The 57105-nt window shown below is 61.1% G+C and carries 47 protein-coding genes, 1 tRNA gene, 3 rRNA genes and 4 pseudogenes (2 of these 55 only partly in view); 29 read left to right on the top strand and 26 right to left on the bottom strand.

Features of this window, described 5'->3' with window-relative positions; translation table 11 throughout:
- From ACPDZI_RS00280 to ACPDZI_RS00330, 11 genes are all read left to right on the top strand, one after another.
- Positions 1-1634 (top strand): 23S ribosomal RNA (locus tag ACPDZI_RS00280); it begins 1255 nt to the left of the window's first position.
- A 78-nt stretch (positions 1635-1712) separates the two neighbouring features.
- Positions 1713-1827 (top strand): 5S ribosomal RNA (gene rrf, locus ACPDZI_RS00285).
- Between the two features lie 106 nt (positions 1828-1933).
- A tRNA-Thr gene (locus ACPDZI_RS00290) sits at positions 1934-2009 on the top strand.
- Positions 2010-2032: 23 nt separating this feature from the next.
- Positions 2033-2147, top strand: a 5S ribosomal RNA gene (rrf, locus tag ACPDZI_RS00295).
- Between the two features lie 154 nt (positions 2148-2301).
- Positions 2302-3273 (top strand): transcriptional regulator EbgR, encoded by a 972-nt coding sequence (gene ebgR, locus ACPDZI_RS00300; protein WP_201905761.1) that lies wholly within the window; start codon positions 2302-2304, stop codon positions 3271-3273.
- Between the two features lie 314 nt (positions 3274-3587).
- A complete protein-coding gene (gene ebgA / locus ACPDZI_RS00305) occupies positions 3588-6674 on the top strand; it encodes a beta-galactosidase subunit alpha (protein WP_438833823.1) in 3087 nt (1028 codons plus the stop codon).
- Entirely contained in the window at positions 6671-7126 is a 456-nt protein-coding gene (locus ACPDZI_RS00310; protein ID WP_054543841.1) for a beta-galactosidase subunit beta, read from the top strand. The genes ebgA and ACPDZI_RS00310 overlap by 4 nt, the downstream gene beginning before the upstream one ends.
- A 102-nt stretch (positions 7127-7228) precedes the next feature.
- On the top strand, positions 7229-8674 hold the full coding sequence (locus tag ACPDZI_RS00315; protein WP_438833824.1) for an amino acid permease: 1446 nt from the start codon (positions 7229-7231) through the stop codon (positions 8672-8674).
- 76 nt (positions 8675-8750) lie between these two features.
- Entirely contained in the window at positions 8751-9089 is a 339-nt protein-coding gene (locus ACPDZI_RS00320; RefSeq protein ID WP_052815653.1) for a tRNA-binding protein, read from the top strand.
- 166 nt (positions 9090-9255) lie between these two features.
- Positions 9256-10692, top strand: coding sequence for an amino acid permease (locus ACPDZI_RS00325; protein ID WP_438833825.1), 1437 nt, complete (start codon positions 9256-9258; stop codon positions 10690-10692).
- 211 nt (positions 10693-10903) lie between these two features.
- Positions 10904-11875: a bile acid:sodium symporter family protein gene (locus ACPDZI_RS00330; RefSeq protein WP_438833826.1), complete on the top strand. Its 972-nt coding sequence runs from the start codon at positions 10904-10906 to the stop codon at positions 11873-11875.
- 57 nt (positions 11876-11932) lie between these two features.
- Here the strand turns inward: ACPDZI_RS00330 and ovoA are convergent, their stop codons facing one another.
- A complete protein-coding gene (gene ovoA / locus ACPDZI_RS00335) occupies positions 11933-14083 on the bottom strand; it encodes a 5-histidylcysteine sulfoxide synthase (RefSeq protein ID WP_438833827.1) in 2151 nt (716 codons plus the stop codon).
- Positions 14084-14447: 364 nt separating this feature from the next.
- Here ovoA and ACPDZI_RS00340 point away from each other — a divergent pair, with 364 nt between their 5' ends.
- Positions 14448-15170 (top strand): head GIN domain-containing protein, encoded by a 723-nt coding sequence (locus ACPDZI_RS00340; protein ID WP_438833828.1) that lies wholly within the window; start codon positions 14448-14450, stop codon positions 15168-15170.
- A gap of 53 nt (positions 15171-15223) precedes the next feature.
- Here ACPDZI_RS00340 and fghA read toward each other — a convergent pair whose 3' ends face one another.
- Together fghA and ACPDZI_RS00350 are read right to left on the bottom strand one after the other, a co-directional pair.
- Entirely contained in the window at positions 15224-16060 is an 837-nt protein-coding gene (gene fghA / locus ACPDZI_RS00345) for an S-formylglutathione hydrolase (RefSeq protein WP_257689844.1), read from the bottom strand.
- Between the two features lie 49 nt (positions 16061-16109).
- The gene (locus ACPDZI_RS00350) at positions 16110-17237 is read right to left on the bottom strand and encodes an S-(hydroxymethyl)glutathione dehydrogenase/class III alcohol dehydrogenase (protein ID WP_043164416.1); all 1128 of its coding nucleotides are present in this window, start codon (positions 17235-17237) and stop codon (positions 16110-16112) included.
- A gap of 119 nt (positions 17238-17356) precedes the next feature.
- Between ACPDZI_RS00350 and ACPDZI_RS00355 the strand changes: the two genes are divergently transcribed.
- Positions 17357-18262 carry a LysR substrate-binding domain-containing protein gene (locus ACPDZI_RS00355; RefSeq protein WP_005307641.1) on the top strand — a complete coding sequence of 302 codons (906 nt, stop codon included), beginning with the start codon at positions 17357-17359 and terminating at the stop codon, positions 18260-18262.
- Positions 18263-18321: 59 nt separating this feature from the next.
- Here the strand turns inward: ACPDZI_RS00355 and ACPDZI_RS00360 are convergent.
- The 4 genes and pseudogenes from ACPDZI_RS00360 to ACPDZI_RS00375 all read right to left on the bottom strand — a co-directional run bounded on the left by ACPDZI_RS00360 (position 18322) and on the right by ACPDZI_RS00375 (position 23204).
- Positions 18322-19286 (bottom strand): annotated as a pseudogene (locus ACPDZI_RS00360) (ABC transporter permease).
- A gap of 57 nt (positions 19287-19343) precedes the next feature.
- Positions 19344-20459 (bottom strand): ABC transporter permease, encoded by a 1116-nt coding sequence (locus ACPDZI_RS00365; protein ID WP_438833829.1) that lies wholly within the window; start codon positions 20457-20459, stop codon positions 19344-19346.
- Between the two features lie 82 nt (positions 20460-20541).
- On the bottom strand, positions 20542-22122 hold the full coding sequence (locus ACPDZI_RS00370; RefSeq protein WP_039214817.1) for an ABC transporter ATP-binding protein: 1581 nt from the start codon (positions 22120-22122) through the stop codon (positions 20542-20544).
- A gap of 83 nt (positions 22123-22205) precedes the next feature.
- On the bottom strand, positions 22206-23204 hold the full coding sequence (locus tag ACPDZI_RS00375) for a BMP family lipoprotein (protein WP_024944638.1): 999 nt from the start codon (positions 23202-23204) through the stop codon (positions 22206-22208).
- Positions 23205-23636: 432 nt separating this feature from the next.
- Here ACPDZI_RS00375 and uvrD point away from each other — a divergent pair, with 432 nt between their 5' ends.
- Both uvrD and ACPDZI_RS00385 read left to right on the top strand, forming a co-directional pair.
- Positions 23637-25808 carry a DNA helicase II gene (gene uvrD / locus ACPDZI_RS00380; RefSeq protein WP_171281905.1) on the top strand — a complete coding sequence of 724 codons (2172 nt, stop codon included), beginning with the start codon at positions 23637-23639 and terminating at the stop codon, positions 25806-25808.
- A complete protein-coding gene (locus ACPDZI_RS00385) occupies positions 25769-26656 on the top strand; it encodes a sce7726 family protein (protein ID WP_438833830.1) in 888 nt (295 codons plus the stop codon). The genes uvrD and ACPDZI_RS00385 overlap by 40 nt, the downstream gene beginning before the upstream one ends.
- Here ACPDZI_RS00385 and ACPDZI_RS00390 read toward each other — a convergent pair.
- From ACPDZI_RS00390 to ACPDZI_RS00415, 6 genes are all read right to left on the bottom strand, one after another.
- The gene (locus ACPDZI_RS00390; protein ID WP_438833831.1) at positions 26653-27792 is read right to left on the bottom strand and encodes a beta family protein; all 1140 of its coding nucleotides are present in this window, start codon (positions 27790-27792) and stop codon (positions 26653-26655) included. The two genes, ACPDZI_RS00385 and ACPDZI_RS00390, sit on opposite strands and share 4 nt — an antisense overlap.
- A complete protein-coding gene (locus ACPDZI_RS00395; protein WP_264787126.1) occupies positions 27793-28287 on the bottom strand; it encodes an ImmA/IrrE family metallo-endopeptidase in 495 nt (164 codons plus the stop codon).
- A 6-nt stretch (positions 28288-28293) separates the two neighbouring features.
- Positions 28294-28863: a hypothetical protein gene (locus ACPDZI_RS00400; protein WP_438833832.1), complete on the bottom strand. Its 570-nt coding sequence runs from the start codon at positions 28861-28863 to the stop codon at positions 28294-28296.
- A gap of 213 nt (positions 28864-29076) precedes the next feature.
- On the bottom strand, positions 29077-29607 hold the full coding sequence (locus ACPDZI_RS00405; RefSeq protein ID WP_438833833.1) for an REP-associated tyrosine transposase: 531 nt from the start codon (positions 29605-29607) through the stop codon (positions 29077-29079).
- 187 nt (positions 29608-29794) lie between these two features.
- A complete protein-coding gene (locus tag ACPDZI_RS00410) occupies positions 29795-30688 on the bottom strand; it encodes a LysR family transcriptional regulator (RefSeq protein ID WP_408756020.1) in 894 nt (297 codons plus the stop codon).
- A 278-nt stretch (positions 30689-30966) separates the two neighbouring features.
- On the bottom strand, positions 30967-31752 hold the full coding sequence (locus tag ACPDZI_RS00415) for a hypothetical protein (protein WP_438833834.1): 786 nt from the start codon (positions 31750-31752) through the stop codon (positions 30967-30969).
- A gap of 237 nt (positions 31753-31989) precedes the next feature.
- On the opposite strand from ACPDZI_RS00415, the gene ACPDZI_RS00420 reads away from it, so the two are divergent.
- Positions 31990-32328 carry an SH3 domain-containing protein gene (locus ACPDZI_RS00420; protein WP_438833835.1) on the top strand — a complete coding sequence of 113 codons (339 nt, stop codon included), beginning with the start codon at positions 31990-31992 and terminating at the stop codon, positions 32326-32328.
- 102 nt (positions 32329-32430) lie between these two features.
- Here the strand turns inward: ACPDZI_RS00420 and ydfZ are convergent, their stop codons facing one another.
- Positions 32431-32628, bottom strand: a complete 198-nt coding sequence (gene ydfZ, locus ACPDZI_RS00425; RefSeq protein WP_011704234.1) for a putative selenium delivery protein YdfZ — start codon at positions 32626-32628, stop codon at positions 32431-32433.
- A gap of 278 nt (positions 32629-32906) precedes the next feature.
- Here ydfZ and ACPDZI_RS00430 point away from each other — a divergent pair, with 278 nt between their 5' ends.
- Together ACPDZI_RS00430 and ACPDZI_RS00435 are read left to right on the top strand one after the other, a co-directional pair.
- Positions 32907-33407, top strand: coding sequence for a DUF1993 domain-containing protein (locus ACPDZI_RS00430; protein ID WP_438833836.1), 501 nt, complete (start codon positions 32907-32909; stop codon positions 33405-33407).
- 187 nt (positions 33408-33594) lie between these two features.
- Positions 33595-34260 carry a hypothetical protein gene (locus tag ACPDZI_RS00435; RefSeq protein WP_318528682.1) on the top strand — a complete coding sequence of 222 codons (666 nt, stop codon included), beginning with the start codon at positions 33595-33597 and terminating at the stop codon, positions 34258-34260.
- 80 nt (positions 34261-34340) lie between these two features.
- On the opposite strand, the gene ACPDZI_RS00440 is transcribed toward ACPDZI_RS00435, so the two are convergent.
- From ACPDZI_RS00440 to ACPDZI_RS00450, 3 genes are all read right to left on the bottom strand, one after another.
- Positions 34341-34790 (bottom strand): SRPBCC family protein, encoded by a 450-nt coding sequence (locus ACPDZI_RS00440; protein ID WP_168968493.1) that lies wholly within the window; start codon positions 34788-34790, stop codon positions 34341-34343.
- 80 nt (positions 34791-34870) lie between these two features.
- On the bottom strand, positions 34871-35383 hold the full coding sequence (locus ACPDZI_RS00445) for a cupin domain-containing protein (RefSeq protein WP_017410560.1): 513 nt from the start codon (positions 35381-35383) through the stop codon (positions 34871-34873).
- A gap of 99 nt (positions 35384-35482) precedes the next feature.
- Positions 35483-36139, bottom strand: coding sequence for a DUF3313 domain-containing protein (locus tag ACPDZI_RS00450; RefSeq protein WP_202012417.1), 657 nt, complete (start codon positions 36137-36139; stop codon positions 35483-35485).
- A gap of 271 nt (positions 36140-36410) precedes the next feature.
- Here ACPDZI_RS00450 and ACPDZI_RS00455 point away from each other — a divergent pair, with 271 nt between their 5' ends.
- A complete protein-coding gene (locus ACPDZI_RS00455; protein ID WP_175610377.1) occupies positions 36411-37085 on the top strand; it encodes a chromophore lyase CpcT/CpeT in 675 nt (224 codons plus the stop codon).
- A 9-nt stretch (positions 37086-37094) separates the two neighbouring features.
- Here ACPDZI_RS00455 and ACPDZI_RS00460 read toward each other — a convergent pair.
- Positions 37095-37334, bottom strand: a pseudogene (locus ACPDZI_RS00460) (LysR substrate-binding domain-containing protein); the annotation flags it as partial.
- Here ACPDZI_RS00460 and ACPDZI_RS00465 point away from each other — a divergent pair.
- Both ACPDZI_RS00465 and ACPDZI_RS00470 read left to right on the top strand, forming a co-directional pair.
- Positions 37321-37605, top strand: a pseudogene (locus ACPDZI_RS00465) (LysE family translocator); the annotation flags it as partial. The pseudogenes ACPDZI_RS00460 and ACPDZI_RS00465 sit on opposite strands and share 14 nt — an antisense overlap.
- 125 nt (positions 37606-37730) lie before the next feature.
- A pseudogene (locus tag ACPDZI_RS00470) lies at positions 37731-38929 on the top strand (DUF2920 family protein).
- Positions 38930-39015: 86 nt separating this feature from the next.
- Here ACPDZI_RS00470 and ACPDZI_RS00475 read toward each other — a convergent pair.
- Positions 39016-40125, bottom strand: coding sequence for a YeeE/YedE thiosulfate transporter family protein (locus ACPDZI_RS00475; protein ID WP_175610376.1), 1110 nt, complete (start codon positions 40123-40125; stop codon positions 39016-39018).
- 1227 nt (positions 40126-41352) lie between these two features.
- Between ACPDZI_RS00475 and mgtA the strand changes: the two genes are divergently transcribed.
- Entirely contained in the window at positions 41353-44115 is a 2763-nt protein-coding gene (gene mgtA / locus ACPDZI_RS00480; protein WP_438833837.1) for a magnesium-translocating P-type ATPase, read from the top strand.
- A gap of 100 nt (positions 44116-44215) precedes the next feature.
- Here mgtA and ACPDZI_RS00485 read toward each other — a convergent pair whose 3' ends face one another.
- The 6 genes from ACPDZI_RS00485 to ACPDZI_RS00510 all read right to left on the bottom strand — a co-directional run bounded on the left by ACPDZI_RS00485 (position 44216) and on the right by ACPDZI_RS00510 (position 49456).
- Positions 44216-44863, bottom strand: a complete 648-nt coding sequence (locus tag ACPDZI_RS00485) for a LysE family translocator (protein WP_065480213.1) — start codon at positions 44861-44863, stop codon at positions 44216-44218.
- A 79-nt stretch (positions 44864-44942) separates the two neighbouring features.
- Positions 44943-45761, bottom strand: coding sequence for an AraC family transcriptional regulator (locus ACPDZI_RS00490; protein ID WP_029305043.1), 819 nt, complete (start codon positions 45759-45761; stop codon positions 44943-44945).
- A 67-nt stretch (positions 45762-45828) separates the two neighbouring features.
- Complete coding sequence (gene rarD / locus ACPDZI_RS00495) at positions 45829-46731, bottom strand: EamA family transporter RarD (RefSeq protein WP_011704249.1); 903 nt, start codon at positions 46729-46731, stop codon at positions 45829-45831.
- A gap of 125 nt (positions 46732-46856) precedes the next feature.
- Complete coding sequence (locus ACPDZI_RS00500) at positions 46857-47030, bottom strand: hypothetical protein (RefSeq protein WP_016349064.1); 174 nt, start codon at positions 47028-47030, stop codon at positions 46857-46859.
- 125 nt (positions 47031-47155) lie between these two features.
- A complete protein-coding gene (locus tag ACPDZI_RS00505) occupies positions 47156-48652 on the bottom strand; it encodes an aldehyde dehydrogenase (RefSeq protein ID WP_146061561.1) in 1497 nt (498 codons plus the stop codon).
- Between the two features lie 261 nt (positions 48653-48913).
- Positions 48914-49456: a cupin domain-containing protein gene (locus tag ACPDZI_RS00510; RefSeq protein WP_011704252.1), complete on the bottom strand. Its 543-nt coding sequence runs from the start codon at positions 49454-49456 to the stop codon at positions 48914-48916.
- A 185-nt stretch (positions 49457-49641) separates the two neighbouring features.
- Here ACPDZI_RS00510 and ACPDZI_RS00515 point away from each other — a divergent pair, with 185 nt between their 5' ends.
- The 6 genes from ACPDZI_RS00515 to ACPDZI_RS00540 all read left to right on the top strand — a co-directional run bounded on the left by ACPDZI_RS00515 (position 49642) and on the right by ACPDZI_RS00540 (position 56227).
- Positions 49642-50973: an aspartate aminotransferase family protein gene (locus ACPDZI_RS00515; RefSeq protein ID WP_076362609.1), complete on the top strand. Its 1332-nt coding sequence runs from the start codon at positions 49642-49644 to the stop codon at positions 50971-50973.
- Positions 50974-51071: 98 nt separating this feature from the next.
- The gene (locus tag ACPDZI_RS00520; protein ID WP_438833838.1) at positions 51072-52568 is read left to right on the top strand and encodes a CoA-acylating methylmalonate-semialdehyde dehydrogenase; all 1497 of its coding nucleotides are present in this window, start codon (positions 51072-51074) and stop codon (positions 52566-52568) included.
- Positions 52569-52652: 84 nt separating this feature from the next.
- Positions 52653-53408 (top strand): glutamine amidotransferase-related protein, encoded by a 756-nt coding sequence (locus tag ACPDZI_RS00525; protein ID WP_017410573.1) that lies wholly within the window; start codon positions 52653-52655, stop codon positions 53406-53408.
- A complete protein-coding gene (gene ald, locus ACPDZI_RS00530; RefSeq protein WP_011704256.1) occupies positions 53405-54520 on the top strand; it encodes an alanine dehydrogenase in 1116 nt (371 codons plus the stop codon). The genes ACPDZI_RS00525 and ald overlap by 4 nt, the downstream gene beginning before the upstream one ends.
- Positions 54521-54635: 115 nt before the next feature.
- Positions 54636-55475: a PfkB family carbohydrate kinase gene (locus tag ACPDZI_RS00535; RefSeq protein WP_168755427.1), complete on the top strand. Its 840-nt coding sequence runs from the start codon at positions 54636-54638 to the stop codon at positions 55473-55475.
- 299 nt (positions 55476-55774) lie between these two features.
- Entirely contained in the window at positions 55775-56227 is a 453-nt protein-coding gene (locus ACPDZI_RS00540; protein ID WP_011704258.1) for an Rrf2 family transcriptional regulator, read from the top strand.
- A 58-nt stretch (positions 56228-56285) separates the two neighbouring features.
- Here ACPDZI_RS00540 and ACPDZI_RS00545 read toward each other — a convergent pair whose 3' ends face one another.
- Positions 56286-56798, bottom strand: coding sequence for a ferredoxin-type protein NapF (locus ACPDZI_RS00545; RefSeq protein ID WP_011704259.1), 513 nt, complete (start codon positions 56796-56798; stop codon positions 56286-56288).
- A gap of 138 nt (positions 56799-56936) precedes the next feature.
- Between ACPDZI_RS00545 and ACPDZI_RS00550 the strand changes: the two genes are divergently transcribed.
- Positions 56937-57105 carry the 5' portion of a hypothetical protein gene (locus ACPDZI_RS00550; protein WP_016349071.1) on the top strand. It continues 47 nt past the right edge of the window, so only the first 169 of its 216 coding nucleotides appear in the window; it begins with the start codon at positions 56937-56939; its stop codon lies beyond the right edge, outside the window.

The following is a 57105-nucleotide window of genomic DNA, read 5'->3' on the forward strand; positions in this document are numbered from 1 at the left end:
CGATAAAGGGGGTGAAAAGCCTCCTCGCCGGAAGACCAAGGGTTCCTGTCCAACGTTAATCGGGGCAGGGTGAGTCGACCCCTAAGGCGAGGCCGAAAGGCGTAGTCGATGGGAAGCAGGTTAATATTCCTGCACGACTTGTAATTGCGATGGGGGGACGGAGAAGGCTAGGTGGGCCAGGCGACGGTTGTCCTGGTGAAAGTGCGTAGGTGGTGTTTCTAGGCAAATCCGGAGACACAACACTGAGACACGAGACGAACGCACTACGGTGCGGAAGCCATTGATGCCCTGCTTCCAGGAAAAGCCTCTAAGCTTCAGATTACAAGTCATCGTACCCCAAACCGACACAGGTGGTCGGGTAGAGAATACCAAGGCGCTTGAGAGAACTCGGGTGAAGGAACTAGGCAAAATAGAACCGTAACTTCGGGAGAAGGTTCGCTCTTGATGGTGAAGTCCCTTGCGGATGGAGCTGTCGGGAGTCGCAGTGACCAGATGGCTGGGACTGTTTATCAAAAACACAGCACTCTGCAAACACGAAAGTGGACGTATAGGGTGTGACACCTGCCCGGTGCCGGAAGGTTAATTGATGGGGTTAGCGCAAGCGAAGCTCTTGATCGAAGCCCCGGTAAACGGCGGCCGTAACTATAACGGTCCTAAGGTAGCGAAATTCCTTGTCGGGTAAGTTCCGACCTGCACGAATGGTGTAACCATGGCCATGCTGTCTCCACCCGAGACTCAGTGAAATCGAATTCGCCGTGAAGATGCGGTGTACCCGCGGCTAGACGGAAAGACCCCGTGAACCTTTACTACAGCTTGGCACTGAACATTGAACCTACATGTGTAGGATAGGTGGGAGGCTTTGAAGGCGTGACGCCAGTTGCGCTGGAGCCGTCCTTGAAATACCACCCTTGTATGTTTGATGTTCTAACGCAGGCCCGTGAATCCGGGTCGCGGACAGTGCCTGGTGGGTAGTTTGACTGGGGCGGTCTCCTCCCAAAGAGTAACGGAGGAGCACGAAGGTTGGCTAATCCTGGTCGGACATCAGGAGGTTAGTGCAATGGCATAAGCCAGCTTAACTGCGAGACGGACAGGTCGAGCAGGTACGAAAGTAGGTCATAGTGATCCGGTGGTTCTGAATGGAAGGGCCATCGCTCAACGGATAAAAGGTACTCCGGGGATAACAGGCTGATACCGCCCAAGAGTTCATATCGACGGCGGTGTTTGGCACCTCGATGTCGGCTCATCACATCCTGGGGCTGAAGTCGGTCCCAAGGGTATGGCTGTTCGCCATTTAAAGTGGTACGCGAGCTGGGTTCAGAACGTCGTGAGACAGTTCGGTCCCTATCTGCCGTGGGCGTTGGATGATTGAAGGGAGTTGCTCCTAGTACGAGAGGACCGGAGTGAACGAACCTCTGGTGTTCGGGTTGTCACGCCAGTGGCACTGCCCGGTAGCTAAGTTCGGAATCGATAACCGCTGAAAGCATCTAAGCGGGAAGCGAGCCCTGAGATGAGTCATCCCTGACCCCTTGAGGGTCCTAAAGGGCCGTTGGAGACCACAACGTTGATAGGTGGGGTGTGTAAGCGCGGTGACGTGTTGAGCTAACCCATACTAATTACCCGTGAGGCTTAACCATACAACACCCAAGAAGTGTTTCGAGCCTTGTGACAAATACGAAACTACTTATGTCAGCTTTCTCAGATTGAAGAATTTGCCTGGCGGCCATAGCGCCGTGGAACCACCTGATCCCATGCCGAACTCAGAAGTGAAACGCGGTAGCGCCGATGGTAGTGTGGCATTCGCCATGCGAGAGTAGGACACTGCCAGGCATCAATTAAGCAATCACAGCGATGTGGTTGGTCGCGACACAACGTCAGGTTGTGTTGGACAGAAGATTTAGATAGCGCACACAGTGCGGTCTTTACCGGTTAGTGTGCTGATATGGCTCAGTTGGTAGAGCGCATCCTTGGTAAGGATGAGGTCCCCAGTTCGACTCTGGGTATCAGCACCATTATTGAAGTAGTAAAGCTTTTGCCTGACGGCAATAGCGCCGTGGAACCACCTGATCCCATGCCGAACTCAGAAGTGAAACGCGGTAGCGCCGATGGTAGTGTGGCATTCGCCATGCGAGAGTAGGACACTGTCAGGCACCTATTTAGAAGAGGCCTCCCATTCGGGAGGCCTTTTTGCATTGGAATTTTGCCGTCCTGATGGGTTTCTTTTAGTAAAAATGCTGGGATGTCAGCACGTTGCCCGTTACTCTTGGTCTGGTATTGTCGGGAGTCATCGCCAGAGGAGTATGCATGGCCACGTTGAAGGAAATTGCACTGGAGGCGGGGGTTTCCCAGGCTACCGTGTCACGGGTGCTCAATGAAGATCCGACGCTGAGCGTCAAGGAAGAGACCAAGCAGAAGATCTTCGAGATCGCCGAGCGGCTGGAGTACAAGACCAGCGGTGCCCGCAAGGGGGTTCACAAGAGCAAACTGCACTTCCTGGCGGTCTATGCCTACCCGCAGAGCACCGAGGTCAACGACCCTTATTATCTGGCCATCCGCTATGGCATCGAGACCCAGTGTGCCCGTCTCAACATCGAGCTGACCCACTTCTACAACGGTGCCGAGGGGCGCGATCTCTCCGCGGTCGACGGTATCCTGGTCATCGGCCATCTGCCTGCAGAGCGTCTCGCCGCGCTCCACTCCCTCTCTGCCCAGCTGGTGTTCGTGGATTGCCGTTCTCAGGGGGACTTTGACTCGATTGACGTGGATCTGGCGCTGATCAGCCAGCAGGTAGTGGACTTCTTCATCGCCCAGGGACATCAGCGCATCGGCTATATCGGAGGCCAGGATGATGGCCCGGATCTGCGCGAGCTGGCCTTCCTCGACTATGGTCAGCGTCTTGGCGTGGTGCAGGAGAGCGACCTCTATCGCGGGGATTTCTCCAGCGCCTCCGGTTACAAGTTGGCCAAAGAGATGCTGGCGGGAGATTGGCCCAAGGCGCTGTTCGTCGCCTCCGACTCCATCGCCATCGGTGTGCTGCGTGCCATCCACGAGAAGGGACTGGCAATTCCCCAGCAGATCGAGCTTATCAGCGTCAACGATATTCCGACCGCCAAGTTCACCTTCCCGCCGCTCTCCACGGTGCGGATCCACTCCGAGTTGATGGGCTCCCAGGGAGTCAATCTGTTGGTTGAACGGCTGCGTGACGAGCGGGATATTCCACTCCGAGTGTTGGTGCCGAGCAAGTTGACCCTGCGTGGCACTACCCGCCAATTTTAGTAAAATATTATGCTTTTTAGTCGCGCCATCTTGTGGTGGTGCGACACCTCTGCCAAGCAAACCTCTTTCCCATATCATCTCTAACGTCATATCATATTGTTTTATAGTTGATTTTATTGCAGTTCAGCCAACTGTTATCAACATCCATGCCACTCCTCCATATCTTGCCCTCCTGTATCTCCCGCTTCTGATCTCGCTCACAAAACCATCCACTCACTGTGATCAGGTTAAAACTTTACCAATTCAAAGCTGATATTTAGTAAATATTTATCTAGAGTTTACCCAGTTAACGTTGCCTTGTTCCGGGAGGACATGTGAATAACTGGGAAAGCGTCCAATTCGTTGGTGAAAACAGGCTGGCTCCGCGAGCCTACTTCTTCTCTTATGCCGACCACGCGCTGGCGGCCACCATGCAGCGCGAGCTGAGCCGCCGTTTTCTGGGGCTGAGCGGCCAATGGCAGTTCCACTACTTCGACCACCCCCTGCAGGTGCCGGAGGCCTTCTATCACAGCCCCATGAGCGAGTGGGGCCAGATCACCGTGCCCAACATGTGGCAGATGGAAGGGCATGGTCAGCTGCAGTACACCGACGAAGGTTTTCCCTTCCCCATCGACGTGCCCTTCGTGCCGACCAACAACCCCACCGGCGCCTATCAGCGCAGCTTCATGCTGAGCCCGGCCTGGGATGGCGAGCAGGTGATCATCAAGTTTGACGGGGTGGAGACCTACTTCGAGGTCTATGTGAACGGCCAGTATGTCGGCTTCAGCAAGGGGAGCCGTCTCACAGCCGAGTTCGATATCAGCGCCTACGCCAACATTGGCGAGAACCTGCTGTCGGTGCGGGTGATGCAGTGGGCGGACTCGACCTATATCGAAGATCAGGATATGTGGTGGATGGCGGGGATCTTCCGTGACGTCTATCTGGTGGGCAAACCGGCCGCCCATGTGCAGGACTTCTTCATCCGCACCGCGCTGGCGGATGGCAATCAGATTGCCGGCCAGAGCGCCACCCTGAGCTGCGATATACAGCTGGAGAATCTGGGGGCGGCTGCCTGTGATCACCGTCTGGTCTGGTCGCTGCTGGATCAGGGCAGCGAGATCGCCAGCGGCTCGCTCGACCATCTCGCCATCGATGGCAAGTGTGATTGCCGCTTCACGCTGGATCTGGCCAACCCCCATCTGTGGAGCGCCGAAGACCCTTACCTCTATCAGCTACAACTCTCCCTCTACAACGGTCAGGGCGAGCTGCTGGAAGTGATCCCGCAGCGGGTCGGGGTGCGTGAAATCAAGGTCAAAGATGGCCTCTTCTACGTCAACGGCCACTACCTCAAGCTGCACGGGGTGAACCGTCACGACAACGACCACCTCAAGAGCCGTGCGGTCGGCATGGACCGTGTTGAACGCGATATCGTGTTGATGAAGCAGCACAACCTCAACTCGGTGCGCACCGCCCACTACCCGAACGACCCGCGTTTCTACGAGCTGTGCGACCAGTACGGTCTGTTCGTGATGGCGGAGACCGACGTGGAGACCCACGGTTTTGCCAACGTCGGCGATCTCAGCCGCATCACCGACGACCCCTTCTGGGAGCCGGTGTTCGTGGATCGCATCGAGCGCCACGTGCACGCCCAGAAGAACCACCCCTCCATCATCATCTGGTCGCTCGGCAACGAGTCCGGTTACGGCTGCAACATCAGGGCCATGTACCGTCGCTGCAAGGCGATCGACCCGACCCGGCTGGTGCACTACGAAGAGGATCGCGATGCCGAGGTGGTGGATGTGGTGAGTACCATGTATTCGCGCGTCTCCCAGATGAACTGCTTCGGCGAGTTCCCGATGGAGAAGCCGCGCATTATCTGCGAATACGCCCACGCCATGGGCAACGGCCCGGGCGGTCTTAGCGAATACCAGCAGGTGTTCGACCGCCATCCCCACATTCAGGGCCACTACATCTGGGAGTGGTGCGATCACGGCATTCTGGATCAGGACGAGCAGGGGCGCCCCGTCTACAAGTACGGCGGCGACTACGGCGACTACCCCAACAACTACAACTTCTGCATGGATGGCCTCATCTATCCGGATCAGACCCCGGGGCCAGGGCTGCGCGAATACAAGCAGGTGATCTGCCCGGTCAAGGTGCGCGAGCTGGATCTGGCGAGCGGCAAGCTGGCGGTGGAAAACCGCTACTGGTTCTCCACTCTCGACGATATCCGCCTGCTGGTCGAGGTGAAGGCCGAGGGCGAGCTGCTGGCCAGCCAGCAAATCCGGTTGGAAGGGGTTGCTCCTGGTGCCATCGCCGAGCTGCAACTCGAATTGCCCACGCTTGATGGGCGGGAAACCTTCGTCCAGCTGCGGGTCATCAAGGCGACCGCCACCCATTACAGCGCGGCGGAGCACGAGCTGGGCCAGTACCAGTTCCAGCTGAAGGCATCGACTCGCCAGCTGCAGCCCTTTGCCAATCCCAACGCCACTGCGTTGCAGATTGCCGATGAGCGCCTCGCGCTGACCTTGAGCGGCAGCGGCTTTGCCCTGCGCTTCTCGCGCCTCGACGGCAAGCTGGTGAGCTGGCAGCAGGACGGTATCGAGCTCATCGAGCGCTCGCCGCGCCTCACCTTCTTCAAGCCGATGATCGACAACCACAAGCAGGAGTACGAGAGCCTGTGGCACCCCAACCACCTGCAGATCATGCAGGAGCACTTCCGCACTCTGAGCTGGCGTCAGCTGGGTGAGGCGGTCGAGGTGACGGTGGAGAGCCTGATCGCGCCGCCGGTGTTCGACTTCGGCATGCGCTGCCGCTACGTCTACACCCTGAGCCCGAACGGCCAACTGCACGTGGCACTCTCCGGTCAGCCCTACGGCGGTTATGACGACATCATCCCCAAGATCGGCTTCGAGCTGGGCATTCGTCAGGATCTCGATCGGGTGCACTACTACGGCATGGGGCCGGGCGAGAACTATCAGGACAGCCGCCAGAGCAACTGGATCGATAGCTTCAACAGCACAGTCGGCGAGATGTGGGAGCACTACCCCTTCCCGCAGGATAACGGCAACCGCCAGCAGGTGCGCTGGGCGACCCTGACCAACCGCCACGGTGCCGGTCTCTACGTGCGGCCCGATGCCCCCATCAACCTGAGCGTCTGGCCCTACAGCTGGGAGCATATCCACGCGGCGCAGCACATCAACGAGCTGGAGCCCTGCGGTTATCTCACCCTCAATCTGGATCACAAGGTACTGGGGCTTGGCTCCAACTCCTGGGGATCCGAGGTACTGGACTCCTGGCGAGTGCGTTTCGAGCCATTCAGCTTCGGCCTGACCCTGCTGCCCATCGCCCGTGGCAACCTCAATCCGGCTGCGCTGGCCGGGCTCGATCTCACCATCAACGGCGGGAGGAACCTCGCATGATCACCCTGGACAACCTGACCCTGTTCAAAAACATCTACCGGGAGGGCAAGAAGTGGGGCCGCTGCGTGGAGGCCATCAACAACCTGCCGAACCTCAAGCCTGGTATCTGCCACTCCATCGGTGACTCCCTCACCTATCGCTTGCAGGAGGGGGCCAGCCCGGCCACCTCACTGTTCGAGGGGCAGCGCCGCTACTTCGACGTCCACTACTACCTGGAAGGGGCAGAGACGGTGGAGTGGGCAGCCAAGAGCGAGCTGGGGGTCGAGCAGGCCTATGACGACACCACCGACCGCGAGTGGCTGGCAGGCGAGGTGCGTGAGCGCCAGCAGGTCGGCAACGGTCAGGTGGTGATCTTCGAGAACGACGAGGCCTACCGCTTCGTCGGCGACGGGCCGGTGCGCAAGCTGATCATCAAGGTCACCGTCGAAGGCGGCTACTTCAAAAACAAATAACAAGCCGCTGGTTCTGCACTGACAAAGGCCGGAAGGGCGGGGCTCACCCTACAACTCATGCCCTGCCCTTTCGCGAGATAACTACAGGTCTGGAGATGCACCATGTCTGATTCCAAACGCAATACGATAGGCAAGTTTGGTCTGCTGTCGCTCACCTTCGCGGCGGTATTCAGCTTCAACAACGTCATCAACAACAACATCGAGATCGGTCTGGCCTCGGCCCCGATGTTCTTTCTGGCCACCCTTTTTTACTTCATTCCGTTTTGCCTGATCATTGCGGAATTTGTGTCACTGAATAAGAACTCCGAAGCGGGGGTGTATGCCTGGGTGAAGAGCTCCCTCGGCGGTCGCTGGGCCTTTATCTCCGCCTACACCTACTGGTTCGTGAACCTGTTCTTCTTTACCTCGCTGCTGCCGCGGGTCATCGCCTACGCCTCCTATGCCTTCCTCGGCTACGAGTACATTCTCACTCCGGTGGCGACCACGGCATTGAGCATGGTGCTGTTCGCCTTTGCCACCTACGTCTCCACCAACGGCGCCAAGATGCTGGGCCCCATCACCTCGGTGACCTCGTCCCTGATGCTGCTGCTGACTCTCTCCTACATTCTGCTGGCGGGTGCGGCACTGGTGGGCGGCGTGCAGCCGGCCGACCCCATCACGGTAGAGGCCATGGTCCCCGATTTCAGCTGGGCCTTCCTCGGCATCACCACCTGGATCTTTATGGCAGCCGGTGGCGCCGAGTCGGTGGCGGTCTACGTCAATGACGTGAAAGGGGGCTCCAAATCCTTCGTGAAGGTGATCATCGTCGCCGGGATCTTTATCGGCGTGCTCTACTCCATCGCATCGCTGTTGATCAACGTGTTCGTCCACAGCGACACCCTGAAATTCACCGGTGGCTCGGTGCAGGTGTTCGAGGGGCTGGCGGCCTACTTCGGCTTGCCGAAGATCCTGATGAACCGCTTCGTCGGGCTGGTCTCCTTCACCGCCATGTTCGGCTCCCTGCTGATGTGGACGGCGACCCCGGTGAAGATCTTCTTCTCCGAGATCCCGGCCGGCATCTTCGGCAAGAAGACGGTCGAGCTGAACGAGAACGGCGTGCCCGCCCGTGCAGCCTGGATCCAGTACCTCATCGTGCTGCCGCTGATGGTGATCCCGACTCTGGGCTCCAACACCGCGCAGGATCTGATGAACACCGTCATCAACATGACCGCCGCCGCTTCCATGCTGCCGCCGCTGTTCATCATGCTGGCCTACCTCAATCTGCGGCTGAAGCTCGACCACCTGCCGCGGGAGTTCAGGATGGGTTCGCGCACCACCGGTATCGCCGTGGTCTCGGTGCTGATCGCCATTTTCTCGGTGGGCTTCCTCGCCTCCACCTTCCCGACCGGTGCCGACATCATGACCATCATCTTCTACAACGTCGGCGGGATCGTGATTTTCCTCGGCTTTGCCTGGTGGAAATACAACAGATACGAGGCCTCCCTCAGTGCCGAAGCGCGTGCCAAAGAGGCCCAGCCGACAGCGCAGGTTGCCATGCAGACGCCATAGGCACGGCATTGAATCCCAATCAAACCGGGTGGCCGTTGGCCACCCGCAAACCGTTGAACCAGAAAAGGAAAAGAGCATGAGCGAGACGATCGAGTTTGCCGAATTCAAACGGGTCGAGATGAAGGTGGGCAAGGTGTTGGAGGTGGTGCGTCACCCCGGTGCCGACAAACTCTACATCGTCCAGATCGACGTGGGTGGCGAGCGGCCGCTGCAGACCGTCACCAGTCTGGTGCCTTACTACAGCGAAGAGGAGCTGATGGGCAGCGAGGTGGTGGTACTGACCAACCTCAAGCCCACCAGGATGCGCGGTGAGCGTTCCGAGTGCATGTTGCTCTGCGCCGAGGCCCCGGACGAGAGCCAGAGCGTGCTGCTGCAGCCGCGGGTGCCGATGGCGCCGGGCACCCCGATCGTCTGACTGGTATTGCGAGTCGGTGCGGGAGACGGCACCGGTTCACCAACGAGGTCGTACACGCGGCCCGATCATAACAAGAGAGTAAAGCGCGGGGCCGACAGACCCTTGCCGAACACATCACAGAGTCACAGCGCTCCCCGCAGGGAGCGCGAGTCCACTGGAGGACACCATGTCTGAATCCGTACGCGGCACCATAGGCAAGTTTGCCTTGTTGTCGATGACCTTTGCCGCCGTGTTCAACGTGCGCAACATCGTCAACAACAACATTGAGCTGGGGCTCAGCTCCGCCCCTATCTTCCTGCTGGCGACCATCGTCTACTTCATCCCGTTCGTTTTCATCATTGCCGAGTTCGTCTCGGCCAACAAAAACTCCGAGTCGGGGATGTATGACTGGCTGAAAAAGCCGCTCGGCACCCGGATGGCCTATCTGGGCTCGTTTCTCTACTGGTTCGTGAACCTGTTCTGGTTCGTCTCCCTGTTGCCCAACGTCATTGCCTACGCCTCCTACGCCATGCTGGGCTATGAGTACAGCTTCTCGCCCATGGTCACCTCGGTCATCTCCATCGTGCTGTTTGCGGCGGCGACCCACATCTCCACCAAGGGGGCGAGCTGGCTGGGAAAGATTGCCGAGATCGTGGCCTACGGGGTGTTTGCCCTGTTCGCCATCTATGTGCTGGGCGCGTTGATGGCCCTGAGTGGCGATCATGTACCGGCCCAGCCCATCACCCTGGAAGCCATGACTCCCACCGTCAACTGGGCGACGCTCGGCATCATGTGCTGGATCTTCCAGGCGGCGGGCGGTGCCGAGACCGCAGCGGCCTACCTCAATGACGTGAAGGGGGGCCAGAAGTCCTTCATCAAGGTGATCATCAGCGCCGGTATCGTCATCGGTGCCATGTATGCGGTCGGTTCCCTTTTGGTGAACGTGTTCGTGCCGCGCGAGAGCCTCACCTATGCCGGTGGCATGGTGGAGATCTTCACCGGCATGGCCCAGTACTTCCAGCTGTCCGAGGCGCTGGTGGGCCGTTTCGTCGGCGTGGTGCTGTTCATCGCCATGTTCGGCTCCATGATGATGTGGACCTCGGCGCCGGTGAAGATCCACTTCTCCGAGATCCCGCAGGGGGTTTACGGCGAGAAGACCACCCAGCTCAACGAGCACGGCGTGCCGGTGCGCGCCGCCTGGTGGCAGTTTGCCTTCGTGTTCGTGATGCTGGTGGTCAACGGCTTCGGCTCGGAATCCGTGCAGCAGATGATGAACACCGCCATCAACCTCACCGCCGGCACCGCCATGCTGCCGCCGATCTTCATCATGGTGGCCTACTTCGTGTTCCGCTGGAAACATGACGACACCCCGCGCGACTTCCGCATGGGATCGCGCAAGTTCGGTATGGGGGTGGTGTCTGTGCTAATCGCCATTTTCGTGGTGAGCATGAGTGCCTCCGCCTTCCCGAGCGGGGTGGATCTGGTGCGCGCCTTCTTCATCAATGTCTTCATGACCGCGGTCTTCTCGGCGCTGGCCTACTGGTGGATCTCCCGTTTCGAAAAGCGCCAAGCCCGCAAGCAGGCCACCGGCCCAGCCGGCGGCAAGCTGGCCAAGCAGAGTTGAAGCACAAGGCTGGCTGGATCCGGTGGCCAGCCGGGCTTGCTTAATTTCCGGCAGATAAAGAGGGGTCGCTCAACTTTGCGCCTCCCGCTTATCGGGGTAAGCTGGGGATTCGTTTCAACAGGAGCTGTGCCACAGCTCCTGTTGTGTTTCCTGTCGTCCCCGATCACCGGCCCTGCGAGGGGACGGGATCTGCTTTCACCGGAGACCGCTCGTGCGTCTGGATCCCTTTACCTCTGTACTGATTGTGGTGGTCGCGCTGGCCTCCTTCTTCCCCTGCGAGGGGCAGGTGGCCGTCTGGTTCGGTCTGCTGACCAAGCTGGCGGTGGCGCTCTTGTTCTTCATGCATGGCGCCAAGCTGTCGCGCCAGAACCTGCTGGCGGGCCTCGGCCACTGGCGGCTGCACCTGGTGGTGATGGCCAGCACCTTCCTGCTCTTCCCGCTGCTGGGGCTGCTGCTCACGCCGCTGGTGCCTCACTGGCTGAGCCCGGCCATCTACCTCGGTTTCCTTTACCTGTGCGCCCTGCCGGCCACCGTGCAGTCGGCCATCGCCTTCACCTCCATGGCCGGCGGCAATGTGTCGGCGGCGGTGTGCAGCGCCTCGGCCTCCAGCATCCTCGGCATCTTCCTCTCGCCGGTGCTGGTGGGGCTGATGATCAATGTGCAGGGGGAGGGGGTCGATACCTGGCACTCCATTCAGGCCATCATGGTGCAGCTGATGCTGCCGTTCGTGGTGGGCCATCTGTCGCGCCCGCTCATCGGCCGCTGGGTTGACAGCCACCGGCCACTCATTGGCAAGCTGGATCAGAGCTCCATTCTGCTGGTGGTCTATGTGGCCTTCAGCGAGGCGGTGGTGCAGGGGATCTGGCACCAGGTCGGCTGGTACGATCTCGCCTGCATCGTGCTGTTGAGCTGCGTGCTGCTGGCGCTGGTGCTGGGCTGGAACGTCTGGATCAGTCGCCGCCTCGGCTTCAACAGGGCGGACGAGATCACAATCGTCTTCTGCGGCTCCAAAAAGAGCCTGGCCAACGGGGTGCCCATGGCCAACGTCATGTTCCCGGCCGCCAGCGTCGGGGTCATGGTGCTGCCGCTGATGATCTTCCACCAGATCCAGCTGATGGTGTGCGCCGTGCTGGCCCGCCGCTACCACGAGCAGGAGGCCCTGCCCCAGGTTCAGCAGGGGTAAGTCGTCTGGATAAAAAAGAGGGAGGCCATGGGCCTCCCTCTTTCGTTTGCCGCGTCGTCAGCGTTTGCGCCAGACGGTGAGCTGGGCCACCGTATGCTGGTACTTGCGGGCGGTCTCGCGGATGACGAAGGGCACGTCCCTCGGGGGCATGTGCTCCTCGAACTCATCCGCCAGCAGCCGTTGCAGCGCCTGATAGGTGCCGAGGGCCTCGCCGTTTTCCCGGATGCCGCCGAGCCAGTTGGCCTTGGGGGTGTAGTCGGTCAGCCAGGTGTAGGGGCTGGTGAGCACCAGCAGGCCGCCGCTGCGCAGGCGCGGGGCAATGTCCCGCAGGAAGCGGGCAGGTTCCCGCAGCCGGTCGATCAGGTTGGAGGCGAGCACCAGGTCGTAGTCGCCGTACTTGGGCTTGAGGTTGCAGGCATCCCCCTGGCTGAAGTGGACCCGCTCGCTCTGCTCGCGACCGAGCTCGTGGCGGGAGAGGCGCGCCTCGCAATATTCCACCAGATCCCCTTCCACCGGCACCGCATAGCGGAAGTTGTCCTGTCTTGCCAGGGTCAGGGCCACGTCGATGAAGCGGGCCGAGTAGTCCACCCCATCCACGTGGGCGAAGCGGCGAGCCAGTTCGAAGCTGGCGCGACCGGTGGCGCAACCGATGTCGAGCGCCCGCTCATGGCGGCCGCAGAGCTCGCTGGCAAGACCGGCCAGAGCCTCGGCGTAGTTGGCTACCCCGAAGTGGCTCGGCCCGTACTGGAAGTCGAGATACTGAGCGACCAGGGTGTCGGTTTCATAGGGGTTCACGATGACGGGTTCCTGATGGCGGGAGACCAGGTAGCGGAAGCCCGCGTGCTGGAAGAAGTGGCGACGGAAGGCGTAGCGGGAGGATTTGAGCGCCTCGTTGCCGGTACTGATCCAGCTCCCGCCCTTGATGAGGGTGTGCTTGCCGTCGAAGGTGGGGGTGGAGAAGTCGTCGTAGAGGGGATGCACCTTGAACCCCTCGAAGCCGTCGATGGCGGTGCTGGTCCACTGCCAGACGTTGCCTACCAGATCGAAAAAGCTGCCCTGCGGGCAGGCATCCACCGGACAGGACGACGCGAAGCGGGCCAGGTTGATGTTGCCGGGCGCCTCGATCCAGTCCGGCTGATCGCCGGTCAGCTGTTCGCGCAGCAGCATCCACTCCGCCTCGCTCGGTAGCTGGACGGGCAGGCCGGTCTGGGCCGCCTGCCAGCGACAGAAGGCGGCCGCCTCCAGCTGATTCACCTCGGCCGGCCAGTCCCAGGGCATAGGGACCTGCTCGGTCATCAGCCGCAGATGCAATTGTTCGGGTTCGAGGGGGTCGCCGACCCAGAAGGTGGGCATGCGGGCCTTGGCATACTGGCGCCAGCCCCAGCCTTCGTCATCCCACCAGTCACGGGTCTCGTAGCCGCCTGCCTGCACGAAATCGAAAAATTCTGCGTTGCTCACCAGCATGCGGCTGGCCTGGAAGGGGGCCAGTTCGATGTGGCGCTCGCCATATTCGTTGTCCCAGCCGTAGGTGGCGTCCTGTTTGCCGAGCCGCACCCGGCCGCCGGCCACCGGCAGCAGGGTGTTGGCGGGCACCTCGTCACGGCGATGGCGCGCCTCGGGGCAGACTGGCCACTGGGGCTGGCTGCGCACCCAGGCCAGCGGCAGCTGGCGGATCAGCACGCTGGAGGTCTCGAGATGGATGCGCTCGTGCTCTATCCCCATCAGGATGACCCAGGCCGGGCTCTGCCAGTCGATGGGTAGGGTCAGCGGCATCCGCTCGATGAAATCACACACCAGGGCGCGCACCTGTGCGCGGTAGTCGCGCAGCTCGCTGACGGCGGGCCAGTCGTAGTGGGTCTCGTCCAGATCGTCCCAGCTCATCTCGTCCACCCCGATGGCGACCATGGCCTCGATGCGGGCGTCGAGGCGGCCCTCGATAAGGCGGGCCGCCAGCAGCTTGTTGATGAAGAAGGCGGCGGTGTGGCCGTAGTAGAAGATGAGTGGGTGGCGCAGGGGGATCGCCTTGTCAAACCAGGCGCGATCGTCGGCCAGGCAGTCGAACAGCGAGTCGTAGAGATCGAAGGTCTGGCAGAAGTAGGCGAGCAGCTCGCGGCGCTTGTGTTCGGGATCGCTGCCGGTCAGCAGCGGGGTACGGGTCGGTTCCGGCAGGCCGGTGGCGGTGGAATAGAGAAGAGTGGCTTGGGTCACGCTCTGACTCCTTGTTGGCAGTGAAGACTGACAAGACAGTGGTAATGGCATTACCGCGATGGAGAGCTTTGTACGCACAAGGTACCACTATTGGCTCAACAGACCGGCTCGGCAACCAAAAACTTCCACGGCTTGTCAGCATAGCGACCCCGCAAACGGCTCGCCAATCGGCCGTTCGCCTGCCCGTTCGGGGATGGTCAGATTCGCCAGATTATGGTCTGAATGACTCTCAACTTGCTGTGGTTATGTAGCGTAAAAATGAATATTTTCTTGCAAATCATACAGTTGACTAACTGGCACAGGCTTTGCGATGGATGCTGACCAAGGGGCCACGACTGGCCAATACACAATGAGGAGAGTGGCGATGAAATGGATGATGGGCGTGGTGCTGGCGGTCGGGCTCAGCGGGTGCAGCTGGCTGGATGATACCCGGGTGAGCGGGGCAGGGGCCGTGATCGAGCAGCAGCACGGGGTGGGCCGGCAGGTGACCCGGGTGCTGGCCGGGGTGCCTGCCAGCGTCCATCTAGTGGCCGGTGAGCCGCGCGGATTGCGCATCCGCGGGCAGGAGAACCTGCTGCCCTACCTGGTGCTGAACGAGCGGGGCGACAAGCTGGAGATCGAGGTGAAGGACGGTTACCGGCTCGATCCGACCGAGCCGCTGGAGATCACCATCACCCTGCCCGCGCTCCATGAGCTGGCGCTGGCAGGGGTCGCCAACGGCGAGCTGCGCGGCTTCAAGGGGGAGGCGCTGGTGTTGTCGGTGGCCGGGGTCGGTGACATCGTCGCCGACGGGCTCGAACTGGATCGGCTGGAGGGCAACATCGCGGGCGCAGGCAGCCTGGATCTGGGGAACAGCACGGCCAGGGCCGTCGAGCTCAACATCGCTGGCTCGGGGGATGTGCTGGGGGCCGAGCTGAAGGGGCGCGAGGTGGAAGTCAATATCGCCGGCAGCGGCGACGTGGAGGTCCGGGCCCAGGAGCAGCTCAAGGTGAGCATCGCCGGCTCGGGCTCGGTCAGCTACTGGGGTGACCCTGTGCTGCAGAGCGAGATCGCCGGCTCCGGCGAGGTGAGCCGGCAGGGCAGCTGAATGGTTTTGTCCACCGACCAGAAAAAAACAGGCCCGTCACGGGCCTGTTTCGATCAGAGGTGGCGAGCGTGAAAGCGCAGGTGCGCCTCGATGAAGCTCGCCACGAAGTAGTAGCTGTGATCGTACCCGGGGTGGCGGTTGAGCTCCAGCGGCCACTCCTTGCCGGCGGCCGCATCGGCCAGGGCGTCGATGTGCAGCTGTTCGGCCAGGAAGGGATCGTCCAGCCCCACGTCCACCAGAGTTGGCAGCGGCGTCACCGGGTGGTGGCGCAGCAGCTGGCAGGCATCCCACTCCTGCCACAGCAAGGGATTGTTGCCGAGGTAGGCGCCGAGTGCCTTCTGGCCCCAGGGGCAGCGGCTCGGGTGGCTGATGGGGCTGAACACCGACACCGAGCGGTAGCGACCGGGTTCGCGCAGGGCGGCGATGAGCGCCCCGTGGCCACCCATGGAGTGGCCGCTGATGGCGCGCTTCGTCGAGACCGGGAAGTGGGTCTCGATGAGCTCGGGCAGCTCGCGGGTGACGTAGTCGTACATCTGGTAGTGATCGCGCCAGGGATGCTGGGTAGCGTTGACGTAGAAGCCGGCGCCCATGCCGAGATCGTAACCGGGGTCGTCCGCGACGTCTTCACCGCGCGGGCTGGTGTCCGGTGCCACCAGGGCGATGCCGAGCTCGGCGGCGATGCGCTGGGCGCCCGCCTTCTGCATGAAGTTTTCATCGGTGCAGGTGAGGCCGGAGAGCCAGTAGAGCACGGGCACCTTCTGGCCGGTGAGGGCCTGGGGCGGTAGATAGATGGCGAAGCGCATCTCGCAACCCAGCACCTCGGAGGCGTGGCTGTAGCGCTTGTGCCAGCCGCCGAAGCTCTTGTTGCTGCTGATTATGTCCAGATTCATCGGGGGAACTCCTGCACTCCGCCCACGGTGGCGGGCGGGGTGATCATGCTCAGTAGTGGATGACGCTGCGAATGCTCTTGCCTTCGTGCATCAGATCGAACGCCTCGTTGATCTGCTCAAGCCCCATGGTGTGGGTGATGAAGTCGTCCAGCTTGAACTCGCCCTGCATGTAGCGCTGCACGTAGCTCGGCAGCTCGCTACGACCGCGCACGCCGCCGAAGGCGCTGCCGCGCCAGACCCGGCCGGTGACCAGCTGGAACGGACGGGTGCTGATCTCCTGGCCGGCACCGGCCACACCGATGATGACCGACTCGCCCCAACCCTTGTGGCAGCACTCCAGCGCCGCGCGCATCACCTTGACGTTGCCGATGCACTCGAACGAGAAGTCGACGCCGCCGTCGGTCAGCTCGACGATCACCTCCTGGATGGGTTTGTCGTAGTCGTTCGGGTTGATGCAGTCGGTGGCGCCCAGCTTGCGGGCCAGTTCGAACTTGCTCTCGTTGATGTCGATGGCGATGATGCGGCCGGCCTTGGCCAGGCGAGCCCCGATCACCGCGGAGAGGCCGATGCCGCCCAACCCGAAGATGGCGACGCTCTCACCCTCTTTCACTTTGGCGGTGTTCATCACGGCACCGATGCCGGTGGTGACGCCGCAACCGAGCAGGCAGACCTCTTCCAGCGGGGCGGCCGGGTCCACCTTGGCGATGGAGATCTCGGGCAGTACCGTGTATTCGCTGAAGGTGGAGGTGCCCATGTAGTGATAAATGGGCTGGCCATCCTTGGAGAAGCGGGTGGTGCCGTCCGGCATCAGCCCCTTGCCCTGGGTGGCGCGGATCTTCTGGCACAGGTTGGTCTTGCCGGATTTGCAGAACTTGCACTCGCCGCACTCGGGGGTGTAGAGCGGGATCACGTGATCGCCCACCTTGACGCTGGTGACGCCCTCGCCGACGGATTCGACGATGCCGCCCCCCTCGTGGCCGAGGATGCAGGGGAAGACCCCTTCCGGATCTTCACCGGAGAGGGTGAAGGCATCGGTGTGGCAGACGCCGGTCGCGACGATGCGTACCCGTACTTCGCCCGCCTGAGGCGGCATGACGTCGATTTCTTCGATGGAAAGGGGCTGGCCTGGGCCCCAGGCGATGGCGGCCTTACACTTGATGCTTTGAACCTGTGCCATGACGGATGTCCTTATTGTTGAGCAGGGTGAGGAGAATGGGTTCGGACATCCAGTGTAGTTTCCCGCTTATTTGGTGATAATAAGGCGAAATCTGAAATCACTTTTACAGACAGGTAATAATGTTCGGCTGGGAAGGGATCTGTGAGTTTGTCAGCGTGGCGGAGCAGGGGGGCTTTACCCCGGCGGCGCGCAAGCTGGGGGTGTCGGTGGCGCAAGTCAGCCGGCAGGTGGCACAGCTGGAGGATCGGCTGCAGGCCAAGCTGCTGCTGCGCACCACCCGCCAGGTGCGGCTCACCGAGCTCGGCGAGATCTACTATCGCCACTGTCGCCAGCTGCTGGACAACCTCTACGAGGCTGAGCTGGCGGTGGGGCGTCATCAGGCGGTGCCGCAGGGTACCCTGCGCATCACGGCCCCGGTCTCCTACGGTGAGAGCCGCATCGCCCCGCTGGTGAACGACTTCATGGTGCGCTTTCCCCAGCTGGAGGTGACCCTCAACCTCACCAACCAGCTGCTGGATCTGGTGCATGAGGGCTACGATCTGGCGCTGCGGCTCGGCCACCTCAAGGATTCCAGCCTGGTGGCGCGCAAGCTGGCGCAGAGGGTGCCCTATGTGTGTGCCTCACCGGCATACACCGCCCGCCACGGCATGCCCAACAGCCTCTCCGAGCTGACTCGCCACACCTGTCTGGTGGGCAACAGCGACGAGTGGCACTTCACCCTGGATGGTCGCCCCCACAGCGTGCGGGTACACGGCCTGCTGCACTGCAACAGCGGTCACGCCCTGCTGGATGCGGCGCTCAAGGGGATCGGCATCATACAGCTGCCGGACTACTACGTGAGCGACCATCTGGCCCAAGGCGAGCTTATCGAGCTGCTGCCCGAGCTGCGGGCGCCGGCGGAGGGGATCTGGGCCCTCTATCCCCACAACCGCCACCTATCCCCCAAGGTGCGGCTGCTGGTGGACTATCTGGCGGAGCGGCTGAGCGATCCCCATCAGCCCGCGCTGGTGCGTCCCGTCGGCTGACTTCGCTCAATAAAAAAGGCCCGCACGTGCGGGCCTTTTGCATGGCATGAAGGGCGGGGCTATTCCCGCTCCTTGACGTAGGGGGTGCCGAGCGCCTTGGGTGCCACCGCCTTGCCGATGAAGCCGGCCAGCAGGAACACGGTCAGGATGTAGGGCAGTGCCTCGATGGCCTGCACCGGGATCGGGAAACCGCCGATGCTGACCCCTTGCAGCCGGATGGCGACCGCATCGAGGAAGCCGAACAACAGGCAGGCCGCCATGGCGTTCCAGGGGCGCCACTTGCCGAACACCAGCGCCGCCAGCGCCATGAAGCCCTTGCCCGCGCTCATGTTGGGGATGAACTGGGCGGTCTGGGCCACTGCCAGGTAGGTGCCGCCGATCCCGGCCAGCAGGCCGCCGATGATGAGCGCGGTGTAGCGCATGCGCACCACAGAGATACCGGCGGTATCGACCGCTGCCGGCGCCTCGCCCACCGCCCGCAGGCGCAGGCCGAAGCGGGTACGGAACAGCACCCACCAGGCCAGCGGCACGGCGGCGAACGCCACGTACTCCAGCAGGGAGTGGCCGCTCAGCAGCTCGCTGTAGAGCTGGCCGATGACCGGCACGTCATACAGCTCCTTGGCATAGGGCAGGTCGATGGGGGCGAAGCGGGCCGCGCCGGACAGTGCCGGGGTCTGACCGCCCTGATCGAACCAGTAACGGCCCAGGGTGACGGTCAGGCCGGCCGCCAGAATGTTGATGGCCATGCCGCTCACCACCTGATCACCGCGGTGGGTGATGGTGGCAAAGCCGTGCATCAGGGCGAACAGGATGGAGACGCCCACCCCGGCACCCAGCCCAATCCAGGCAGAGCCGGAAACGGCTGCCGCCGCCGCGCTGGCGAATGCGGCCGCCAGCAGCTTGCCCTCCAGCGCAATGTTGACCACCCCGGAGCGCTCGCAGAACATGCCGGCCATGGCCGCCAGAATGAGGGGGGCGCGGTGCGGATGGTGGCATCCAGCATCAGGATCAGAATTTCAAACATGGTGATACCCCTTCACTGTCAGGCTCGGCGACATCAGGATCTTGATTTCACTCATGATCAGGCCCCCTTGACTTGCGCAGAGCGGTTGGCAAACGCCAGATAGAGCTGCTCGATGCGCGGACGCATCATGTGCTCAAGGGCGCCACAGAACAGGATCACCAGCCCCTGCAACACCACCACGATATTGCGGTCCACCCCGAACTCGAAGCTGAGCTCGGCGCCGCCCTGATAGAGGAAGCCGAACAGCAGGCTGGCGATGATGACGCCGACCGGGTGGTTGCGCCCCATCAGCGCCACCGCGATGCCGGTGAAGCCGAAGCCTTCCACGAAGTTGAGCTTGATCTGGTGCAGTTCACCCTGCAGCACGTTGAGGGCGAAGAAGCCCGACAGCATGCCGGAGATCACCATGGCCAGGATCACCACCTTGGGATAGGAGATACCGGCATAGGCGGACGCACTCTGGCTGGCGCCGACCGAGCGGATCTCGTAGCCCCAGCGGGTATGCCAGATGAAGACCCACACCAGGGCCGCGCAGAGCAGTGCCCAGAAGAAGCTGATGTTGAGCGGGCTGTTCGACATATCCATGCCGAATGCCCCCGCCAGTTCGCTCATCTTCGGCAGCCAGCTCGCCTCGGCGAACACCTTGCTCTCGGTGGCCATGGAGCCCGCCGGCTTGAACACCTCGACCAGCAGGTAGGCCATCAGGGAGGCGGCGATGAAGTTGAACATGATGGTGGTGATGACGATGTGGCTGCCGCGCTTGGCTTGCAGCCAGGCCGGGATGAAGGCCCAGGCCGCACCGAACAGGCCGCCGGCGATGATGGCCAGCGGCAGCAGCAAAGCGAACGGCAGGGAATCACCCAGCAGCAGACAGACCAGACCGACGCCGAGGCCGCCGATATAGGCCTGCCCCTCGCCACCGATGTTGAACAGGCCGGCGTGGAAAGCCACCGCTACCGACAGACCGGTAAAGATGAAGCCGGTCGCGTAGTAGAGGGTGAAACCGACCCCTTCACCGGTGCCGAAGGCGCCGTACCACATGATCTCGGCGGCATCGACCGGGTTGATGTCGAGGTAGTAGAACAGGATGGCCGACACCAGGAAGGCCAGCAGGATGTTGACCGCGGGCAGTACGCCCACGGAGATCCAGGCAGGGATACGTGCTTGGCTCATGGGCGAGCCTCCTTGGCAATCTGGTCGGTGACGGGGGGGTTGACCATCAGCAGGCCGAATCCGTTACAAGTGGCTGTGACCTTCATGATGTGGCTCCTTGTGATTGGCTGGCCGCCACGTCGTCGGGAACTATGTTCGCCATCATCAGACCGATGGTGCGTTCATCCGCCTTGGCGGCATCCAGCTCACCGACGATGCGACCGTCGGCGATGACCAGGATGCGGTCAGAGAGGCTCATGATCTCGTCCAGCTCCACCGAGACCAGCAGCACTGCCTTGCCCTTGTCGCGCATGGCAATGATCTGCTGGTGGATGTACTCGATGGCGCCGATGTCGACCCCGCGGGTCGGCTGGCCGATCAGCAGTACGTCCGGGTCCTGCTCCACTTCCCGGGCGATCACCAGTTTCTGCTGGTTGCCGCCGGAGAAGTTGGCGGTCTTGTGCTCGGGATGGGGCGGGCGCACGTCCCACTTGTCCATCTTGGCCTGGCAATCCTGCAGGATCGCCTCTTTGTTCTGCAGCCAACCCTTGTTGTACTGGGGACGGCGGTGATAGCCGAGGATGAAGGCCTCTTTCGCCTCGAAGCGGTTGATGAGACCCATCTTGTGTCTGTCTTCCGGCACGTGGCCGAGACCGAAGTTGCGTACCCGCTCCGGGTCGGCTGGGTGGCTCACGCTCACTTCGTGGGCCTGACCGCCGCCGGTGATGGTGAAGCTGCCCTTGCTGGGCTTGAGGATGCCGCCGAGCAGGCTGAGCAGCTCGGACTGGCCGTTGCCGGAGACGCCGGCGATGCCGACCACTTCACCGGCCCGCACCTCGAAGCTGACGGATTTGACCCGCTCCACCCTGGCGTCGTCCACATAGCTGAGGCCATCGACCTTGAGCTTGGCGTCGCCCGGCTGGGTCGGCCCCTTGTCGACCTTGAGGCGTACCTTGCGGCCCACCATCAGTTCGGCCAGCTGCTCCTTGTCGGTATCCTTGGTGGCGACGTGGGCCACCATTTCACCCCGGCGCATGATGGAGACCTGATCCGTGATGGCCAGGATCTCGCGCAGCTTGTGGGTGATGAGGATGATGGTGGCGCCCTGATCGCGCAGCTTCTTGAGCACCTCGAACAGGTGATCCGCCTCTTGCGGGGTCAGTACCCCGGTGGGCTCGTCCAGGATCAGGATGCGGGCGCCGCGATAGAGCGCCTTCAGGATCTCGACCCGCTGTTGCAGGCCCACCGGCAGATCCTCGACCTTCTCGTGCAGCGGCACTTCGAGACCATAGTCCCGTGCCAGCTCGCCCAGCAGTTTTTCGGCCGCCGCCAGGCTCTTGCCCAGGTGCCAGCCGTTTTCCGCGCCGAGAATGACGTTTTCCAAAACCGTGAAGTTGTTCACCAGCATGAAGTGCTGGTGCACCATGCCCACGCCTGCGGCAATCGCATCTTGTGAGCCATGGGGTTTGAACGGGTTGCCGTCGATGAACATCTCGCCTTTGTCGGCGTGGTAGAAACCGTAGATGATGCTCATCAGCGTCGACTTGCCGGCGCCATTTTCGCCGACGATACCGTGAATGCTGCCTTTACGAACCTTAAGGTCGATCTGCTTGTTGGCGTACACTTCGCCAAACCGCTTATCGATACCCCTTAATTCGATGGCATAGCGATCTGTCTGGTCCATGATGCAGTCCTTGCGGGTCATGAAAAGAGACTAAAAACCGGCCCGTGCGGGCCGGTCGTTGGGTTGAGAGTAGTAGCGGTTACTCAGTATTTGCAGGTGCTGTCGCTCATGTAGTCGTGCACCTTGACCTTGCCGGAGATGATTTCGGCCTTGATGGCGTCAACCTTGGCTTTCATCTCGGGGGTGATCAGCTTCTCGTTGTCTTTGTCGAGCGCCCAATCCACACCACCCTCGGCCAGGCCCAGGTTCTTGATACCCGGTTTCCAGGTGCCCTTGGCGGCGTCATCCCAGGTCTGGTAGGCGGCCAGGCCAACCGACTTGACCATGGAGGTCAGCATGGTGCCCGGTTGCAGGTGGTTCTGGTTGGAATCCACGCCGATGGCCAGCTTGCCTTCGTCCTTGGCGGCCTGGTAAACACCGATGCCGGTACCGCCTGCGGCGGCATAGACTACGTCGGCGCCCTTGGCGAACTGGGACTTGGCGAGCTCCGCACCCTTGGCCGGGTCAGCAAACGCCGCCGGGGTGGAGCCGGTCATGTTCTGGAACACTTCGATCTTCGGATTGACGTACTTGGCACCCTGCTCGTAGCCGCACTCGAACTTGCGGATCAGCGGGATGTCCATGCCGCCCACGAAGCCGACCTTGCCGGTCTTGGAGGCGATGGCAGCCAGCGCGCCCACCAGGAAGGAACCTTCATGCTCCTTGAAGATGACGGACTGGACGTTCGGCTTGTCGACCACCATGTCGATGATGGTGAACTGGGTTTTCGGGAACTCGGTCGCTACTTTCTCTACCGCGGAACCCATGTTGAAGCCGACAGCAACGATCGGGCCGTTGCCACGGCTGGCCAGACGACGCAGACCCTGCTCACGCTGGGCTTCGTTCTGGGGTTCGAACTCCTTGACCTTGACGCCTTTGTCTTTGTTGTAGACTTCGACGCCATTGCGGAACACGGCTTCGTTGAACGATTTGTCGAATTTGCCTGCGGTGTCGTAGATGACGGCGGGCTGGGAGGCTGCCTGGGCAGACAGGGCAGCGAGAGTGAGGGCGGCAACGGTGGCCAGCTTGAGCACTTTAGTCACGATCGTATCCTTGATTGTTATGTGAGGGTCCACAACCTGCCGGGGCAGGCCATAAAGCACGCTGGCTAACTGTAAGTGAGCCATGGTGTGGGTCAAGGAGATCATAAAGGAAAAACGTTTGCGTTAACGGTTTGAAATATAAGCAAATCACTTTATAAGTGGTTGTTTTGATGCCTGTTTTCAGATTTAAATTCTGTGAATAATTGGCTCCAAATGACATTTATGTTTGTATTCATAAGGTTATAAGCAAGCGTTTTCTTCAAATTGTACAAAAAGTGGCTTCCAATGGTGCCAACTGATGGATTTTTCCCAGTTGGAACACTTCATCCTCGGTGGCAAGCAACCGGCTTGCAGCGCTCACCGACAAGCCGATTTGGTCTGCGGCGCCGCAGGTCGTATAATCCCCGCCTGTATAAATAAACAGGAGTGGTGATGGACGTTTCAACCCTGCTCGACGGGCTCAATGACAAGCAAAGAGACGCGGTGGCGGCCCCCCGTTGCAACCTGCTGGTGCTGGCCGGTGCCGGTTCGGGCAAGACCCGGGTGCTGGTGCACCGTATCGCCTGGCTGATGCAGGTGGAACGCTGTTCACCCTTCTCCATCATCGCGGTCACCTTTACCAACAAGGCGGCGGCAGAGATGCGCGGCCGGGTCGAAAAAGTGATCGGTGACGGCGTGCGCGGCATGTGGATCGGCACCTTCCACGGCATCGCCCACCGCCTGCTGCGGGCCCACCATCTGGATGCGGGCCTGCCGCAGGATTTCCAGATCCTCGACTCCGACGACCAGTACCGCCTCATCCGGCGGGTGCTCAAGGCGCTCAACCTCGACGAGAAGCACTGGGCCCCCCGCGCCGTGATGGGCTACATCAACGGCAAGAAGGACGAGGGGCTGCGCCCCGGCGACATCGACCTCTACGGTGACCCCGTCACCCGCACCTATCAGCAGATCTACAAGACCTATCAGGAGACCTGCGATCGCTCCGGGCTGGTGGACTTCGCAGAACTCCTGCTGCGCGCCCACGAGCTGTGGCTCAACAAGCCGCACATCCTCGAGCACTACCGCGACCGCTTCCAGAACATCCTGGTGGATGAGTTCCAGGATACCAACGGCATCCAGTACGCCTGGCTGCGGATGCTGGCCGGCGACACCGGCAAAGTGATGATCGTCGGCGACGATGACCAGTCCATCTACGGCTGGCGCGGTGCCAAGATCGAGAACATCCAACGCTTCCTGACCGACTATCAGGGCGCCGAGACCATCCGCCTCGAGCAGAACTACCGCTCCACCGCCAATATCCTCAAGGCCGCCAACTGCGTCATCGCCAACAATGCCGAGCGCCTTGGCAAGGAGCTGTGGACCGAAGGGGCCGAGGGGGAGCCGATTTCGCTGTACGCCGCCTTCAACGAGGTGGACGAGGCCCGCTTCGTGGTCGGCCGCCTCAAGGATTGGAAAGAGAAAGGTGGCCTCTTGGCCGATTGCGCCATCCTCTATCGCTCCAACGCCCAGTCCCGGGTGCTGGAAGAGGCGCTGATGCAGGACGCCATGCCCTACCGCATCTACGGCGGTCTGCGCTTCTTCGAGCGCCAGGAAATCAAAGACGCCATGGCCTACCTGCGGCTTATCAACAACCGTGGCGACGACGCCAGCTTCGAGCGGGTGGTCAACACCCCGACCCGCGGCATCGGCGATCGCACCCTCGAGATACTGCGCAACAACGCCCGCGATCAGGGCCAGAACCTGTGGCAGTCGGCCAAGGCGCTGCTCAATGACAAGGTGCTGACCGGCCGCGCCGGCAACGCGGTGCGCGGCTTTGTGGATCTGATCGACGCGCTGGAGGAACAGGTCTCCCTGCTGCCCCTGCACCAGCAGGCGGATATCGCCATCCAGCACTCCGGCCTCAAGGCGATGTATCTGGCGGAAAAAGGCGAGAAATCCCAGGCGCGGGTAGAGAACCTGGACGAACTGGTCACCGCCTGCCGCCAGTACCAGCGCCCGGACGAGCTGGAAGACATGAGCGATCTCTCCGCCTTCCTCGCCCACGCAGCGCTGGAATCTGGCGAGAATCAGGCGGACGAATATGCCGACGCGGTGCAGCTGATGACATTGCACAGTGCCAAGGGCTTGGAGTTCCCGCTGGTGCTGCTGGTCGGCGTCGAAGAGGGGATGTTCCCCAGCCAGCAATCCACCGAGGAGTCGGGCCGGCTGGAAGAAGAGCGCCGCCTCTGTTACGTCGGCATGACCCGCGCCATGGAGAAGCTCTACATCTGTTATGCCGAGAGCCGCCGCATCTATGGCCGCGAGATGTTCCACAAGCCGAGCCGCTTTATCCGCGAGATGCCCGCCGAGTGTCTGGAAGAGATCCGGCTGCGCACTCAAGTCAGCCGCCCCACCCAGTACGGCCGCTTCAGCCAGAACGAGGTGCAGCAGAGCTTTGACGCCAGCGGCATCAAGCTCGGCCAGCGGGTGCTCCATCCGAAATTTGGGGAAGGAATCGTGCTCAACTTCGAAGGGGTCGGCCAGCAGAGCCGGGTGCAGATCCAGTTCGACGACGTCGGCGCCAAGTGGCTGGTGACGGCGTATGCCAGATTGGAAGCGCTGTAATATTGCTCAAGCCTGACGAAAGAGCTCGTCAGGTTATACATTTAAATCACTCTTCAGTAGTAGAGACTTTGGCCATGACAGAGTTAAATAGAAAAGTTCTTGAGGGTGATATAAAATCACAGCTTATCAATTATTTAAAAGGTAAAGGCTGGTTTGAGAAAAAGCATGCCCTTGTAAATGAATTCACTATTGATGGCTCATCTCGTAGAGTCGATTTATGTGTATTCACAGAAAAGCATGCTTATGCCTTTGAAATAAAAAGCGAGGCTGACTCTCTAGTTAGACTCGAGGGGCAAGTGTCTAAGTATTTAGATTATTTTGATAAGGTTATCGTTGTAGCGTCTAAAAAACATATTGAAAATGTTTTATCAAAAACGCCTGAAGATGTTGCTGTATGGGAAGCATCAGACATCATTAAAGTAATTAGACGTGGAAAACTATCTAAGAAGCTAGACATAGCAAAAAATATAGAGATGATGAAGGTTTCAGATTTAAAAAAACTGATCGCTTTCAACGGTGGAAAAGGAGGAAATAAAACCCGAAAGGAGCTAGAAAAAGAAGCTATTCACGCCTCTCCGACTCAAGTACGCTCTTTTACTTTAAGTGGGATTATGGATAGATACCTTCTAACCACTAATAACTTTTGGGATAAAGTTAAAGATAATTATATCCTTCCCGAAAATTTATCACTATTGAGCATGCAAAAATTTTATTTATCTTTTGAACAGAAGAATTTAAGAAAAGTACTGGACCTAACCGTATTTTACGATGACCCTCACCTAATAACCTTATCCAAAAATGGAAAGGTTTTCGGTGAGGTACCTGATGACATATTAAAATTACTTTAATCCACCCAGTCGTCATCAGAATCAATTTCTTCAATAGCAACTGGTGAATTGTAATGTAATTGAACATACAAGTGAATATTAATTCTAACGGCCGCAGCTTTTCTCTGATCATAAATGCCATACTCACTACCCAAACTAGTGAGCTCTATCTGCTGCGTTCCCCACACTAAGAAATTTTTATTCCAGTAAGCACTACTTATTACTTCGTTCGCGATTTTTTTATAAACAACATATTTTTCGTTCTTTGAGTTATTAAGGTCATCAAAGTCTACCCTTATATATTTCCACTCATCTTTTAATGGGTAGTCTATTCTCGGAGGTGGCACTCTTGCTCCGCCGCTAGCTTTATTTGCTCTAGCGCTACCATGGTCTGAGTATATTAACTGACCATCTTGAAAATATCTATAAAGTCTTCTGAAAGCCTGGCGCTCATATATCGATGCCTCTCCATGATATACGCCAGAGAAGCTATCCGGGAACGATGTACTACAAAGAGCTATTTTTGCGTAACTAAACCCTTGAATACATTTTTTTATCAGTTGAGAAACTTGGGGAATGTCGTCTAAAAAACTACGTTTGATATCACCAAAGTCGAATATAAACAATATGGGGCCATTATAAAGTGTGCTCACTTGGTTGCTCAGGGAGATAACCTCAGCATCCCCCATATACAACATATTGAATTTTAAGCACAAACCCCTTTCTAAAGCAGCAAGCTTACTCACTTGCAATGATATATGATTGGTATCAAATAACTGGATTACAGGTATTATGTTCGAATGTTCAGTGACGAAGTCTATCCAATTTTTATAACCATCGGATGGATCCACCAATTTTTTTAACTCAAGAACAACATCTCTTGGGGGCTCCCCTTTTAGCTTACTTTCTTTTTCCTTCTCCAAAATAAAAGACATATCAATATCAGCAACAAAGTTACGTTCGCCGATACTTTTTTTGATACGCTCCATTGTCTTCGCTAATGTTTTAGCTGAAGACCATCCCTTTAGTGGAAATATGGGGATAATTTTTTCTTTATCTTTCTCAGGTAACTGTTCTATTGCCTGCATTTCTGACTGACTAATTGCCAACAACGGAGCATAATCATAAAAATCAAAAATTATTTTATGTGATGACATTTAGAGCTTCCCCAATCTAATCTTCATCGCCGTTGTTGAAACTTCAAAGTCTTTTGCTAACTGTTCATACAACTCTTCATTTTTTAAATCACTGAGCTCTTGTATTCTTTTATGCAATGAAGGCCACGGCATTATCAAGTCTGCAGCAAGTCTATTAGCTTGCGCCTCAAGATGATCAGACAAACCTGAACGATACAAGATATCATCGACAATTCCATCACCAATCAACTCTCTATGGAGAATATAATGAGCTATTTCATGAGCAATTGTGAACCGCTGCCTTTCTTTTACATCATGCCTGTTTACTCTGACAACATAACCACTATCTGATTTTTTTATCTCCCCCGAAACACCAGCATCCAATGTTGCAAGCTTCACACTTAAACCCAACTCTTTAGCTAGTTTTCCTATCGCTACAGGCATCTCTTGGTGATGTTCATCAATTACATCCAAGATGCCTGAGGATATATTTTTCCATTCAACAGAAGTTTTCATATATATTTACTCTTGCATGTCATCTTCAGGTGAATCCGCGACACCCCTGAACGTAACCTTGATTACCGCATCATATATAGCATTATCAAAACGTCCTTGGTCAACCAATTTTATCAATTCATCTTGAACTGATGCTGGTACTTTTTCCTGTGCGATTTCAGTCACTTTTTTCGTAGATATATCTGTCGCAATAGTTGTGGCCAAGTCTGTTGTACTAGACACAATCTTTTTGTATCCAAAGAATGAGAAAATAGCGATAAACACACCAAGCACAGTTACAATAGCCGATACTGCAGCTAACAGGATACCTATCCACTCGACAAATTTAACTTCGCTTTTGCTGTCTTCAATTTTTGATAATTTGCTTTTAAGCTCCTCAACCTGCATAAATAACTTCTTATTTTCTTTATTCAAGTCACTTAGCGTTGAAATCATTACTGAATAATCATTAGAACTAATGTGATTGGCATCAACCTTCTCTACAAGTTCATTATTTCTGGTTTGAGCATACCCAATTTCCGAACTCAAAATGCAGAAAAAAAATAGGAGAAACAGACTCAAATTAATAATTTTCATTCTAAAGCCCTATTAATTGCATCCATCAAAGCATGCTCATGATTATTTTATCCATTTTACTCATCTACATTGTATCTATGAAGCAATAATGTTGTTTTAAGTCAATAAAATGCGATGTTAGGGCCGTAGGTTCGATTAGCGAAGCGTAATCGGACGATCGCGTAAGACGTTCGCGTAATCGAACGCTTACAACGGAACAACCCATTTAGGTGTTTACTCCAATCCCCCTAGCTCCCCATCCACCGACCCGCACCAATCCGGCGGATAGACGCTACTCGCCACGTAACGATGGAAGGTGGAATACGGCCAATCGGCCACCCGGGTGACATGACCATGCTTGAGCGGGTTAATATGGACGTAATCCATATGGCGGCGGTAATCCTGCTCATCCCGGATCAGGTGTTCCCAATAATGACGTTGCCAGATTCCCCGCTCCCCGTGGCGCAAGCGGGTCTGACTGCGGCGCTCGGTCACCGGCAAGGCGCGGGAAAAGTGGCTTTTGATCAACCGCCACCGCAGGGGGAAATCGGTATCCCCTTCCGGCAAAGAGAGGATGCAGTGGAGATGGTCGGGCAACACCACCCATGCGTGAATGGCGAAGGGGTGAGCCTGTTGCACCTTGGCAACGCTGTGGCGCAGCAGGTCAATCTGCTCCACCAGCAACCGGTTGTTGCGCCGCTCCAGCAGGTTGACGGTAAAGAACCAGGTTCCGCCGGGCCACCATGCCCGCCGCCAGTTGGCCATACCTTCCTCTCGCCTCGGCCGAAAAGCCAAACATAGCCTTGTTGTCTATATAGCCAATCACGCGAACGTCTGATGACACGAACGTCCGATTACGCGATTGTCCGATTACGCTTCGCTAATCGAACCTACACGCTGCATACAGGTATCGTGGCCGAGAGGTAAAACCCCAGGCTCCCGCCTGTCTGGCTCACCTCGGCTGAAACGCCTTGACGAGAAATTCGATAAAGAGCCGCACGTTGCGGGACTGCTCCTTGTGGAAGGGGTAGACGGCGAACAGGGCGTGGGGGTCGGGTTGCCAGTCGGGGAGCAGTCTGACCAGGGTGCCGTCCGACAGGTCGTCCGACACGAATTCATCCGGCACCAGGATCACCCCGAGCCCCTGCACCGCCGCCTGTTTCAGGGCGATGCCGTTGTTGGCACAGAAGCTGGCGGGGGGCAGTTCCACCGCCACACTTTCCGCGTCCCGGGTGAAGAACCACTTGTTGGGGGAGGAGGAGAGGCTGTAGCGCAGGCAGTTGTGGCCCTTGAGATCCGCCGGGTGGGCGGGCTGGCCCGCCTCCTTCAGGTAGTCGGGGGCGGCGCAGAGCACCCGCTGCACCTCGCACAGGGGTTTGGCGCGCAGGGTGGAGTCCTCCAGGGTGCCTGCCCCCCGGATCACCACATCCAGCCCCTGATCCACCAGATCCATGTAGGCGTCGCTCAGGATCACCTCGATGCCGATTTCCGGGTAGTGGCGCTGGAATTCGCAGACGAGGGGGTTGAGGCGGATCAGCCCGTAGGACATGGGCATGCCGATCCTCAGCCTGCCCCTGGGCGTGAAGGAGGCGGCCATGATGGACTGGTCGGCGGCCTCCAGGCTGTCCAGCACGGCGCATATCTGGCCGTAATAGGCCATGCCGGATTCGGTGACGCTCAGCCGCCTTGTGGTACGGTTGATGAGGGCGATGCCGAGATAGGCTTCCAGCTCGTTGATGTTCTTGCTGACCGCCGCCTGGGAGAGGCGCAGGTCGTCCGCCGCCGCCCTGAAGGTGCCCATTTCCACCACCCGGCGAAAGACGTTCAGCGCCGTGATCTTGTTCATCCTGCCCCCGTTAATTCACTACTGGTAAATGATGGCGCCATCATTGCGCACTTTTATCACAATAGTGCGGTTCCCCGGGGTGTCCACCCCCCATCCCCCGCCAGACAGAGAGTTGCCGGTGGCAGACCGGCCCGGATCATGGCCCTCCGGGGTGTGGCGGGTCCGGCAGAGACGCAGACGAAAGAGAGGCGATGAGCCCCGGGCACCCCGGCCCGTGACGGCAGGCATAAAAGCAGGCGGCAGGGCCCGGGCCCCGCCGCCAGATGGAACGCACCGGCTTACTGCACCTTGCCGGGGGCGGGGGGCAGGGTGATGCCGACATCGGCCCAGGGGTTGGTGCCGAGCAACTGGGCGTGGGGCACGTCCGCCTGGTAGCGCATGGTGAACGCTCTGGGCCCGTGGGCGAAGGCCACCAGCAGCCCCTGTTTTGCATCCATCAACCCGGCGTGCATGCCGAGCCCGTGATAGCTGATCCGCACGGCCTTGTCCGCAAGGCCCACTTTGTCGATCTGGAAGCGGGCGATGCTGCCGTCTTTGAGGGTAAAGCCCCAGCGGAACGGGCCGCCGCTGACCACCGTCATCACCTCGTCGATGTCGGTGCCGTCCTCGGCGGAGTTGACGTGCATGCGGCCATATTTGCCGAGCACGGCGCTGCGGGTGCGCTCGTCCAGCGTCATCAGGTCATAGACCTTGGGATAGGGGCCGACGCCGGTCTCCTCGGTGGCGACGCCGCCCCCTTGCACCGCGGGCTCGCGCCCTGCGAGCCTGGCCTGCTCCAGCAGCTCCCCCTGACTCAGGTTGAAGGCCGCAATCAGGGCGCCGTGCTCCGCTTTGGTCAACGCGCGGCGGTGGGAGGCGGCGAGCAGCGGCCTGGCGGCCTCGGGGATGTCGACAGTGACCACGTTGACGCCGATGGGGTTGAGCGCTTTGTTGACCGCTTCGACGCCGGTCACGGCGGGGCGGCCATCGCTGAACTGCACCGAGACAAGGTCACCGGCGAAGGTGTTGAAAGAGAAGGCCGAGGCGAGGGTGCCGGCCAGCAACGGGATATGGGTGAGTTTCATACAAGACTCCTCGTTAAGGTTCGAGAAGCAGTCTAGGGCGGTGATGTGTTCACTGAAATGACACTCTGATGATATGAAAATTCACTGATAGTAATGAATCGTGGGGATCAGAGCCGTCGGCCCGCCCCGGGGGAGAACGCCCTCTGCCAGAGGGTGTGAGCCCGGTTGACGCAACGGGGCCAGGCTTGTGGTATGACTCGGGGAGTAACCAAACAGAACCTGTCGGAGGACGAGACAATGCTGGCGTTGATCACCACGGCGCACCACACCTGTTATCCCAATCCCATCGCCTTTCGGGCCGGTGAGCGGGTGCGCATCGGCCATGAGGACGACGAGTTCCCGGGCTGGGTGCGCACCTTTACCGCAGACGGCAACGAGGGGTGGGCGCCCCTGTCCCTGCTGACCCCGATCAGCGCCGGGGAGGCGCAGGCGCGCCAGGACTATACCGCCCGCGAGCTGGACGTGGCGGTGGGGGAGCGGGTACGGGTGGAGCGGGAGCTGGCAGGCTGGCTCTGGGTTCACAACGAAGCGGGGCAATCAGGCTGGATCCCGGCCAGCTGCATCGCCTCGCCCTAATAAGGTGCAGCGGCTCGGAGAAGGAGTAGAGAGCAGAAACCCGGCCCCAACGGGGCGCGGCGGCCGGGTGAATTGTAAAGAGTAGGGTGACGGAAAACGGGATCAGCCTAGTCTAATCAACTCGATGGGGGCGTACTGCTCCCGGGAGTTGGCCAGCAGCACGCACTTTTCATGCTCGGCCTGATAGGGGGTCAGGTTGTCGGTGTGAGCCTCTTTCAGAAAGTCGACGGCGCCGGTGGCGGCGATCATCACGCGCTGACCGGGTGTGAGCGCATTGCGGTTTCGGTCATAGATTTTCATGGCACTCTCCTTTTATGGGGCCCGGTGGTATGCCCGGGCTGCGCGAATCAGCCTACGCCCCTGCCAATGCGTGATGCATGTCACAGATCAAAAAAGAGCCGAAGAGGGACTCGGTGCGTCGGCAAGGGCAAACGGACCTGCCGCGCGGGGTCGTCCAATCCTGTCGCTGGGAAGGCAGGTCGGTACTGCTTTTTGCGGGGGTGGGCTCGAACAAACGGGGGGATACGCTATAGTGGATGCCGCTCGTTTAACTGCCTTCAACCAACCGAGAGCGCATTATGAATCGTGATATCGTCGCCCAGTTTATCAAGATGCTGACCAACCTCGACCACTGTCTGGCCAAGGCCGAGGCCCACGCCGCCGCCAAGAAATTCAACGTGGAGAACTTCTTCGGCGATCGGCTGATCGTCGACATGCTGCCATTCAGCAAGCAGGTGTTGATCTGCTGCGACAGCGCCCGCGCCGGGGTGGCCACCGCCAGCCTGAGCGAGCCGCCGGTGCTGGGGGATGACCCCAAGACCATGGCGGATCTGCGCGCCCATGTGGCCAAGACCCTCACCTATCTGCAGAGCAAGCTGGATGCCGATTTCAGCCAGTATGCGAGCGGCCACTACTACCCCTACTGGGCCGGTGGCAAGGGGATGGACGGCTACACCTGCGTGCATGAATACGGCATCCCCAACTTCTACTTCCACCTCACCATGACCTATGCCCTGCTGCGCAAGGCCGGGGTCGAGCTCGGCAAGGGGGATTACCTGGGCGCCATCAAGCTGCAATAAGCCGGACTCTGGTACGAAAAAGCCTGCCCGCTGGCAGGCTTTTTTTATCCGCGAACGGAGGCGAGCTGGATCTAGCGGCATGGTCGCTGGCGACGGCTCTGGGCATAAAGGCGTGGTCTTCGGCCCTCTCGCGGTTACAATCCGGCGTCAAAGTAGAAAGGGTAAGAGAAACATGAAGATCCGAGTAATGATGCTGGCGGCCTTGCTGTGCCATGGCGCCGCGCAGGCGCAGGAAAGCGTCGCCGCAAGCTGGCCCGACACCCCCGTCACCCGTCTCAAGGCGCAGGCGCTGCTGCAGACCCTCAATGCCACCCTGCTCAGCAACCCGAGCGCCACCGTCACCCTGCAGAACTGGTGCGCCGACCACCGGATGGCCGGGGAGCCGCGCATCCGCGCCCTGCGTGATCAGGATACCCGCAAACCGGCCGATGCCGCCGTCCGCGAGCAGCTCAAGATCGCGGCCGACGAGCCCGTTGGCTATCGCCGGGTACAGCTCGCCTGCGGCGATCATGTCTTCTCCGAAGCGGACAACTGGTACGTGCAAAGCCGCCTCACTCCCGAGATGAACCGGCTCCTCGACACCAGCGATACCCCGTTTGGCCTGGCCGTCAAGGCGCTCAACTTCAGCCGCCGGACCCTCTCTTCCACCCTGCTGTGGGCGCCCCTGCCGGCCGGTTGGGAGATGCAGATGCCCACCCTTACCAGCAGTGACCAGCCGCTGGCGATCCCCGAGCGGGTGCTGCAGCATCGGGCCATCCTCTCACGGGGGGATGGCGTGCCGTTCAGCCTGGTGGTCGAGACCTATCGCCGCGATCTCTTCGTCTTCCCGCTGGACAAGGCCCCCGGCCGCTGAGCCCGGATGGTGGTTTGGCGCGCACAGGCCGCCAGCAATAAAAAAGCCTGCCAGTTGGCAGGCTTTTTCGTGGGCGTCACTCAGCCCGGCGGGATCTCCGGCTCCACCAGGGCGGCCAGCTGGGCCAGCGACTCCTGCCAGCCGAGATAGCACATCTCTACCGGAATGGCCTCGGGGATCCCCTCCTGCACGATGGCGAGCTCGGTGCCGCACACCACCCCGGTCAGGATCACGGTCACGTGCATCACTCCCGGCAGGTTGGGATCGTCGAACCGGTCGGTGTAGCGGATGCGCTTGCCCGGTTCGAGCTCCAGGTATTCGCCGCCAAAGGCGTGGCTGTTGCCATGGCCGAAATGGGTAAACGCCATCCGGAAGTGGCCGCCGACCTGGGCCTCCAGCTGCTCCACCCGGCAGGTGAAGCCATAGGGCGGCAGCCACTTGGCCAGCGCATCGGCCTCGATAAAGGCCCGGTAGATCCGCATCGGCGGTGCCTTGAGCACCCGGTGCAGCCGCACTGTTCCTGTCCTCATCTCTCTGTTCCTCGTTGCCTTGGGTCCATCAAGGATAGCCGGTTGCGTCCGTTTGCCGACGACTGGCCGGCATTGGTGCCCTAGAAGGGGCCGTTGCGCTCGCGCAGCTGGTCGGGCAGGCCGTCGTGATCCCCCAGCTCGCGCTCGGGCACCGCATCCCAGTGCCGCGCGCCGATGAAGCGGTTGCGCTCGGGGTGCACGGCGTAGTGGATGTGGTTGTCCGCCCGATCGGTGTCGCCCACGCAGAGCAGTCGCACCGGCTGATCGGTATTGTTGATGAAGGTGTGGGCCAGCCCGTCGCCGGCCTTGAAGCCGACCGAGTCACCGGGCTGCAGCCGATGCAGCACGCCATCGAGCCAGACGTCCGGGGTGCCTTCCAGCACGTGGACGAACTCGTCCTCGGTCTCCTCGGCGTGGGGCCAGCTGGTGCGCCGGCCGGGCGGCAGCAACTCGTGGTGAATGCCGAGGCGGGCAAAGCCGTAGTGCCTGCCGAGGGCGCTGCCCAGAGAGAGCGGCTCCTCGCTGCCGGAGTAGCGGCCGGGCTCGGGCTCCTGCAGCTCGCGCCAGTGCTTGATGCTGGGGTGACGGTTCATGACGGCTCCTTGTCGAAGTCAGGGGGTAAACAAGCGGCCCCGGACTGGGGGCACGAGGCCGGTGGTGGGCGCCTTGCGCCCGGGGGGCGGCGAGCCGGACTAGCGGCCCAGGTTGTCGGCCAGTTGCTTGGCGCGGCCGGCGGCCCACTGGTCGATCATCTTCTCCATCTCGCTGGCGGTGATGGGGCTGTCTTTGTGGGTGGTATCCGGGCTCTCGCGCGCATCCATCACCCGCACCAGCAGCTTGCCGTTCTGGGAGTCGAGCAGCTGGGCCATGCTGCCCACCTTGAGCAGATAGGGCTCCTTGCCGATCACCTCGCGGGTGACGTTGATGGCGATCTTGGCGGGCAGCAGATCCCGTAGCTTGGGGTCGGGCCGGGTCAGGTCGAAGTTGGTGATGGCGGCCTGCACCCGCATCACGCCGGGGCCGGGGGCGGTGGCAATCTTGACGCCGTGGCTCATCAGTTCGCGCTGGAAGGTGGCGTGGTAGTAGCGGCCGATCTCGTTCTGCTCGTTGGCGGTCAGCAGGTACCACTGGCCGTTCTCCTGGCGGATGAACTGCAAGGGGTCGAGCAGCACCTGATGGTACTGGCGCAGATCCACGCCGGGCTCCTTGTAGATGCGCTGGTTGGGGTTGCTTTCACTCTGCTGGAAGGCGGTCAGCGGAATCGCCTGCAGGCTGTGGGATACCTGGTTCTTCACCGCGCAGCCACCCAGCAGAATGGCCACCATGCCCGCGATTACGGCTATTTTCATCTTTTGCTCCTGATTGCGGCGCTTGCCCGACCCTGGCATCCGGTGCGCAGGGCATTGCAAGAGAAATAACCGATTCAAAGAGCGCCCACAAGCGAAGAGTGCAGCGGCGTTCAGGTGGGATCCAGCCCACAGGCGGCGGCCACCCAATTGCCGGGACATGACGCTAATACAATGATTTTGCTTCGGATCGGCAATCATTTGATCAAGGTTGCGGATATTGGCGCCGTTCGCTCATATAATCGCCGCCATGAAACTGATTCGGAAGGATTCGATGACCAGCCTGATGGCGGCCCTGTGCGGGTTGCTGCTCTCCTGCCTGGCCTGGGCGGCACCCACCCCCTTCGTCACCACGCCCCCTGACAGCACCACCACGGCACCCTCCGCCAGCATGGAGCCGCTGCTCTCCTGGTTTACCGGCGAGTTCTCCAGTCGCGAGCAGGCCAGCTACGACAACCGCTTCACCAGCGCCGAGCTGCGGCTGGTGGAGATCTGGCCCGGCTACAAGGGTTTTCGCTGGGTCTATGCCGAGCAGTTCCTGACCGAGCGGTCGGTACGCCCGTTTCGCCAGCGCATCTACCGCTTCTCGCTGGTACCCGACGGCCGCATCCTGATGGCCGAGCTGACCATGCCGCGGGCCATCGACTTCGCCGGTGCCTGGCGCCAGCCAGAGCTGCTCGACTCCCTCACGCCACAGCAGCTCTCTTTGCGTCAAGGCTGCGAGATCTGGCTGACCCGCCAGCCGTCGGGGGAGTACGCCGGCCACAGTAAGGTGGGCAGCTGCTCCACCAATTTTGGTGGCGCCAGCACCCTGGTGCAGTACCTCTGGATCGGCCCCCACAGCGTGAGATTGCTGGACCGGGCCTACGACACCGAGGCCCATCAGCGCTGGGGTAGCCCGGGGGAGGGCTATGTCTATCTGCGCCGGGTGAAACAGCGCGGCGAGTAGGGCTGCGTCCTACAGCTGGTGGCGCTGCTCGCGCAGGTAGTCGATGAGCAGGCGCAGTGGCAGGGGCTCCCTGGCCGGGTAGAGCAGGTTGACCGGGCGCGGGGCGGGCAGGGCATCCGCCAGGATCTCCTGCAGGGTGCCGCTCTCGAGCTCCTCGCTCAGCAGGGCGCGCGGCTGCAGTAGGATGCCGGCGTGGTTGAGGGCGGCCACCTTGAGGGCGCTGCCGTGGTTGCTGATGAAGGGGGCGCTCATCAGCCTGCTCAGCTCCAAGGCGATCATCTTCTTCACCAGCCTGTTTCCCCAGTTCATCGACTTTCGTCATGGGGCGCTGGGTCAGTGCATGCTGCTGGCGGTCACCTTCAGCGCCGTGGTGCTGGTGGTGCATGGCGGCTACTGCCTGGTGTTTCACTGGGTGGGGGCGCAAGGCTATGGCGAACGCTTCGCCTAGGGGATCAACCAGCTGTCGGCGGTGATGTTCACCGGCTTCGCCCTGTTGCTGCTGTTCAAGGGGTTGAGGTAGAGAAGAACCGGCAGCGAGCATCCCGAATGGGGTGAGCAGGAAAAATAAGATTCCATTGGCGCTCTTTTTGCCGCATGCTCCCGGGTTCAGGGAGTGGGGCACGGATAATCAGGACCCCAACTGACATGGTCGAGGCGATGCCCATGGCATGGCTTTTCAACAAGGTTGGCAACATGTCCTATTACGAACACGAGGTGGTCGGTCATCCCGACGTGGAATTGGGGTTGTGTGGCGAGCGTCAGGTTCGCTACCGGATCCATGGTGCCGAACAGGCCGGCAGCGGCCTGGTGGTCTATATCCCGGGATTTGGCGGTGATCTGGGTGCCTACAGCCAGGTCTTTTGCGAGAAGGTGGCCGCGCAGCACGGCATGGCTGCACTTTGTGTCGACTATTTCTGCATGCGTTCGCGCCCGGCGGTGGGGGCCGCCATCTCCTTGCTGCCAGAGGAGCGTGAGCGTGCACTCGCCCTGCTGGGCTTGCCGGCCAAGACGTCCGATACCGCGCTGCTGCGTGCGCTGGATGATGTGCAGCCAGCTGCACCGTTGCGCTTTCAGGGGGTGTTGGTGCCACCCGATGGGGCCTACCAGAACTTCGGGGTGATGGCTGCCCTCGATATCCTCAATGCCATCGAAGATGCGATGCGCCGTTACGGCGGCAATCGCGACAACCTGATACTGGTTGGCTCCTCCTACGGCGGCTACCTGGCGCAGTTGGTCAACAAGTTTCGCCCCGGCTATGTCCGCGCCCTGTTTGACAACTCCTCCTGGGCCGAGCCCAATCTGGCCTATGTGGTGGGACGGGACATCGGCGCGGTGGAGTACCAGTGCAGCCTGCAAGGCGGAGTGGAGCTGGCGCTGTGCGTGGATTCCCCCTGGCGGATGGTGGCCGGGCACCCGCACGAATTTGATGTGGATGCCTTCATCATCCGGGCGTTCAGTGCCTCCCAGCTCGATCAGATGGCCGCGCAGGGGGGACGCAGACCTTATGTTTGATGGTGCACGCTATCCATGACGCCATCGCCCCTGCCGATGCCAAACTGGCCATGGCACGCGCCATGCTGGCACGGGGCTTTAATGCCGAGATGATCTTGTTCGACGAGTCGAGTATCGATGGTGAGTTCATTCGCAACATGGAGCACGGCATGGGGCTTTCCATGCTGCAGTTCTTCGCGCAGGGGTTGGCGCTGCTGGCCGAACGCTCGCCTGCCTTTACGGCCACTCGCGCCGCTGAGGTGACTCTGCATGCCGGTCACTCGGTCTATCAGCTGAACTTTGCCAACCCTGAGGTGCGGCTGCAACGCCAGCGGATCGAGGTCTCGGCTTGACGCCCTCAGCCGAGAGCCTGGAGCAGGGTACTTACCAATAAACAACGGGGGCTTGGCCCCCGTTGTTGTTATCGATGGCTCGCAGCTCAGAGCTTGAACAGCGGGCGCAGGCGGATGCCGATCAGGCTTCCGGCAAGGGCCATCAGCATCCAGACCCAGCCGTGCAGGCTGCCGGAGGCGGTACCGTCGAAGAAGCCGCCGAGGTTGCAGGCGCTGTACATGGCGCCCATCCCCATCAGCAGGCCACCGATGATGGAGGCCAGGCTGTTGCCGAGCCGCATCGGGGCGAAGGTGCCGCCACCGCTGATGCAGCGCGCCAGCATGGCCCCCAGAATGCCGAGCCAGAACATGCCGACCATGGGGTTGATGAACAGCGGTTGGGCCAGCTTGGGGTTCCCCTCGAACAGGCCGAACAGGGAGGCACCGCGCAGCGCCATGTCATAGACGGCGCCGGTGATGGTCCAGGCCGAGCCGTGCAGGGCGACGACAGTGGAGTTGAGTATGGCGATGATGATGCCGCCGGTCAGCACGGTGAAGCGACCATCGCGCCAGAACAGGTTGCCGCCGCTGAAGAGGGGCTTGAGCTCACCGGTACGTTTGAGCTCGCTCTTGCGAAATAGAAGGAACAGCGCGGCGACCAGCGCCAGGTTGAGCAGCATGCCGCTCCAGATATTGCCGGTCAAATCCTTGGCCAGCACCACATGGCTGGAGAAGGTGGCCTCCAGTTCGGGGCGGAACTGGTTGCTGATCAGGGTGCCGATGCCGTAGCAGAGCAGCACCAGCCAGAAGCGGGGTTGCCCCTCGCCGCAGCAGTAAAGGGTGCCGGTGGCGCAGACGCCCGCCAGCTGCATGCCGATGCCGAACAGGAAGGCGCCGACGATGAAGGGAATGCCGATGGCCATCACGTTGCCCACCATGGCATCGCCAAACAGGGCGTGGCTAAAGGAGAGGAAGCAGGTGAACAGCAGAATTTCGATGGCGATGGTGAGCAGGTGAACCCGCACATAGTAGCTGTTGCGCTTGGTCAGCATCTCGCGCCAACCGAACACGATACCGAAGCGGCTGAAGGAGAGGGTGAAGCCGAAGCCGAATCCGATCAGGGCCATCAAAGCCCATTTCATACCAAAGGTGTTGCCGAGCCAGAGTAACGCTCCCCCCGCGATTGCCACGATGGGGAGCGACCATTTTCGATTCATGCTGTTGTTTCCTGTGCGTCATGGATGGAAGCCGAGCATCCTATTCCCACATTGAGTCCGATTCCAGCCCGGATCGGGTGGATGGCCGGAAAATCCGGGCAAAACCCCATCCAGATCAATTCACGATGGCGGGGGAAGCGAAATGCGGATGAATCCGTTTTCGTGCGGGAAATAATGTAGCGGCCGCTCCTTGCTGGAATTAAATGGCAAAAGATGAATTTATATTTTGCGCCACCAAATATTTCTGGGTAGAATCTTGGCGTGTTATCAACAGATGGAAGGATATTATGGAAAGCGACAGTTGTAGCCGATTGCACAGCGCGATGTGGGCTAATCAGAACTGAGGTTGATATCCCTTCTTCTCCCTCACTCTGATCGCTCAGAGTGTGGCATCTAGCGAGTCATCCCGACTCTTGCAACCCAGCTCCGTCAGAGCCTGCGTTGCTCCCCGGATTGTTCCACTCCCTCTGCGAGCCATGCCGCCTCGCGCCCCAGCAGTTGCACGCCTTGCCACGTACGCCCTTTGTCATGGGCCCGGGGCTGCCCGTTGCGCCCGTTCACCGGATCTTTGGCGAGCAGGGACAAACAGGCCGGCGTGAAATAACAGGATGGACAGCTCGTATTGAAAACAATGTGGTTTTCGATAGGCTGCGCTGCGAATTTAAATAATGAAGGTCTCTTCTTTATATATTTTGAAATATGCGCTGGCTATTTCTCAATATATTCGTAGGGTGCGGTTGATTGCTCATGTGACCGGACCATGAACCCTCCTCATTATTATTCGGCCATCATGCCGTTATTGTTGCCTGTGGTTATCCTGATCTCCTTTGTCGGTCCTGGTCGCCCCGTTGCGGCCCTTGCCTCCTGCCGATAACGCCGCCGCGCGGATCTGCCCGCCGGCGATGACCTGCCGTGCCCTCGATATGCCGGGGCCGGCTTGCTGCCGCCCAACTCGGAGGAACCGTCATGACCGAAGAGCCCAAACCTAGACCCTCGGGGTCCACGCCTACCCACTCCTGATCCCCTGCGGGGAACGGGATACGGTGTCCTGACCCCTGATCCGACCCGAGCGCGCCGGTGTGGCCGCGCAGACTGCTGTCTGCGGGCCGCCCAGTGTGCGGCTGCTGCCTGTTCGCTGCCGGGTCCATTGCCTTTTCACATCAGTACTGACGCCAGGCCCGGCCCGCGACAGGGCCCGCTTGCGCGTAGAAATCAGGATAACGAGTCATGAAACAACAACATACCGCCAGCCGGCACAAGCAGCAGGGGTTCGTTGCCCCGACCAGTGCCAGGGAGAAGCTCTCCTCCCGGGTGCTCGACGAGGCCGACAAGTCCCTCGAGTACACCCTCACTGCCGTGCGCGGCAACATCGACGGCCTCACCGCGACCGAGGCCGCCAACCGTTTGATCCAGTTTGGTCCCAACGAGGTGACCCACGACAAGCCGCCCCATGCGCTGATCCAGCTGCTGCAGGCGTTCAAGAACCCCTTCGTGCTGGTGCTGATCGTGCTCGGGCTGGTCAGTTACGTGATGGACGTGTTGATGGCCGAGCCGGGCGACGAGGACTGGGTCAAGGTGATCATCCTCGGTGTCATGGTGGGCCTGAGCGGTCTACTGCGCTTCTGGCAGGAGTACCGCTCCGCCAAGGCGGCCGAAGCGCTCAAGTCGCTGGTGCGCAACACCGCCACCGTGCAGCGCCGACCCTCGCCCGGGGTCGCCCCCCAGCGCAAGGAGGTGGCGATGACCGAGCTGGTGGCCGGTGACATAGTGCACCTGCAGGCGGGGGACATGATCCCGGCCGACATCAAGCTGATCGAATCCCGCGATCTCTTCATCAGCCAGGCGGTGCTGACCGGCGAAGCGCTGCCGGTGGAGAAGTACGACACCCTGGGCGCCGTGGCCGGCAAGTCGGCGGAAGGCACCGGTGCTAGCGATGGCGGGATGCTCGATCTGCCCAACATCTGCTTTATGGGTACCAACGTGGTGAGCGGTACCGCCCGCGCCGTGGTGGTGGCCACCGGCAGTGATACCTACTTCGGTTCGCTGGCCCGCAATGTGGTGAGTCACAAGCGTATCGAGACCAGCTTCGATCGCGGCGTAAACAGCGTCACCAGGCTGCTGATCCGCTTCATGCTGGTGATGGTGCCCATTGTCTTTATGCTCAACGGCATCAGCAGTGGCGACTGGATGTCGGCACTTACCTTCGCGCTGGCGGTGGCGGTGGGCCTCACCCCCGAGATGCTGCCGATGATCGTCTCCGCCAACCTGGCTCGGGGCGCGGTGGCCATGGCCAAACGCAAGGTGGTGGTGAAGCGGCTCAACTCGGTGCAGAACTTCGGTGCCATGGATGTGCTCTGCACCGACAAGACCGGCACCCTGACCCAGGACAAGATCATCCTCGAGCACCACTACGATGTGCGTGGCAACCGGGACGACCGGATCCTGCAGCTGGCCTGGCTCAACAGCTTTCACCAGAGCGGCATGAAGAACCTGATGGACATCGCGGTGGTCGAGCACGCCGATGCGCTGGGAGAGAGCTGCAAGCCGGCCAACTACCGCAAGGTGGACGAGCTGCCGTTCGACTTCGTGCGTCGCCGCTTGTCAGTGATTGTGCAGGACGATCTGGGCCAGCAGCTGATGGTCTCCAAGGGGGCGGTGGAAGAGATGCTGGCCGTCTCCAGCCACATTGCGGATGGCCAGGAGGTGCGGGAGCTGACCGACGCGGATCGCCGTGCCCTGCTGCGCCAGAGTGAGGAGTTCAATGCCGAGGGCTATCGGGTGCTGATCGTGGCGACCCGCGAGATCCCGGCAGGCGAGTGCAAGCAGAGCTATCGCACCAGCGACGAGGTCAAGCTGGTGGTGCGCGGTTTCCTCACCTTCTTCGATCCGCCCAAGGACTCGGCCGCACCGGCCATCCGCGCGCTGAACGACTATGGCGTGGCGGTCAAGGTGCTGACCGGCGACAACCCCATCATCACCAGCAAGGTGTGTCGCGATGTGGGGCTGGAGCCCGGCGTACCGCTGCTCGGCAAGGATATCGAAGGGATGGACGACGTGGCGCTGTGCGAGGCGGTCAAACAGACCACCATCTTCGCCAAGCTCACCCCGTTGCAGAAGTCGCGGGTGGTGAAGGCGCTGCAGGCCAACGGCAATACCGTCGGTTTCCTCGGTGACGGCATCAATGACGCGCCGGCGCTGCGGGATGCGGACGTGGGGATCTCGGTGGACAGCGGTGCCGACATCGCCAAGGAGACTGCCGACATCATCCTGCTGGAGAAGAGCCTGATGGTGCTGGAGGAGGGGGTGATCAAGGGGCGCGAGACCTTTGGCAACATCTTGAAGTACCTCAACATGACCGCCAGCTCCAACTTCGGCAACGTCTTTTCGGTGCTGGTGGCCTCCGCCTGGTTGCCCTGGGCACCCATGCTGGCGATGCAGATGCTGATCCAGAATCTGGTGTATGACGTCTCCCAGATGCTGCTGCCGTGGGACAAGATGGACCCTGAGTTCCTCAAGCGGCCGCGCAAGTGGGAGGCGAGCAATATCAAGCGCTTCATGCTGTGGCTCGGCCCGACCTCGTCGGTGTTCGATATCAGCACCTACTGTCTGATGTGGTTCGTGTTCGGGGCTGGCGCCCTCTATGCCACCGCCAACGGCAGCATGGATCCGCTGGTCAACGGTCAGGCCATCATGAACTCTGGCTGGTTTATCGAGGGGCTGGTGTCGCAGACCTTGGTGGTGCATATGCTGCGTACCCGCAAGATCCCGTTCCTGCAGAGTACCGCCACCCTGCCGGTGCTGCTCTCCACCTCGATCGCCATCGCCATCGGCTGCTACCTGCCGTTCTCGCCTGTGGCTGAGCACTTCGGCTTCATCACGCTGGATGGGCCCAAGTACTTCATGTGGCTGGTGATCACCATGCTGGCCTACATGGGGCTGACTCAAACCGTCAAGAGCATCTACATCAAACGCCACGGTCAGTGGTTCTGATGAAGGGCTAGTGAGAGGGCCGGTTACCCGGCCAGGAACAATGAACGCAAAGAGGGATGGCCTGGGCCATCCCTCTTTTTCATAGGGGGCAAGACAGGGGTCAGTGCAGGACCAGGGCGTAGGCCTCGCCGGCCATGCCGGTCAGGATGGAGAGGCTGACCGCGCCAAACAGCAGGCCGGTGACCAGATTGAGCGGACGCTGCACGCGGCCGAGCAGGCGCTGGGCCCGTACGGTGGAGAGGCTCCAGGCCAGCACCCCGAACCAGACCAGGGAGAGCAGGAACAGCTCCAGCACCAGCAGGCCGCGGGTCAGGCCGTCTACCTGGGGTGTCACCATGGCGGCCAGCAGCCCCATGAAGAACAGCAGAGCCTTGGGGTTGAGCAGGTTGGTGGCAATGCCGCGCTGCACTCCCTTGCGCCAGCCCTGCGCCTCGCCGCCTGCGTGCAGGGCGAGCTCGGCCGAGCTGCGCCAGGCCGCCTTGAGAGCCCCCCAGCCGAGCCAGCCCAGATAGAGAGCGCCGACCACCTTCACCGTCATGAACAGCCAGGGGTGTTCGGCAATCAGCAGGCTGATGCCGGTGAGACTGAGGGTGGCGTGCACCACAATCGCCAGGGCGATGCCGAGTGCCGCCCCGAGAGCGGTGGGCCTGTGCAGGCTGGTGCGCAGGATCAGCGCGAAGTCCGGGCCCGGGCTCGCCAGAGCGATGAGATGGATGAGACCTATGGTCAGAAACAGGCTGGTGAACATGGAAACCTCTGGGACAGTATCGAGTTCACAGCATGGCGGATCGCAGGGGGGCGGGATTGTAAAAGATTGCAGTGCGGAGTTAGTCAGTGCGCCCAATGGCGGCCAGCATCTGCTGGCGAAAATCGGCGGGGGTGAGGCCGAACGCCTGGCGAAAACCGTGATGGAAGTGGCTCTGATCGAAGAAACCTACCGCCAGCGCCACCTCGCTCACCGGCAGGCCGCTGCCGAGCAGGCGCTTGCTCTGCTCGAGTCGCAACCGCTTGAGCCAGGCATAGGGGGTCATGCCGGTCTTTTTCTTGAACTGGCGCAGAAAGGCGAAGCGATCCAGCCCGAACAGGGCGGCCAGATCCTCCAGACTGTGGCGCTCATCCAGCCGGGCCATCAGGTAGTCGCGCAGGAACCTGAGCTGAGGGTCGGCCAGGGCGTGGCGCTCGGGTGCGATATGCAGCAGCTCGCCGAGCAGGGCCAGCAGCTGGCTCTCCGCCAGCAGGCCGTCGGGGCTGGGGTTGTCCAGATACATGTGCAGCCGGGCAAATCCCTGATAGAGGTCGGGGCGGCTCTGCAATCCCTTGTCGAAGAAGGGCTCCGGGCTGTCTGGCAGCCAGCGGGCCAGCTGTTCGGGGGCGATGGCGAACACCCGCACCTCGTACCCTTCCGGCCGCAGGCTGAGGCCATCATGCATCTCGTCCGGGTTGACGGTGGAGAGCTCGCCGCGCACCAGGTGGTGGCTGTTGCCCTTGTGGATGAATTTCTGGCCGCCCTGCTGCACCAGACCTATGTGGTAGTCCAGGTGAACATGGCGGCCATAGCTGAACTCCCTGTGGTGGGAGTGGGAGAGTTCAACCCCCGGCAGCAGCCGGGATTGCCAGTAGTGGATGCGGGAGTGGGATGTGCTCATCGGCTATTGATAACCTGAAACCCATGGGTGGGCTTGTAGATTATTGCAGCGTCAGGCGAGCGTCCCGTCAAGCCTGCTCCGCAGCCTGCCGGCGCTTGCCGCTGCGCAGCCCGTCCAGACTGAACAGTACCAGCGCGCTCCAGATGAAGGCGAAGGTGATCATCTTGTCCAGTGCCAGTGCCTCGCCATAGAGGGTGACCGCCAGGATGAACATCAGGCTCGGCCCTATGTACTGGAAGAAGCCCAGGGTGGAGAGCTTGAGCCGGGTGGCGGCGGCGGTGAAGCAGAGCAGGGGAGCCGTGGTGACTGCACCGGCGGCGATCAGCAGCAGGTTGAGGTGCCAGTCATTCTGGGTGAGGTGGCTGGTGGGGCTGTCGGCAAACCCCCACAGATAGATGGCGGCGGGTGGCAGCATGATCAGGGTCTCGATCAAGAGGCCGGTCAGCGCATCGAGGGCCAGCTTCTTGCGGATCAGGCCGTAGATGGCGAAGCTCGAGGCCAGCACCAGCGCGATCCAGGGCAGGGAGCCGAAGGCGATGATCTGGATGGCGACACCGATCGCCGCCAGCCCGACCGCCCACCACTGCAGCCGGCGCAGCTTCTCGCTCAGGAACAGCATGCCGAGCAGCACGTTGAACAGCGGGTTGATGTAGTAGCCGAGGCTGGCATCCAGCATATGGCCATTGTTGATGGCCCAGATGAACAGCAGCCAGTTGCCGCCGACCGTGATGGAGGTAAAGGCCAGGGTGAGCAGTACTTTCGGCTGGCGCAGCACCGCCTGTACCTTGTGCCACTGGCGGCCGAGCAGGGTCAGCACCATCAGCAGGGCGCACGACCAGATCATCCGGTGGGTCAGGATTTCGGCGGCCGGCACGGCGGCAATGGTCTTGAAGTAGATGGGGGCCAACCCCCAAAGGGTATAGGCGCACAAGGCGTAGATGACGCCCTGGCGCTGAACGTGTTGCTGCATGCGGATAACCTTCACTGGAGAGTTGGATGCGGGAAAACATCGCAAAAAATCAGTGTAGCGATCCTTTTGCGGGGAAAGAAGTTAATAAATGATGATCAGCGGATTTTAACGGCGTACTGCCCGGCTCAGCGGCCACCACCACGGCGGATCTTGTCCACGTCTAGCAGCAGCCACAGCATGAGAGCGATGGCGGAGATCCAGGGGCCCCAGGTCACGTAGGCCTCACCGTGTCCCAGCATGTAGAACAGCAGCGGCAGTCCTATCACCAGAAACAGTACACTTCCCAGAAAAAATAACATTTTTATCTTTATATTTAAGGGCTTGTCTATTTGATGATTATATCGATTGAGGCTGGCGATGAAAGGGCAAAAATGAAAAAGGGGGATTTCTCCCCCCAATTTGCAGATAAGCGTCATTTCTGATGTTATTCGAGCTGGATCCAGGTGCTTTTCAGCTCGGTGTACTTCTCCAGCGCATGCAGTGACTTGTCGCGGCCGTTGCCGGACTGCTTGAAGCCGCCGAACGGCATGGTCATGTCGCCGCCATCCCAGTTGTTGACGAACACGGTGCCGGCACGCAGGGCGCGGGAGCCTTTCACCGCCTTGTTGAGATCCGCCGTCCAGATCGCGGCCGCCAGGCCGTAGTCGGTGTCGTTGCCGAGCGCAATGGCCTCTTCCAGCGTGTCGAAGCCGGTTACCGCCAGCACGGGGCCGAAGATCTCCTCGCGGAAGATGCGCATCTCGGGGGTCACTTCGTCGAAGATGGTGGGTTCGATGTAGAAGCCGCCGCTCTCGGTATTGGTGCGCTTGCCCCCCAGCAGCAGCTTGGCGCCCTCCTGCTGGCCGATGGCGATGTAGTTGAGCACCTGCTCCATCTGGATATGATCCACCATGGCGCCGATACGGGTGGCAGGGTCGAGCGGGTTGGCCGAGATCCATTCGCGGGCATGGGCCAGCAGCCGGTCCATGAACTGCGGCTTGATGCTGTTTTGCACCAGCAGGCGAGAGGCGGCGGTACACACCTCGCCCTGGTTGTAGAAGATGGCGCCGGCCGCGCTGCGGGCGGCTGCGTCCAGGTCAGGTGCATCCGCCAGTATGATGTTGGGGCTCTTGCCGCCGCACTCCATAAAGGCGCGCTTGAGGTTGGACTTGCCGGAGCACTGCACCAGATGCTTGCCGATCTTGGTGGAGCCGGTGAAGGTGATGCAGTCCACGTCCATGTGCATGGCCAGCGCCTCGCCCACGGTATGGCCGAAGCCCGGCAGCACGTTGAACACGCCGTCGGGGATGCCGGCCTCCTTGGCCAGACCGGCGATGCGCAGGGCGGTGAGCGGGGATTTCTCGGAGGGTTTGAGGATCACCGAGTTGCCGGTGGCTAGCGCCGGCCCCAGCTTCCAGCAGGCCATCACCAGCGGGAAGTTCCACGGCACGATGGCGGCGACCACTCCGAGTGGCTCGCGGGTCACCAGTGCCAGGGCGGACTCTTCGACCGGCGCGACCTGATCGTAAATCTTGTCGATGGCTTCGGCGTTCCAGGCGATGCAGTTGGCGGCGGCGGGGGCGTCATAGCCCATGGCGTCGCCGATGGGCTTGCCCATGTCGAGCGACTCCAGCAGTGCCAGCTCCACCTTGTTGAGCCGCATCAGTTCGGCGAAGCGCTGCAGGATCTGTTTGCGCTGCTTGGGCGGCAGACCACTCCAGCGCTTGTCGTCAAAGGCGGTGCGGGCAGCCTGCACCGCCAGTTCGGCATCGGCGGCGTCACAGGCGGCGACCTTGGTCAGCAGCTTGCCGTTGGCCGGGTTGATGCAGTCGAAGGTGGCGCCGTTGATGGCGTCCCGGTAGCTGCCGTCGATGAAGGCTTGCGAGGGCAGGGTCAGGTGGGAGGCCTTGTGTTGCCACTGGGCCAGGGTCAGGTCACTCATGTTCACTCCTTGAACCGGCAAAAAGTCAGTTTCCGCGTATCAATATGCTAAACATCCTGCCGCTTGTAAATCCATCTTGTAACAATTCATTAAACACTTTGCCAATTTGGCCTCATCCGGCATCCGTCCCGGCGAGGGTTTCCGGTGGGGCAAACCACACCGCAAGGGCGGGCCGTCGGCGCCTGCCAAACCGGAGGTCAGCGCGAAGGGACTGGTCGCTGTGCTGGGTCCGCCAAGGGGCGGGATCTCCCCTCTCATGGCTTAGAAACTGGCGGGGGTGTTGGCCGAGATCAGCACGCATTCGTGCTCATCCACATTGCGGAAACGGTGCGGGGTGCGGCTGTCGAAGTAGTAGCCGTCTCCCGGTGTCAGCAGGTAGACCTGCTCGCCGACGGTGACCTCCACCTGGCCCTGGATGACGATGCCGCACTCTTCGCCTTCGTGGCTCAGCATGTCGTCACCCGTGTCGGCGCCCGGTGGCAGTATCTCCTGCATCATGCCGATGGCACGGTTGGCGCGGCTGTGGCCCACCAGGCGGTAGCTGATGGGGTGGGTACCGAGATCCGGCATGTCGGCGGCGCGGAAGATCACCTCGGAGTCCATCTCCGTCTCATCGGTGAAGAAGGTGGCCAGCGACATGGGAATGCCTTCCAGCACCTTGCGCAGAGAAGCGACCGAGGGGCTCACCTGATTTTTCTCGATCTGGGAGATAAAGCCGTTGGTCACACCGGAGCGTTTCGCCAGCTCGCGCTGGGAGAGGGCCGCCTTGGTGCGAACCGCCTTGAGGCGGTGACCGATATCCATCGATAGACACTCCTTGACTGTTTACTATTATTAAATTTGTGTTAAATATCTTATACCACCCCGCTCAGAGCAGCTAGTCGGGTGATACCATATGGGGCAAGTTTGAGCCCCTTTTTAAGATTTCAGGTGTTTAATTTAATAGGCATTGGCCGATAGTTACTAAACACCTTAAGGATGAGGTGACCATGAAACCGATCAGCGACATCAATACCCCCTCCGACATGTCCGCTTTCTGGATGCCGTTCACCGCCAACCAGCAGTTCAAGGCGGCGCCGCGCATCCTGAAGTCGGCAGAGGGGATGTATTATCACTCAGAGGATGGCCGCAAGATACTGGATGGCACTGCCGGGCTCTGGTGTTGCAACGCGGGTCATGGTCGGCGCGAGATTGCCGAGGCGGTTTCCCAGCAGATTTCCCACCTCGATTTTGCCCCCACATTCCAGATGGGGCACCCCCTGCCGTTCGAGCTGGCCAACCGGCTGGTGGAGATCGCTCCCAAGGGGCTCGGCCACGTCTTCTATACCAACTCCGGTTCGGAATCGGTGGATACCGCGCTCAAGATCGCGCTGGCCTGGCAGCGGGCACGCGGCCAGGGCACCCGTACCCGGCTGATCGGCCGTGAGCGCGGTTACCACGGGGTCGGCTTCGGCGGCATCTCGGTAGGCGGCATTCCCGGCAACCGCAAGTGGTTCGGCTCCCTGCTGGGCGGTGTGGATCACCTGCCCCACACCCTCAACATCGCCAAGAATGCCTTCACCAAGGGGCTGCCCGAGGAGGATGTGGCGTTGGCCGACGAGCTGGAGAAGATCGTCTTCCTGCACGATGCCAGCAACATAGCGGCGGTGATCGTCGAACCCATCGCCGGCAGTACCGGCGTGCTGATGCCCCCCAAAGGCTACCTCAAGCGGCTGCGGGAGATCTGTACCAAACACGGCATCCTGCTGATCTTCGACGAAGTGATCACCGGTTTCGGCCGCCTCGGCTCTCCCTTCGCAGCACAAGAGTTCGACGTCATCCCCGACATGATCACCTGTGCCAAGGGGCTGACCAACGGCGCCATCCCCATGGGGGCCGTGCTGGTGAGCAACGCCATCTATGACGACATGATGGCGGCCGGCAAGGGGGCCATCGAGCTGTTCCACGGCTACACCTACTCCGGCCATCCGGTGGCCGCCGCCGCGGGCCTGGCGACCCTCGAGATCTATCGCAACGAGAACCTGCTGAGTCGCGCCGCCGATCTGGCGGGCTACTGGGAGGAGGCGGCCCATTCGCTGAAGGGCTGCAAGCATGTGAAGGATGTGCGCAACTACGGGCTGGTGGCGGGCATCGAGCTCGAGTCCATGCCGGATGCGCCAGGCAAGCGCGCCTATGAGGTGTTCGTGCGTTGCTTCGAGAAGGGGGCGCTGATCCGCGTCACCGGCGACATCATCGCCCTGTCGCCACCCCTCATCATCGAGCGCAGCCAGATCGACGATCTCTTCACCCTGCTGCAGGACGCCCTGCAGGCCCAGGACTGACTTTTAACTGATTGATGGCGCCCGTCGCGGCGCCACTTGCCCGTGCCTGCTCCCCGGGGCGGCGCGGGCAGGCACGCATAACCCATCACGGAGGATTTATGACATACAGGGTCAGCAACTTCATCGACGGCGAGACGACCGAGAGCCGCAGCGAGCGCTTCGGAGCCATCTTCAACCCGGCCACCGGCCAGCAGCAGGGCCAGGTGGTGCTCAGCACCGCCGCCGAGTGCCAGGATGCCATCGCCAGCGCCGAGCGCGCCCTGGCTGACTGGGCGCAGACTCCGCCGCTGGTGCGGGCCCGGGTGCTGTTTCGCTTCAAGGAGTTGATGGAGCAGCACAGGGACGATCTGGCCCGGCTGATCAGTCGCGAGCACGGCAAGGTGTTTTCCGACGCTCAGGGCGAGCTGACCCGCGGTCTCGAGGTGGTGGAGTTTGCCTGCGGCATTCCCCATCTGCTCAAGGGGGAGCACTCCCTCAACGTGGGCCGCGGGGTCGACAGCCACTCCATGATGCAGCCGGTGGGCGTCTGCGCCGGCATCACCCCGTTCAACTTCCCGGCCATGGTGCCGCTGTGGATGTTCCCGGTGGCCATCGCCTGCGGCAACACCTTCATTCTCAAGCCGTCCGAGAAGGATCCGTCCCTCTCCCTGCGCATGGCCGAACTGCTCAAGCAGGCCGGCTTGCCGGACGGGGTGCTCAACGTGGTCAACGGCGACAAGGAGGTGGTGGACGTGCTGCTGACCGACTCGCGGGTCGGTGCCGTGTCGTTTGTCGGCTCCACTCCCATCGCCCAGTACATCTATGCCACCGCCTCGGCCCACGGCAAGCGGGTGCAGGCGCTGGGGGGTGCCAAGAACCATATGCTGGTGATGCCGGATGCGGATCTCGAGCTGGCGGTCTCCGCCCTGATGGGGGCGGCCTACGGTGCGGCCGGCGAGCGCTGCATGGCCATTTCGGTGGCCGTGGTGGTGGGGGATGAGACGGCCGATGCGCTGGTGGCCAGGCTGTCGCCGCTGGTGGCGGTGCTGCGGGTGGGCCCGGGACTGGGCCAGACCCAGGAGAACGAGATGGGGCCCCTCATCAGCCGCGAGCACCTGGCCAAGGTGCGCGGTTATGTGGATCAGGGGGTGGCCGAGGGGGCCGAGCTGGTGGTGGACGGCCGGGGCCTGAGCCACGGCGAGGGTTACTTCATCGGCGGCAGCCTGTTCGACCGGGTCGGCCCCGAGATGCGCATCTACCGGGAGGAGATCTTCGGCCCGGTGCTGGCCATCGTGCGGGCGCCGGACTACGAGACGGCGCTCAGGCTCATCAACGAACACGAGTACGGCAACGGCACCGCCATCTTCACCTGTGACGGCGACACCGCGCGGGACTTCACCGCCCGCGTGCAGGTCGGTATGGTAGGGGTGAACGTTCCCATCCCGGTGCCCATGGCGTTTCACAGCTTTGGCGGCTGGAAGCGGTCCATCTTCGGGCCGCTCAACATGCACGGGCCGGATGGGGTGCGCTTCTATACCCGGATGAAGACGGTGACTGCCCGCTGGCCCCAGAGCCTGCGGGCGGGTGCGGAGTTCTCCATGCCGACCATGAAGTAATCAACCATGCAGCAGCTAGCCCGGACATGGCCCGGTGGCAGGAATCCACCTTCGTTCGCCGCTATCACTGTGAAGGAGTAACAGATGCGACTGGGAATTCTCGATTGTGACCGGCTGGACCCCGACTTGGCGGGGGATTTCGGTCCCGTTTACTCCGAGATGTTTATCAAGGGCTTCCGGGCACTGGCCCCCGGGCTGGAGTTTCGGGTCTGGTCGGCGCTCGATGGCGAGCTGCCGGCCGATCTGCACGAGTGCGATGCCTGGCTCATCACCGGCTCGCGCCACGATGCCTACAGCGATATCCCCTGGATCCGGGCGCTGCGCGACTGGATCCGACGCGCTCACGATGCCGACGTCAAGCTGGCCGGGGTCTGCTTCGGCCACCAGGTGATCGCCCAGGCGCTGGGGGGCGAGGTGATGAAGTCCACCAAGGGCTGGGGGCTGGGGGTGTCGGTTCATCCCATGCTGGCGCGGCAACCCTGGATGGAGCCAGGGCTCGAGACCATCCGGATCCTGGCCAGCCACCAGGATCAGGTGGAGCAGCTGCCGCCGGGGGCCACCCGGCTGGCGGGCAATGATTTTTGTCCCAATTTCATGTTTTTGCAGGGTGACCACATAGTGGCCATCCAGGGACATCCGGAATTCTCGGTGGAGTACAACCGGGCGCTGATCGAGCGGCGGCGGGATCTGCTGCCGGACGATCGTTACCAGCGCAGCCTCTCCTCTCTGGAGGGAGAGGTGGATTCGGCCACCATGATGCAGTGGTTGTTGCAATTTTTGGGCATCCTGCCCGGCGCCGACACGGCCGCCGGCGGGATCACAGCAGGAGAGCGAGCATGATTATTGGCGTACCCAAGGAAATCAAAAACCATGAATACCGGGTCGGCATGACTCCCGCCGGAGTGCAGGAGCTGACGGCCCGGGGACACAAGGTGCTGGTGCAGCAGCAGGGAGGCGAGGCGATCGGGCTGTCCGACGCCGAGTACCAGGCAGCCGGTGCCGAACTGGTGGCCAGCGCGGCGGAGATCTTCGCCCGGGCCGAAATGATAGTGAAGGTGAAGGAGCCCCAGCCGGAGGAGTGCGAACTGCTCAGGCCGGGTCAGCTGCTGTTCACCTATCTGCACCTGGCGCCGGATCCGGTGCAGACCCAACTGCTGGTGCACTCGGGGGCGGTGGCCATCGCCTACGAGACGGTGACCGACGATCGCGGCGGCCTGCCGCTGCTGGCGCCCATGTCCGAGGTTGCGGGGCGGATGGCGATCCAGGCCGGCGCCCACAGCCTGGAGAAGGCGCAGGGGGGCAACGGCACCCTGCTGGGCGGAGTGCCCGCGGTGGCGCCCGCCAAGGTGGTGGTGCTGGGCGGCGGGGTGGTCGGCGTCAACTCGGCGCGCATGGCGCTGGGACTGGGGGCCGACGTCACCATCCTGGATCGCTCCCTGCCGCGACTGCGGGAGCTGGACAGCCTGTACGGCCCGGCCCTCAAGACCCTCTACTCCACCCGTACCAATATAGAGGCATGCATCGCCCAGGCCGATCTGGTGATCGGCGCCGTGCTGATCCCGGGGGCGGCGGCGCCCAAGCTGCTGACCCGCGACATGCTCAAGTTGATGCGCAAGGGCTCGGTGCTGGTGGACGTGGCCATCGATCAGGGCGGCTGTTTCGAGACCTCCCACCCGACCACCCACGAGGAGCCCACCTACGTGGTGGACGGCATCATCCACTACTGCGTGGCCAACATGCCGGGTGGGGTGGCGCGCACCTCCACCTTCGCGCTGACCAACGCCACCCTGCCGTTCGTGCTGGCGCTGGCGGACAAGGGCTATGCCCGGGCGCTGCAGGACGATCGCCACCTGCGAGCCGGTCTGAACGTGTTCAAGGGCAAGATCACCCAGGCGGCGGTGGCGCAGGCGCTCGGCTACGAGTACGTCAGCGCCGAGTCAGTACTGGGCTGACGCAGCCGTCGCGCGATCGGCAAACGTCGAGCGGGCTCACAAACCCCGCGATTTCAGGGAGGGCCGCCACGGCCCTTTCTCATATACTGGGCTCCCTTGTCAGTGAGGTCTCTTCATGTCCCGCATTCTGCTGCTCGCCAATCTCAACTGTGATCACGTGCTCTCCCTCTCCGAACCCCTGGTGGCCGGCGCCCGCCTGCAATACCTGGATCAGGGCCGCCGGCTTGGCGGTGGTGCCGCCAACACCGGCATCGGACTGGTGTGGGCCGGCCATGAGGTGACCATCGCCTCGCGCATCGGGCTGGATGAAACCGGCGACTGGCTGCTGGAGCAGGCGGCGGGCTACGGTCTGGACTGCAGCCATGTGGAGCGCTTCGGCGGCGAGACCGGCGAGCTGCTGATCCTGGTGGACTCCACCGGCGAGCGTACCATCCTCCGGCGGCCACGGCGCCCGGATCTGCCGGGGGATCTGCCGAGCGAGGGGGTGGACTGCCTCTATGTGAACTACCCGGGTACCGCCATCATCGGCTACATGCGCCAGATGCTCGGCAGGAGCTTCGTGGTGGCTCAGTATCCCAAGGGTGGCCAGGCACGTCGCCCCTGCCACGTGCTGGTGGCTTCCCGCTCCGATCTCGGCGAGGTGGACGACCTCTGGCAGCATGCCCGCCAGATCGCCGGCGAGCAGCTGGCCTGGCTGGTGCTGACCGAAGGCAAGGCGGGGGCGGTGGCTATTCACGGCGAGGAGCAGATCCGGGTGGCGGCGCGGCCGGTGTCGGTGGTTGACACCACGGGGGCGGGGGATGCCTTCGCTGGCGGCCTGATCCACGGGCTGGCGCGAGGCATGGCGATCCGGGATGCGCTGCAGTGCGCGGTGGACTGGGGCGCCTTCGCGGTCGCTTCCGAGAGTTCCATCCCCTCCAGCGCCCTGAAAAACTGGCTCAGGCAGCCGCACTGAGCCGCCATGAATCGTTGTCGATAAGGTCGCCTTGTACGGGCCGAGGCGGAGGGGAAAACCGGCGAATTTAACCGCCATAACCCCCCAAAACCTTGGACTAACCCGGCAAGTTTGCGATCAATCAAAGAAAGTGTCGATTTATGTGCATCTTCATCGACACCCGCCTGAGCTGCTCTTAACCTTGTCATTCCACGACTCAGATTAAGATGCGGACCTTGCGCGGGCGCAAGCGCTTCCCCGCCTCTTAGCTTTAGGTTGTCGTCCTGATTTCTGACTTGTAGTAAGAGGCAAGTGCGACCATGCAACTGACACGATTTACCGACTATGCCCTGCGTACCCTGACTTTTCTGGCGGTCCAGCCGGGAGATCGCCTGTCGACCATCACCGAGGTGGCCGATACCTTTGCCATCTCCCGCAACCACGTGGTCAAGATAGTGCATCAGCTCGGCATCAAGGGGTACATAGAGACGGTGCGTGGCAAGCACGGCGGTATCCGCCTTGGCCGCTCCGCCGTTTCCATCAACCTGCGCGATGTGGTGATGGACATGGAGCACGTGCTCTGCCCGGTGGACTGCAAGCGCGAGAACTGCCGCCTCTCCGGTGGCTGCCGTATTCAGGGTATTTTGCGCCGCGCCATGAACGCCTTCCTTGAGGTACTGGGGGAGTATACCCTGGCCGATGCGGTGCGCGATCCGACCCGGCTCTGCCACCTGCTCGGCATCGAACAGGACTCCATTCTGGCCATGGCATAAGCCAGGCAAGCATGACAAAGGGGCCCACGGGCCCCTTTGTCATGTCCGGGATTTGGGGTCAGAGCTGGGGGATTAGGGTGATGGCACCGTGCAGGCAGGCGAGACCGCAGGCGCCGCAGCCGTCGCAGGCCGCCATGTTGATGCTGACGCCGTCGGCGGTGGCCTTGATCGCCTGCTGGGGGCAGGCATCTTCACACAGCAGGCAATAGAAGCCCTGTCGGGCCTGGCAGCTGGCCTCGATCCGCACCCGGGTCTGTACCTGACGACCCAGCTGCAGGTCGAGGGCGCCGGTCGGACAGGCTCTGGCGCAGCTGCCGCAATAGCTGCACTGGCCGCAGGCGAGATCCAGCACGGGCGTGCCGGCGATGGGGGTGTCGTCATATTCGGGCTGGTTGGCCGGTTTGAGCAGGCCGTTGGGACAGGCCTTGAAGCATTCACCGCAGCGGGAGCAGAGGGAGAGAAACTGGGACTCTTCGATGGCCCAGGGTGGACGCGCTTCGTGGCAAACCACCTCCGGTTTGCGAGAGCCCCCCAATGCTTGCGTCAGCCAGCGACAGAAAAAATGAGTCATGCTCACCCCTTATACCCATTAGGGGTTAATTTTATCCAAGTTTCCCTTCGCAAGCCAGAGAATAGCGCCGGCCAGGATCGCAAGCCGGGTTGCCCTTGTGTAAGCTAGGCGGGTCTTTTTGCAGGATTGAATGAACTCATGTGGTTATTTCTGTGGCGTGCTTCTCTGCTCTATGTCTTCCCCTTGCTGATGTGGGGCTACTGCCGCATCAAGGGGATCGAATTCGTCGAGCTCGACACCGGAGTTAACAGTCACAAGTGGGTGGTGCTGGCCGCCTATCTGCTCTACGTGCTGCTCTGGCTGCTGC

Source organism: Aeromonas oralensis, assembly GCF_049665575.1.
GTDB lineage: Bacteria > Pseudomonadota > Gammaproteobacteria > Enterobacterales > Aeromonadaceae > Aeromonas > Aeromonas hydrophila.

Bases quoted from the DNA above. Each gene is read 5' to 3' on its own strand.
- ydfZ (WP_011704234.1), bottom strand. From the start codon at position 32,628: ATGAAAATCTATGACCGAAACCGCAATGCGCTCACACCCGGTCAGCGC.
- ACPDZI_RS00420 (WP_438833835.1), top strand. From the start codon at position 31,990: ATGCTGGCGTTGATCACCACGGCGCACCACACCTGTTATCCCAATCCC.
- ACPDZI_RS00355 (WP_005307641.1), top strand. From the start codon at position 17,357: ATGTTCGGCTGGGAAGGGATCTGTGAGTTTGTCAGCGTGGCGGAGCAG.
- mgtA (WP_438833837.1), top strand. From the start codon at position 41,353: ATGAAACAACAACATACCGCCAGCCGGCACAAGCAGCAGGGGTTCGTT.
- ACPDZI_RS00445 (WP_017410560.1), bottom strand. From the start codon at position 35,383: ATGAACCGTCACCCCAGCATCAAGCACTGGCGCGAGCTGCAGGAGCCC.
- rarD (WP_011704249.1), bottom strand. From the start codon at position 46,731: ATGCAGCAACACGTTCAGCGCCAGGGCGTCATCTACGCCTTGTGCGCC.
- ACPDZI_RS00545 (WP_011704259.1), bottom strand. From the start codon at position 56,798: ATGACTCATTTTTTCTGTCGCTGGCTGACGCAAGCATTGGGGGGCTCT.
- ald (WP_011704256.1), top strand. From the start codon at position 53,405: ATGATTATTGGCGTACCCAAGGAAATCAAAAACCATGAATACCGGGTC.
- ACPDZI_RS00510 (WP_011704252.1), bottom strand. From the start codon at position 49,456: ATGGATATCGGTCACCGCCTCAAGGCGGTTCGCACCAAGGCGGCCCTC.
- ACPDZI_RS00370 (WP_039214817.1), bottom strand. From the start codon at position 22,122: ATGGACCAGACAGATCGCTATGCCATCGAATTAAGGGGTATCGATAAG.
- ACPDZI_RS00505 (WP_146061561.1), bottom strand. From the start codon at position 48,652: ATGAGTGACCTGACCCTGGCCCAGTGGCAACACAAGGCCTCCCACCTG.
- ACPDZI_RS00325 (WP_438833825.1), top strand. From the start codon at position 9,256: ATGTCTGAATCCGTACGCGGCACCATAGGCAAGTTTGCCTTGTTGTCG.
- ACPDZI_RS00490 (WP_029305043.1), bottom strand. From the start codon at position 45,761: ATGAGCACATCCCACTCCCGCATCCACTACTGGCAATCCCGGCTGCTG.
- ACPDZI_RS00405 (WP_438833833.1), bottom strand. From the start codon at position 29,607: ATGGCCAACTGGCGGCGGGCATGGTGGCCCGGCGGAACCTGGTTCTTT.
- ACPDZI_RS00440 (WP_168968493.1), bottom strand. From the start codon at position 34,790: ATGAGGACAGGAACAGTGCGGCTGCACCGGGTGCTCAAGGCACCGCCG.
- ACPDZI_RS00310 (WP_054543841.1), top strand. From the start codon at position 6,671: ATGATCACCCTGGACAACCTGACCCTGTTCAAAAACATCTACCGGGAG.
- ebgR (WP_201905761.1), top strand. From the start codon at position 2,302: ATGGCCACGTTGAAGGAAATTGCACTGGAGGCGGGGGTTTCCCAGGCT.
- ACPDZI_RS00400 (WP_438833832.1), bottom strand. From the start codon at position 28,863: ATGAAAATTATTAATTTGAGTCTGTTTCTCCTATTTTTTTTCTGCATT.
- ACPDZI_RS00540 (WP_011704258.1), top strand. From the start codon at position 55,775: ATGCAACTGACACGATTTACCGACTATGCCCTGCGTACCCTGACTTTT.
- ACPDZI_RS00350 (WP_043164416.1), bottom strand. From the start codon at position 17,237: ATGGCACAGGTTCAAAGCATCAAGTGTAAGGCCGCCATCGCCTGGGGC.
- ACPDZI_RS00320 (WP_052815653.1), top strand. From the start codon at position 8,751: ATGAGCGAGACGATCGAGTTTGCCGAATTCAAACGGGTCGAGATGAAG.
- ACPDZI_RS00365 (WP_438833829.1), bottom strand. From the start codon at position 20,459: ATGAGCCAAGCACGTATCCCTGCCTGGATCTCCGTGGGCGTACTGCCC.
- ACPDZI_RS00525 (WP_017410573.1), top strand. From the start codon at position 52,653: ATGCGACTGGGAATTCTCGATTGTGACCGGCTGGACCCCGACTTGGCG.
- ACPDZI_RS00515 (WP_076362609.1), top strand. From the start codon at position 49,642: ATGAAACCGATCAGCGACATCAATACCCCCTCCGACATGTCCGCTTTC.
- ACPDZI_RS00395 (WP_264787126.1), bottom strand. From the start codon at position 28,287: ATGAAAACTTCTGTTGAATGGAAAAATATATCCTCAGGCATCTTGGAT.
- fghA (WP_257689844.1), bottom strand. From the start codon at position 16,060: ATGAATCTGGACATAATCAGCAGCAACAAGAGCTTCGGCGGCTGGCAC.
- ACPDZI_RS00315 (WP_438833824.1), top strand. From the start codon at position 7,229: ATGTCTGATTCCAAACGCAATACGATAGGCAAGTTTGGTCTGCTGTCG.
- ACPDZI_RS00340 (WP_438833828.1), top strand. From the start codon at position 14,448: ATGAAATGGATGATGGGCGTGGTGCTGGCGGTCGGGCTCAGCGGGTGC.
- ACPDZI_RS00450 (WP_202012417.1), bottom strand. From the start codon at position 36,139: ATGAAAATAGCCGTAATCGCGGGCATGGTGGCCATTCTGCTGGGTGGC.
- ACPDZI_RS00410 (WP_408756020.1), bottom strand. From the start codon at position 30,688: ATGAACAAGATCACGGCGCTGAACGTCTTTCGCCGGGTGGTGGAAATG.
- uvrD (WP_171281905.1), top strand. From the start codon at position 23,637: ATGGACGTTTCAACCCTGCTCGACGGGCTCAATGACAAGCAAAGAGAC.
- ACPDZI_RS00520 (WP_438833838.1), top strand. From the start codon at position 51,072: ATGACATACAGGGTCAGCAACTTCATCGACGGCGAGACGACCGAGAGC.
- ACPDZI_RS00390 (WP_438833831.1), bottom strand. From the start codon at position 27,792: ATGTCATCACATAAAATAATTTTTGATTTTTATGATTATGCTCCGTTG.
- ACPDZI_RS00430 (WP_438833836.1), top strand. From the start codon at position 32,907: ATGAATCGTGATATCGTCGCCCAGTTTATCAAGATGCTGACCAACCTC.
- ACPDZI_RS00415 (WP_438833834.1), bottom strand. From the start codon at position 31,752: ATGAAACTCACCCATATCCCGTTGCTGGCCGGCACCCTCGCCTCGGCC.
- ACPDZI_RS00455 (WP_175610377.1), top strand. From the start codon at position 36,411: ATGACCAGCCTGATGGCGGCCCTGTGCGGGTTGCTGCTCTCCTGCCTG.
- ACPDZI_RS00535 (WP_168755427.1), top strand. From the start codon at position 54,636: ATGTCCCGCATTCTGCTGCTCGCCAATCTCAACTGTGATCACGTGCTC.
- ACPDZI_RS00435 (WP_318528682.1), top strand. From the start codon at position 33,595: ATGATGCTGGCGGCCTTGCTGTGCCATGGCGCCGCGCAGGCGCAGGAA.
- ACPDZI_RS00475 (WP_175610376.1), bottom strand. From the start codon at position 40,125: ATGAATCGAAAATGGTCGCTCCCCATCGTGGCAATCGCGGGGGGAGCG.
- ACPDZI_RS00500 (WP_016349064.1), bottom strand. From the start codon at position 47,030: ATGTTATTTTTTCTGGGAAGTGTACTGTTTCTGGTGATAGGACTGCCG.
- ACPDZI_RS00485 (WP_065480213.1), bottom strand. From the start codon at position 44,863: ATGTTCACCAGCCTGTTTCTGACCATAGGTCTCATCCATCTCATCGCT.